Raw genomic sequence first — 55,609 nt, 5'->3', positions numbered from 1 at the left:
CGAAGAGCTGGCGGACGGCTTCGAGCGCCTCGATATCGTTCTCGAAGGCGGCATCGGCGACCGAGGATTTTTTCGTATGGGTGCCGGCGCCACCGAGTTCCTCGGCCGTGACGATCTCGTTCGTCACCGTCTTCACCACGTCGGGACCGGTGACGAACATGTAGGAACTGTCGCGCACCATGAAGATGAAATCGGTCATCGCCGGCGAATAGACCGCCCCGCCGGCGCAGGGCCCCATGATCACCGAGATCTGCGGCACGACGCCCGACGCCTCGGCATTGCGGCGGAAGACTTCCGCGTAACCGGCGAGCGAAGACACGCCTTCCTGGATGCGGGCGCCGCCGGAATCGTTCAGACCGATCACCGGAGCGCCGACCCGGACCGCCATGTCCATGATCTTGCAGATCTTCTGGGCATGGGTTTCCGACAGCGAGCCGCCGAGGACGGTGAAATCCTGCGAGAAGACATAGACCTGGCGGCCGTTGATCGTGCCCCAGCCGGTGACGACGCCGTCGCCGGCGACCTTCTGCTCCGCCATGCCGAAATCCACCGCCCGGTGGGTCACGTACATGTCGAACTCTTCGAACGAGCCTTCGTCGAGCAGAACCTCTATTCTCTCACGCGCCGTCAGCTTGCCCTTCGCATGCTGCGCATCGATACGCTTCCTGCCCCCGCCAAGTCGCGCCTCCGCACGGCGTTTTTCGACCTCACCCAGAACTGCTCGCATGTTTGCTCCCGGTATTCTCTTGGGCATTACTTAGCGTCTTGCGAACCTACGGGAAACCGTGGAACACGCATCTAGACGAATTGATAAGGGCGCGGACCGGAAAACGCAAAACGCCGGGAACATATGACCGGGGTCACAGCGTGGTTTCGCCCGAGTCCGCCTTGATGATGTTGATGAACGCCTCGGCCGTCCAGGACAACGGCGCGCCGGGCATGGAGATGATCCCGTATTCGGAGATCTTGTCGGGCAGGAAAGGCCGCATGGCGATCGCGTCGCTGCGGAAGAATTCGGCAATCAGCGAGGGCACGATGGCGATGCCGAGCCCTTGCGCGGCACAGGCGCAGGCGGTCTCGACCGAGTGAACTTCCAGGCTGCAGCGGTAGCTCGGCACCATGCGGCGCAGTTCGTGTTCGAGTTCGTTGCGGTTGACGCGCTGGCGGCCGAGCAGGATCAGGTCGTTGCGGGCGAGATCGTTGACATCGATGGCCTGCTTGGCGGCGAGCGGATGGCCGACCGGCATGACGCAGGTGGTGCCGCTGGTAAAAAGCGGGCGGGCGTCGAAGGAATGTTCCTCCGGCGGCAGGCGGACGAAACCGAGATCGGCGACGCGGCCGCGCACCATGCGTTCGATCGCATCATAGGGACCGCTGAGGATCTCCACCGTCACACGCGGATGATCGGCCTTGAAGCGGGCGAGGATCGGCGGCAGCATGGTGGTCGCCAGGCTGTGCGGGAAGGCGACGCGGATCAGCGCCTCGCCGAAGGCACCCGAACGGACATCGCCGACCTTGACGCGCAACCGGGCGACGCTCTGGGCGACGTCGTCCACCTCGTCGACCAGCAGATGCGCTTCCGGCCGCGGGATAAGGCGGCCCTTGTCGCGCAGGAAAAGCTCGCGGCCGATCTCCTCTTCCAGAGATGAGAGCTGGCGGCTGATCGCCGACTGCGACAGGCCGAGCTGGGCCGCCGCCGCTATGGTCGAGCCGGTATCCATGATCGTCTTGAAGATTTCGAGCTGCTTGAAATTCATGGCCCGATCCTACGGCAGGCGGCGGCGAACACAAGCAGAGACATCGAACAGGGTTGCCGCGCGCAAAACGCATAGGACCATGCATTCCACGCATAATATTGCGCATCCTCCCCGGCCCGCTATCGTCGGCCTCAACAACGAGAAAAAGGGAACGTCTTTCATGAGAATTCTCTGTCCCTGCGGGACGAAAGGTAAGCAGGAGAGCACGCCATGACGGTTTTCGTCATCCGTCGCTTCCTGCAGAGCATCGCAGTCCTGTGCGTCACCGCGGTGATCGTCTTCATCGGCATCTATGCGATCGGCGATCCTGCGGAAATGCTGATCTCGCCGGATGCGAGCCCGGCGGAACGCGCTCAGGTCGTCGCCTCGCTCGGGCTCGACAAGCCGCTCTGGGAACAGTTCTTCACCTTTGCCTGGAATGCGCTGCATGGGGATCTCGGCCGCTCCTTCGTCTTCAACCGCCCTTCCATCGCACTCATCTTCGAACGCCTGCCGGCGACGCTGGAGCTGACGCTGACCGGCCTCGTCTTCGCTATCCTGCTCGGCATCCCGCTCGGCCTTCTGTCCGGCCTGAAGCCGAACACCGCCACCGACGAAGTGATCATGACCGGCTCGATCTTCGGCTTCTCGCTGCCGAGCTTCTGGCAGGGCATGATGCTGATCATGATCTTCTCCGTCTGGCTCGGCTGGCTGCCGTCCACCGGGCGCGGCCAGATTGGCGAATTCCTCGGGCTCCGCTCGAGCCTCTTCACGCTCGACGGCCTCACCCACCTGATCCTGCCGGCGATCAACCTGTCGCTGTTCAAGCTTTCGCTGGTGATCCGCCTCACCCGCACCGGCGTGCGCGAGACGATGCCGCTCGATTTCGTGAAATTCGCCCGCGCCAAGGGCATTTCCGAACGCCGCATCGTTTTCGTGCATGTGTTCAAGAACATCCTGATCCCGCTGATCACCGTGATCGGCCTGGAACTCGGCAGCATGCTCGCCTTCGCTGTCGTGACCGAGACGATCTTCGCCTGGCCCGGCATCGGCAAGCTGTTGATCGACAGTATCATGCGGCTCGACCGGCCTGTCGTCGTCGCCTACCTGCTGGTCATCGTCAGCCTGTTCATCTTCATCAATTTCGTCGTCGACGTGCTCTATTCGCTGGTCGATCCCCGCGTCCGGCTCGGAGGCGCCCAATGACCGCACGCGCCCTTTTTGCCGAAGACATGCTGCTCGGCCGCCTGGTCACCGGTATCGGCCGCAGCCCCAAGGCGGTCGTTGCCGCCGTCGTCTGCATCGTCCTTTTGTTTGCCGCGGTGGTCGGACCCTACCTGACGCCGCAGAACCCGTTCGATCTGGCGGTGCTGGACATCCTCGATTCCAAGCTGCCGCCCGGCTCGCAGAGCATGGACGGCATGAACTACTGGCTCGGCACCGACGGCCAGGGCCGCGACATGTTTTCCGCGATGATCTACGGCCTGCGCACCAGCCTCGGCGTCGGCGTATTCTCCGGCATCGTCGCGCTTCTGGTCGGCACGGTGCTCGGCCTGATCGCCGCCTATTTCGGCGGGCGCATCGACACGCTGATCATGCGCGTCGTCGACCTGATGCTCGGCTTTCCGACCATTCTCGTGGCGCTCATGCTGCTGGCCCTTTTGGGCCAGGGGCTCTGGAAGGTGATCTTCGCGCTGATCCTGGTGCAATGGGCGACGTTTGCCCGTGCCGTCCGGAGTGCTGCCCTCGTCGAGAAGAACAAGGATTATGTCGAGGCGGCGGTGACGCTCGGCATCGGCACGCCGCGCATCCTGATCGGCCATATCCTGCCGAACTGCCTGCCGCCGCTGATCGTCATCGGCATGCTGCAGGTGGCGAACGCGATCTCGGCGGAGGCGACACTTTCCTTTCTCGGCATCGGCCTGCCGATCACCGAGCCGTCGCTTGGGCTTCTGATCGCCAACGGCTACCAGCTGCTGATGTCCGGCGAATACTGGATCAGCGTCTATCCGGGCGTGCTGCTGCTCGTGCTGGTGTTCTCGATCAACATCGTCGGCGACCGGCTGCGCGAAGTGCTCAACCCCAGACTCGGTGAAAGGTGAGAGCGCGATGACACCCGTCCTCGAAGTCAAAAACCTTTCCACCCATTTCATGACCCGCCGCGGGGTCTTGAAGGCCGTCGACGACGTGAGCTTCACGGTCGGTGAGCGCGAGATCGTCGGCCTGGTCGGCGAATCCGGCTCCGGCAAGTCGATCACCGGGTTTTCGATCCTCGGCCTCGTCGATCCGCCCGGCCGGGTGGTCAACGGCCAGATCCTGTTCAACGGCGACGACCTCCTGAAGATGTCGCCGAGCGCCATGCGGACGATCCGGGGCAAGCGCATCGCGATGATCTTCCAGGACCCGATGATGACGCTGAACCCGGTTCTGTCGGTCGCCACCCAGATGATCGAAACGGTGCAGGCGCATGACCGGGTTTCCCGCACTGAAGCCCGCGCCCGGGCTCGCGATGCGCTCGGCCTCGTCGGCATTCCCTCGCCGGAGGAGCGGCTGGATTCCTATCCGCACCAGTTTTCCGGCGGCATGCGCCAGCGCGTGGCGATCGCGATTGCGCTGCTGCACCGGCCCGACCTGATCATCGCCGACGAACCGACGACGGCGCTCGACGTGACGATCCAGTCGCAGATCCTGTTCGAGATCAAGCGGCTTGCCGGCGAGTTCGGCATGGCGCTGATCTGGATCAGCCACGATCTCGGCGTCGTCGCGGCGCTCGCGGACCGGATCATGGTCATGTATGCGGGCCGGATCGTCGAGGCGGGACAGGTCGACGGGGTGCTCACCGAACCGCGGCATCCCTATACGTCCGGCCTGCTCAGCGCCGTGCCCGCCGCGGTGCCGCGCGGCGAACCGCTGCGGCCGATCCCCGGTTTTGCGCCATCGCCGCTGTCGCGCCCTTCCGGCTGCGCCTTTCGCGACCGCTGCGCCCGCGCCACCGATATCTGCGCCACCGAACCGATGCTGGAAATCGCCGCCGGCCGCGAGTTCCGCTGTTTCCACCCCCATCTCTGGAGCGCCGCATGACGAACCCGCTCAAGGAACCGGTGCCGCTCGTGGAAGCCGTGGATGTCAGCCGGCGGTTTTCCCGCAAGCTCGACTATGCCGAAAAGATCGCCAATCTCTTCGGGGCGGGCCTCGAGGAAAAGACCGTGCATGCGGTCGACCAGGTCAATCTCGCGGTCTATCCGGGCGAGGTGGTCGGCCTCGTCGGAGAATCGGGCTGCGGAAAATCGACCCTCGGCCGGGTGATGGCAGGCATCATGCCCGCGAGCGGCGGCGAGGTGCGGTGGAAGGGTCAGCCTCTGACCTCACTGCAGGGTGACGACAAGCGCGCCATGCGGCTTTCCGCCCAGATGATCTTCCAGGACCCGATGTCGACGCTCAACCCGCGCAAGCGGGTTCTCGACCTGATCGGCGAGGCGCCGAAGGTGCACGGCATCGTCAAGGGCCGGGAGATGCGGGACTATGTGGCCGCGTTGGTCACGCGGGTCGGCCTCGATCCGTCCTATCTCGACCGCTACCCGCACCAGTTTTCCGGCGGGCAGCGGCAGCGTATCGGCATTGCCCGGGCGCTGGCGGTAAAACCGAAGCTGCTCGTCTGCGACGAATCGGTCGCCGCCCTCGACGTGTCGATCCAGGCGCAGATCCTCAACCTGTTCATGGACCTTAGACAAGAATTCGGGCTGACCTATCTGTTCATCAGCCACGACCTCGGCGTCGTGAAACACATCTGCGACCGGGTGGTGGTCATGTATCTCGGCCGCGTGGTGGAAAGCGCTGCGCCGGACGAGCTCTTCGACAATCCGAAACACCCCTATACCCAGGCGCTGATCCGCGAGCTGCCTTCGGTCACCGACCGCCGCCGGGTGTTCACGCCGATCAAGGGCGAGATCCCCTCACCGCTCCATCCGCCGGCGGGATGCCATTTCCATCCCCGCTGTCCCAAGGCCTTCGACCGTTGCCGCGTGGAACGGCCGGTCCTGAAGGAAAACGCGGCCAAGTTCGCTGGTCGCCATGTCAGCGCCTGCCACCTGAACGATCTTGCCGACCATCAGGCAACAAATGCCACGGCCGAACCGGCCATCTAAAAAGGAAGGGAACAGATATATGAAACCGATGAGATTTCTTCTGGCCGGCGTCGCGGCCTCGATCATCGCACTCGGCTCGGCCCAGGCGGCCGACCTGATACTCGGCAGCGCCACCGAGCCGTCGGCGATCGATCCGCAGTTTTCGCGCACCGGCAACAACCAGAACATCGCCATGCAGGTTTTCGACCGCCTGGTGCAGACCGACCCGGCGATCAATATCGAGCCGGCGCTTGCCGTCTCCTGGACCAATATCGATCCGCTGACCTGGCAGATCAAGCTGCGCGACGGCGTCAAGTTCCACGACGGCAACCCGCTGACGGCCGAGGACGTGATCTTCTCGCTCACCCGCGCCAAGGACATCCCGAACAGCCCGGCGCCTTTCTCCGGCAACGTCGCGGCGATCGACAGCATGAAGGCGATCGACAACCTGACGATCGAGTTCAAGACCAAGAAGCCGACGCCCGACTTCATCGAGCAGGTCGGTTTCGTCTACATCGTCGAGAAGAAGGTCGCGGAAGGCGCCTCGATCGAGGACTTCAACAGCGGCAAGGCGGCGATCGGCACCGGCGCCTACAAGTTCAAGTCATGGACGCCGGGCGACAACCTGCAGCTCACCCGCAACGATGCCTTCTGGGGCAAGAAGCAGGACTTCGACAACGTCACGATCAAGTTCATCTCCAACGACGCCTCGCGCGTCGCGGCCCTTCGCTCCGGCTCGGTAGACCTGATCGATGCCGTGCCGCCGGGTGACGTCAAGACAATCCAGGGCATTTCCGGCCTCAAGGTCTTCTCGATCGCATCCGCGCGCATGATCTACCTCGCGCTCGACAGCGTCCGCGACAAGTCGCCCTTCATCACCGACAAGGACGGCAAGCCGCTCGACAAGAACCCGTTGAAGGACGTCAAGGTTCGCCAGGCGCTGTCCGAGCTGGTCAACCGCCAGCTGATCATCGACCGTATTCTCGACGGTTCGGCGGAAGCCGCCGGCCAGCTGGTGCCGCAGGGCGTTGCCGGCAACGATCCGTCGATCGCGGCACCGGCCATGAACGCCGAGGGCGCCAAGAAGCTGCTTGCCGAAGCGGGCTACAAGGACGGTTTCGGCATCACCATCCACACCTCCAACGACCGTTTCCCGGGCGATGCGGAAGTGGCGCAGGCCCTCGGCCAGATGTTCGCGCGCGGCGGCCTGAAGGTGAACGGCGTCGTCGCCCAGCCCTATAACGTCTACACCAAGGGCGCCGGGGCCGGCGAGTTCTCCGCCTTCATCTTCTCGCTCGGCAACTCGACGCCCACCTCGGCCACGGGTCTCCGCAACCTGCTGATGACGGCCAACAAGGATGCGGGCACCGGCTCGTTCAACCGGACGAAATATTCGAACCCGGCCTTCGACGACGCTATGCGCGCAGCCACCGCGGAATTCGACGTCAAGAAGCGCGTGGAACTGCTGCAGAAGGCGACCAAGTTGGTCTTCGCCGACATACCGGTCATCCCGCTCTACTGGCAGAAGGTTCACTGGGCCGGCAAGGCGAACCTCTCCTATCTCGCCAACATGACGGAAGACACCAGCGCGACGCTCGCCGGCATCGCCAAGTAAGCTCTCTGCAAAGGAGAGGGCCGGACTGTCCGCAAGGGCCGAAACCCTCTCCGCCGTCATCCTCGGGCTTGCCGCGAGGATCTGCAAACGGTTGATTTTCTGACGTGATTAGGTCTTCGGGGCAGGCCCGAGGCTGACGTGGAGTACGGGGCGAAGGTTTGCCATCAAACCGGTTCCTCCCAATATTTTAAGGATATGGACATGGATACCCTGACGCCATCGCGCTTCGAGGTGATTGCCGACGACGTGGTCGTCGAACGGGATGTGATGGTGACGATGCGCGACGGCGTGAGGCTGGCGACCGACGTCTACCGGCCGGCCACGGACGGCAAGGCGATCGAGGGCCGGCTGCCGGCGATCATGGAGCGCACGCCCTACGGCAAGGCGGAGCGTTCGCGTTCCGAGATCGAAGTCGGCATGGCGGAGCCGATGAAGCGTCATGAAGTGGCGAGCTACTTCGTTCGGGCGGGATATGCCGTGATCTACCAGGATTGCCGCGGCCGCTACAATTCGGAAGGGCAGTTCAGCAAATACATCTCCGAAGCCGCGGACGGTTACGATACCGCCCGCTGGCTGGTGGAACAGCCCTGGTCGAACGGCCAGTTCGGCACGATGGGCCTTTCCTATGCGGCGCACACCCAGGCAGCGCTCGCCTGCCTCAACCCGCCGGGACTGGCCTGCATGGTGATGGACTCGGGCGGATTTTCGAACGCCTACCAATGCGGCATCCGCCAGGGCGGCGCATTCGAACTGAAGCAGGCGACCTGGGCCTACAACCAGGCGATCGGCGAGGGCAATGAACTCGCCCGTGCAGCGATCGAAGCGGAGGATCTCCACGCCTGGTTCAGCGTCATGCCCTGGAGCGAAGGCAATTCCCCCGTGCGCTGGATGCCGGAATACGAAAGCTACCTGCTCGACCAGTGGCGCAGCGGCACGTTCGACGAGAGCTGGCGCCGCGTCGGGCTTTACATGGAAGGTTTCTACGAGACTTTTCCGGAAGTGCCTGTGGTCCTGATGTCGAGCTGGTACGACGCCTATGTCAAATCGACACTCGACAACTATCGCGGCCTTTCCGGCAAGGACAGCCGGCCGCTGCAGCTGATCATGGGGCCCTGGCTGCACGGCAACCGCAATGCGACGCTCGCCGGCGACACCTCGTTCGGGCCGGCAGCGCCCCTCGGCGGCAATGTCATGGAAAGCTGGCTATCCTTCCGCCGCAACTGGTTCGATCACTGGCTGAAGGGCAAGGACAACGCGGTTCCGCGGGAACCGGCGGTGCGGGCCTTCGTGATGGGCGGCGGATCGGGCACGCGCAACGCGGACGGGCGGCTGGATCATGGCGGGCACTGGATAGAGGCGTCCGACTGGCCGCTGCCGGGAACGGAATTCCGCAACTATTACATCCATGAGGACGGGTCGCTTTCGACGGAAAAGCCCAAGGCCGATGCCTCCCCCTTCACCTACGACTTCGACCCCAAGGTCCCGGTGCCGACGATCGGCGGATCGCTGACCAGCGGCCAGCCGATCTTCGAAGGCGGCGGTTTCGACCAGCGCGAGGGCGACAAATTCTACGGCTCGAAACACCCGGGCCTGCCGCTTTCGGCGCGTGCCGACGTGCTTTCATTCGAGACCGCGCCGCTTGCCGAAGATGTCGCCGTCGTCGGTCCGATCACGGTCGAGCTCTATGTCTCGTCGGATGCGCCGGATACGGATTTCACCGCGAAACTCGTCGATGTCTATCCGCCGAGCAAGGACTATCCGACCGGCTACGCGCTCAACATCACCGACGGGATCATCCGCTGCCGTTATCGCAAGTCGTTCGAGAAACCGGAGCCGATCGTCAAGGGCGAGGTGTTCAAGGTGACGATCGAGCCGTTCGCGACCGCCAACCTGTTCGCCAAGGGCCATCGCATCCGGGTGGACATCTCCTCGTCCAATTTCCCGAAGTACGACATCAATCCAAATAGCTATGCGCCGGAGGGCCGGGGACGCACAAGCCAAGTGGCCCGCAACACGGTTTTCTGCGATGATATGCGGGCGTCCGCCATCCGCCTGCCGATCGTCGGCGACGCGGCGATGGTGGCGCCGAAGCCCATCGCGAAATGAACCAGGCATGCTGACCGTCGCCGTTACCGGCCAAATCCTGATCCATGGCCCCCTCGACCTCTGCGGCGAGGGACAGGCCGAAGTTCGGGATTTCCTCGAGGCGGACGTTGTCTTCGGCAACCTGGAGGCGACGGTGGAGACGGCCGGCGCATGGCCCACCAAGACGAAGACCCTGCATCTTGCTTCGCCGGATGCGCTGGTTTCCGTCCGGGAACTCGGCTTTCACGCGGTGACGCATGCCAATAACCACGCCTTCGACCTCGGCCCGCCGGGCATAACATCGACGCGCGCCGCGGCGGAGGCGGCAGGGCTGAAGCTTGCCGGGAGCGGGCTGGATATCGAGCAGGCTGGCGCGCCGGTCATCGTGCCGGGACCTGAGCAATCGCTCGCCATCTTCTCCGTCGATCTCGGGCCGCAGCCGGACATCAACTATGCCTCGACCGAGCGCGGCGGCATCGCCCCGTTGCGGATGAAACGGACGGTGAGCGTGCCGGCCGAAGAATTCGGGGTCCTCAGGAGGATCGTAACGACCCTTGGCGACGACAAGCGCGGGGCCGCGCGTGCGGCGGTCGGCTACGACGTCGGAGAACGCCCGGAACTCGACGTCTTCGGCACGCCGATCGTTGCCGGCGATGCGATCGGCGCGCGCTGGACGGCCGACGAGACGGACATGCAGCGGCTCACCGACGGTATCGATGCCGCAAAGGCGATAGGGGATCTGGTGGCGGTGGCGCTCCACGGCCATCACTGGGATTCGAACTGGAAAACGACGCCCGACTGGCTGCTCGATCTTTGTCGCGGCCTGATCGACAGCGGCGCGGACCTGGTGCTGGGTACCGGCGCGCCGGTCATGCAGCCGCTGGTCCTTTATCGCGGCCGGGTGATCATCGCCGGCCTCGGCAATTTCGTCTTCCACACCGGGCGGCCGGCAACCTATGACGAAAAACGTGTCGATGTGTGGCGCAGCGCCGCAATCCGGCTGACGCTTGCCGATGACGGTACGTGCAGGAGACTTGAATTGCTGCCAATTTCGGTCGGCAGGCCCGGGGACCACGACCTGCCTCTAGGGCCGGTTCCGCTGCAGGGCGTCGATGCAGACGATATCAGGGAAAGAGCGTTCGGCGGGCTTTCGGCGGCGGACAGGCAGATCGTTCTTTGATCAGCCGAGCTTGCCGGTGAAAATGTAACCGACGCCGCGAACGGCCTTGATCAGCTGCGGATGTTTGGCATCCGCCTCGACCTTGCGGCGCAGCCGGACGATCTGGGCGTCGATCGTGCGATCGAAGGCATCGAGCTGACGTCCCCTCGTCGCGTCCATCAGGAAATCGCGTGTCAGTACCCGACCCGCATGCTGCACGAAGGCCGCCAGCATCTCGAATTCGCCCGTCGTCAGTTCGACTTCACAATCTTCGGCGGACAGAAGCTGGCGCCTCGACAGATTGAGCGTCCATCCTTCGAAGCGGACGATCTTCTCCTCGTTTTCCTCCGGCTTCGGCTGAGCCGGCTGGCGCCGCCGCAGGATCGATTTCAGCCGCGCATGCACCTCGCGCAGGTGAAACGGTTTCGCGATATAGTCGTCCGCGCCGATCTCGATGCCGAGGATCCGGTCGACCACGTCGTCGCGGCCGGTCAGCATCATGATCGGAATGTCCGATTGCATCCGGATTTCCCGGGCGAGATCGAAGCCGTCCTGGCCGCCCGGAAGCGAAAGATCGAGAAGGATGATGTCGATCTCCTGTCGCTTCAGCTGAGCCCGCATTTCCTGCCCGTCGGACACGGCGCTGACGGCATATCCTTCGCCCTCGAAATACCGCGTCAGCATCTGGCGGATTCGGGGATCGTCGTCGACGACGAGGATGTTGGCGGGGCTGGCGGAGGATGACATCAACAGGGAACCGGCGTGTTACAGATTGTTACCAATTAGAACCGTCTTTCACCCGACTAGCATTCGCGCGTTACCGGGATTCGGTCAACTGCCTCAACCAAACGGATAGGGGCAGTTTCATGTTTGTCACGGATTATGCGAAGACCTTCAACGCGGCAGCAGCAAGACCGCTCGACGAACCGGATTGCCTGCATTCGCTGTTTGCAAAGCAGCCGGTCGAATATCTCGCGGCCGGACAGGCTCTGTTCTTCGAGGGCGACGAGGCCAAGCATATTTTCGAAGTCATGGAGGGGACGCTCCGCGTTTTCCGGATCATTTCGGACGGACGGCGGGTGATTACCGGGTTTCTGCACGCCGGCGACGTCATCGGGGTGTCGTTCCGGGACCACTATATCTACACCGCCGAGGCCATCACCACGGCGAAGGTCCGTCGGCTGGCACGCCGGCAATTCGAGGGGGCCGTCATCAATTCGGAAAGCCTGAGGCCAAAGGTCTTCGCCCGTGTCTGCGACGAAATGGCCGCAGCCCAGGACCAGATGGTGCTCCTGTCCAGCAAGAGCGCGGAAGAGCGGCTCTGCACCTTCCTTCTGAGGTACCTGAAACGCGCGATGGCCGAAGGCAAAGGGCAGCCGATCGTCGAGCTCTCGATGAGCCGACAGGACATGGCCGACTATCTCGGCCTGACGATCGAGACCGTTTCGCGTACTATCACCAGGCTTATCGGCAAGGGCGTGCTGAATGTTCTGGACCCGGCCGCCCGTCATTCCATAAGGATCGAACGGCCGGGGATGCTTGCGCAACTCGCCGGAGACGACGATGACTGTGGAGACATGCGGCGCGACCTGATCGCTCTCGGCGAGCGACGGCGCCATTAGACGGAATGGACATGATCGGCAAGACAGGACCCGAAGCCACGACGGAAAGCCAACTCGATGCCGTCACTCTTCTTCTCGATGACGCCAACCTCATCGTCCATGGCGTCGATGGCGTTATCAGCCGCTGGACGAGCGGCTGCGAGCAGCTTTACGGCTGGCGGCGCGAGGAGGCCCTCGGCAAGGTCGTCCACGATCTTCTGGCAACCCAGTTTCCCGAGCCGCTCGACGAGATTCGCCGCCATGTCCAGACCTATCACGCCTGGCAGGGCGAAGTCGTCCATCGGCACAGGCACGGACATCCGGTCTTCGTGGCATCCCGCTGGGTGGCCGTCAATCCGTCAAGCGACGGGCCTTCGATCATCATTCAAACCAACAACGATGTCACCGAGATGAAAAGGGTGCAGAACGATCTTGCCGAACGCGAAGCGCATCTGCGCTCCATTCTGGACACCGTGCCGGAATCGATGATCGTCATCGACGAGGTCGGCTGCATCACCTCCTTCAGCGCCGCAGCGGAGCAGCTTTTCGGCTACTCGTCGGACGAAGTCTGCGGGCGGAATGTGAAGATGCTGATGCCATCACCCGACCGCGACGCCCATGACGGATATATCTCGCGCTATCTCACGACGGGCGAACGCCGGATCATCGGCTACGGCCGCGTCGTGACCGGGCAGCGCAAGGACAAGAGCACATTTCCGATGGAGCTTTCGGTCGGCGAGGCCGTCACCAACGGAAAACGCATTTTTACCGGCTTTGTCCGCGACCTCACCAGCCGTCACAAGATCGAAGAAGAGCTGCGCCAGGCCCAGAAGATGGAAGCGATCGGCCAGCTGACCGGTGGACTGGCGCACGATTTCAACAATCTTCTCACCGTCATCAGCGGCAATCTCGAGATGATCGAGAACAAGCTCGCGGATGCGGGTCTGCTCGAGCTGCTGCATGAAGCGCAGGGCGCGGCGGAAGACGGCGCCAAACTGACGGGCCAGCTTCTCGCCTTCGGACGGCGCCAGCCACTCAACCCGAAGCTCGCCGATGTCGGCAATCTCGTATCCGGCTTCTCGGAACTCCTGCGCCGGACGCTCGGCGAGACGATCGAGCTCCGCACCACCGTCACCGGCGTCTCCAACGAGGCGCTGGTCGATGCGTCGCAGCTTCAGAACGCGCTCCTCAACCTGACGCTCAACGCCCGAGACGCGATGCCGCGCGGCGGCAAGCTGTCGATCGGGATTTCCCGCGTCCGGCTGGATGTCGACTATGCGCAGATGTATCCCGATGTCCGCACCGGTGATTTCGTGCTGATCTCCGTCACCGACACGGGTGTCGGCATGTCACCCGACGTCAAGGACAAGGCTTTCGAGCCCTTCTTCACCACCAAGGGCCTCGGCGCCGGAACGGGGCTCGGCCTCAGCATGGTCTACGGTTTCGCCAAGCAGTCCGGCGGGCATATCCAGCTCTATAGCGAGCCGGGACAGGGCACCAGCGTGCGGATTTTCCTGCCGGTGGCGCGCAAGACGGAGGCGACGGGTCCGCTTGCCGTCGATGCCGGCTCGAAACAGGCCTCTATTCCCGGCGGCACCGAAAAGATCCTCGTCGTCGAGGACGATCCGCGGGTCCGGCGCATCGCCGTGTCCCGGCTCACGCAGCTCGGTTACGGCGTCATCGAAGCCTCGAACGGCCAGGAAGCGCTGGACCAGCTCGGCCAGCACGACGGTATCCACCTGCTTTTCACCGATATCGTGATGCCGGGCGGAATGACGGGCGACGAACTGGCGGCCGAAGTGCGCGCCAGACGGCCCGGCATGAAGGTGCTGTTCACCTCCGGCTACGCCGAACCGGCCATCGCCGGACGGGAGCTCGCTCAATCCGGTAGCTGGCTAAAGAAGCCCTATACCGCCAGGGAGCTGGCGGTGCGGCTTCGCGAGCTGCTGGACTGAGTGAGCTTTATTAAAAGGGCTGTATCTGCAGCCAGCGCGTTAGATTCTGTCGCCAAGCCCAGGATTTCTATGAATTCCGTGGAGGTGTCAGGCTTTGGGGTTCACCGACCTCTATTGCGTGACCATCTGGATCATAAAAGCGGAACACTCGCTGTCGCCATGCTTGCTGCTCTATGGGATGGATCAATTCCACATGCGGCGCGATTTTTTCAAAAGCCACATCGACATCCTCGTGTTCGAAATATAGCAGCAAATTCCTTCGCCCATAGGGTTCCTCCCCAATGGAAGCTTGCCGCCAGATCGTTTGTTCAAGCGAACTTCCCTCGTGGATTGCAAAACCACTCTCGAAAAGGACGAAGTTTCCGAAATCCTCCCGTATTTTTAGACCAAGCCTATTTTGGTAAAACGCTTTCGAGTGATTTATGTCGCGGACGAAAGGAATGGGATTGATAAAACGCATCGAACTCCTTCCGTAAGGTTACGTTTGTTGCCGCACAAATGCTTATTCTGCGGCAGTTCAACGAATAGAATGCCGCACGACGATATTTTCGGCAAGGAATCGCTCGGGACGCCCATTCCTAAGATGCCTTGGCAGCGTAGGTGCGCAGACTAGCGCGCGCATCGGGCCGGCACATGTTCGAGATTAACCGCTCATTCCGGCGAGTCGTCCTGCAGGACGCGCCAGGAGGCGCCTTCGAGGTCGTCGTATTGGCCGCTCTTCAGCGACCAGAGAAAGGCGAAGAGGCCGAGGCCACCGAGGAAAAGCGCAATTGGAATGAGATAGATCAGCATGTTCATGCGACGCGGGCCTCATCGGCAGGAGTTTTTGCTTCACCGTGGCCCTCCGCCACCCCCGCCTCGACGGCGCTCCCCGATCCGCTGAGCCGGAGGGCATTGGCAACGACGATGATCGAGGACGTGGACATGGCGACGGCGGCAATCAGCGGCGTCGCATAACCGGCCAGCGCGATCGGCACGGCGATGATATTGTAACCTATGGCGAGCGCGAAATTTTCGCGGATCAACCGGCCCGCGCGCCGCGATATTTCGATCGCCAGCGGCACGGCTTCGAGGCTGTCGCGCATGAAGACGAAATCGGCAGCCTGGCGGCCGACATCCGCCGCCGTCGCAGGCGCGATCGAGACATGGGCGGCAGCGAGCGCCGGTGCGTCGTTGATGCCGTCGCCGACCATCAGCACCTTGCGGCCGCTCGCCGCCAGCGATGTGCAGAACTCCGCCTTCTGTTTCGGCGAAAGCTCGGCCTGCCAGTGTTCGAGGCCGAGGCGGATGGCGAGATCGGCAACCACCCGGCGACGGTCACCCGACAGGATGCCCGTCTCGAAACCACCGGCCGCAAGCGACGCCGTAGCGGCCAAGGCGCCGGGGCGGAGCGAATCGTCGAAGCGGAAGGTGGCGATCTCCTCCGCGTCGAGCGAGAGAACCGTTTCCGTCACGGTATTGCCCGGGCTTCCGTCGTCCGGCACAGTCAGGGCGAAACGCCGGTTGCCGAGACGATAGACGCCTGCCGGCGTTACCGCTTCGAGCCCCCGGCCCGGGATTTCAGTGACCGTTTCGAAGACCGCAACCGGGCCGGATACCGCCAGCGCGAGCGCCTGCGAGAGAGGGTGGCGCGAATGGACGGCAAACCCCGCGGCCAAGGCGAGCTGCCTCCTGTCGAACCGCTCCGCATCCAGCAGCCGGGGCCGCCCGAGGGTCAGCGTGCCGGTCTTGTCGAAAAGCACCGTGTCGATTTCGGCAAGCCGCTCCATGGCAGAGCCGTCCTTGACCATGATGCCGTTCCTGAACAGCCGGCCGGCCGCGACCACCTGCACAACGGGCACGGCCAGGCCGAGCGCGCAGGGGCAGGTGATGATCAGCACGGCAATGGCTACCAGCATCGCATGTTTCCAGTCGCCGCCGATGAAACCCCAGGAGAGGAAGGCGGCGAGCGCCAGGAAGTGGACGGCCGGAGAATAATATTGCGCCGCGCGATCGGCGATCCGGCGATACCGCGCCCGGCCGCCTTCTGCCGCTTCCATCAGCGAAATGACTTCGGACAGGAAGGAATCCTTGGCGGCAGCCGTCGCCTTCAGCACCAGCGAACCGGTGAGGCTGAGCGTGCCTGCCTGAATCATATCGCCGACACGGACCGGCCTCGGCGCGCTTTCGCCGTTGACGATCGACACGTCGATATCGCTTGCGCCGCTTTCCACGAAGCCATCCACTGGCACTCGCTCACCGGCGACGATCGCCACCCGGTCTCCGGGCCGGATTTCGTCCACCGGGCGGTATTCGCGCGAGCCGTCCGCGCCGATAACCGTGGCGCCGCGGGGCGACAGGCGCGCAAGACCGCTGATCGCGGCGCGCGCCCGGTCGCGCATGATGTGGTCCAGCGTGCGGCCGATCAGCAGGAAGAACAACAGCGAGACGGTCGCATCGAACCAGGCGTGTTCGCCGTGATGCATGGTTTCCCAGAGCGACACCGCGTAGGAAAGCGTAATCGCGAGCGCGATCGGCACGTCCATGTTGGTGCGACGGCGGCGCAGCGCATTCCAGGCCGACTGATAGAAGAAACGGCCGCCATAGATCAGCGCCGGCGCGGCGATCAGCGCCGATATCCAATGGAACATGTCACGCGTCGAGGCATCGGCGCCCGACCAGACCGAGACCGAGAGCAGCATGATGTTGGCTGCCGCAAAGCCGCAGAGGGCGACGGCGCGGATCAGGTCGCGCTGCAGCTTTTCGCCGACTTCCTCGGCATTCGAAAAAAGATGTGCGTCGTAACCGGTGGCATCGACGATCGCCCTGACCAGCTCGACCGGATCGGTGGCGTCGTCTCCGGTCTTTTCCCGCCAGACGATCGAAACGCGCTTGGTGGAGAGATTGACCCGCGCCCGCTCGACGGACGGTAGCGCGTTCAGCGCCTTTTCGATCGTCGCGATGCAGGTGCCGCAATGGACCTGCGGAACGCTGAGATCGGTCTGGCGCAGGCCGGGTGAAACCACCCGGCTCGACAGCGTCAATTCCTCCGACGACGGAAGCGGGCGATCCAGATAACCTTCCGTTCCGGGCGCGCAGCAGCTCATTCCGCCCTCCTCAGGACAGCGATCCGTTCGGCCTGATGCAGGATGCGCTTGCCGTTCCGGATGGCGCTCGCATCGACGATCCAGTGACCGGGCAGGATTTCGTGGGTGGCCGTGAAGACCCCCTTGCCGACGGGAACGAGGTCGAGTTCGAAATCCTGATGTTCGCCAACCGGCCGCTTGAACTTGAGCGTCAACGTATCGGCCGTCACCGGCCCCTCCTTGGGATGAAAGACCTCGTAGCGGACATCGGACCCGTTGACGGTAATGCGGCCGGTGACGCCCGTGGCGGTCAGGGTTCGCGCCTCGGCAGCCTTGCCGTTGAACTGCTGGCTGGCGACATAGGTGTTTTCCGCCACCAGTCCGCTCCAACTGGTGACCGCGTTGTAGGCCATGTAGAAATTGACCGAGATGATGGTGCCGAAAAAGAGCACCAGCACGCCGAGCATATGCCAGCCGGTGAAGACGAAGGATTTTGCTGGGATCGTATTCATTTTCGTCGTGCTCACTTTCTGGCTCCCGGCGTGTTGAAGACCGCTGAATAACTGTCCCTTTCATGGCTCGACCGGTCTTCGGCGATGAAATGGAAATCGACGGCCTCGGAGGAAACGGCATCCTTGGGCAGGGTCACGAAGACCTTCAGGGCGAGCGCCTTGTCAGGCTCCACCTGCACCGCGAAGAGACGGCCCGGAACATCCGTGACGCCGGAGATCTTCATCGTCGCTTCGGGCAGGCCTTCCATCGAGACCATGATCGTGCGTGGCTCCGGGATCATGTTGAGCAGCCGGATCGTGTAGCCGTTGCGGATGGAGCCGTCCGATTCCAACACGAATTGGGGGTTGCGATCATGGAGAACATTGACCTCCAGCCGATCGCGCGACAGGAGCGCGAGGACGAGGCCAAGGCCGACGGCCGACCAGACGCCGAAATAGATCAGCGTGCGGGGCCTGAAGATCACCCTCCAGTCGAAATGGCGGACCTTGTCGATGAAGGAACCGTCCGGATTGCGCACCCGCGCCGGTTCGACCGCCGTCATGCCGCCGCTGGTCGCGAGCGCCATGTTCGCCTCATATTCGTCGAGCGTCGCATAGGCAATCAGGCCGCGCGGCTTGCCGATCTTGTCCATCACGCCGTCACAGGCGTCGATGCAGAGCGCGCAGGTGATGCAGGCCAACTGCTGGCCTTCGCGGATGTCGATGCCCATCGGACAGACCGCCACGCAGGCATTGCAATCGACGCAATCGCCGACAGGCTGTCCGGCCACCGCCGCCTTCTTGGCATGGCGGCTGCGCGGTTCGCCGCGCCAGTCGTTATAGGTGACGACCAGCGAACTCTCGTCGAGCATGGCCGCCTGGATGCGCGGCCAGGGGCACATGTAGATGCAGACCTGTTCGCGCATGAGCCCGCCGAGCAGATAGGTCGTCGCCGTCAGGACGGCCACGGTCGAATAGGCGACCAGGGCCGCCTGGCCGGTGACGAAATCGAAGGCGAGCGAGGGCGCATCGGCAAAATAAAAGATCCAGGCGCCGCCCGTGGCGACCGCGATGGCCAGCCATGTGGCGTGTTTGGCGACCCGCTTCCAGAGCTTGTCGAAGCTCCAGTGCGCACCGTCTAGCTTGATGCGGGCGTTGCGGTCGCCCTCGAAGAAGCGTTCGACGACGAGGAAGAGATCGACCCAGACCGTCTGCGGACAGGCATAACCGCACCAGGCGCGACCGACCGCCGAGGTCACCAGGAAAAGGCCGAAACCGGCCATGACCAGAAGCCCGGCGACGTAGAAGAATTCCTGCGGCCAGATCTCAATGAAGAAGAAATAGAAACGGCGGCTTGCAAGATCGACGAGCACCGCCTGGTCGGGCGCGAAGGGACCGCGATCCCAACGGATCCACGGGGTCAGGTAATAGATGCCGAGGGTGATCAGCATCAACAGCCATTTGAAGCGCCGGAAACGCCCTTCGGCCCTTTTCGGAAAGATCTTCCTGCGCTTCTCGTAAAGCGGCTTTCCCGGCGAATGCACGGGCCGGACATCGATCCGTTCGACGGACGAACCGTTCTGTTCCAGATGCGGGGCGGTATAAAGATTCATGAGCCAATCCTTTGGCTCTTATTCTGGCATCGCACCGCGCGGCGCCCCTTGACCAAAGTCAACGGGTCGGAGCGGCAGGCTGCGACATTCTGGCGGGGACGTGCAAAATGCACTATTCTTCACCGCAACCGGGAGAAGACCATGGGCCTGCATAAGCTGGAAATCGAAGTAGATGATGAGATGCTGTCGCGGATTGATGCCGCCGCCGCTCGTATCAATCGTTCACGTTCGGAGGTCGTCGTCGATAAGTTGAAGGATCTTCCCCCAGCCGTCGTCGATGCACCGGATCGGGCGGAGATAGAGAGACGGCTAGCTTTCCTTCGTGAAATGTCTGCGCGGATCGATGCGTTGGGACGTCCTGGCCGATCCGCGGAAGAGATCGATCGCCAAATCCGCGAATTCCGCGAAGATCGTCAATATGACCGGTAAGGTCTATGTCGACAGCAATGTCCTAATCTACTACGTCGATGGCTCACCCGCGTTCAAATCCCTGGCTGAAGACGCCGTGATGGCCTTCATCGGAAGTGAATGGAGGTTATTTTCCAGCGAGATCACGTTTGGTGAATGCCTACGCGGGGTACCTCGCGATGCCCCGGATGTCTCGGCTGTTTTTGTCGCCATTTTGAGCAACGCCGACTTTATATCCCTCGAGCCCGTCAGCCTCGCTCTCATCAAACGTGCCGCCGTCCTCGGCTCCGAACTCAACATGAAGCTCATCGATGCCATCCACGTCGCGAGTGCCGAAGCTTTGCAATGCGAGGTCTTCCTGACCAACGACCGGGGCATTCGCGCCCCGGCCGGTATCGAACTGCGGTATCTTTCAGACGGGACGTGATTATTCCCCGCCGCCCAGCGAGTGAATGTAGACGGCGAGCTGCTTGACGGCTACGTCGCCGAGACGCCCCTGCCAGGCCGGCATGACACCGTGTTTCGGAGCCTGGATCTGCTTGACGATCTCCGCCTCGCCGCGAGCCTTCAGCCAGATCGCGTCGGCAAGGCTCGGCCCGCCAAGGTCGCGGTTGCCCTCGGCCTTCTCGCCATGACACGAGACGCAGTTGTCGGCGAAGAGCTGTTTTCCGGCTTCTATCATCGACGGGTCGCGCGGGGTTCCGGTGAGGCTCACCACATAGGCGGCAACCTGGCGCACCTCATCCGGCTTCAGCATATCGGTAAAGGCCGGCATTTCGGAGATGCGGGTCTCCCCGTCGGCGGGATCGCGGATGCCATGAGCGATCGTCTGGTAGAGGGCGTTGATATCGCCGCCCCAGAGCCAGTCGTCGTCGTTGAGGTTGGGATATCCCCGTCCGCCGGTCGCACCCGTGCCGTGGCACGGGGTGCAGTTGACACGGAAGGCCGCGGCGCCGCCCGCGGTTGCGAACTGGCTGAGCTGGGGGTCGGCGACGATCTCCTCCAGCGACGAACCGGAGATTTTCTCCAGGATGCCGCCTTGGACGACCCTGGCACCATCGAGATCTGCCGTAAGCTCGGCACGGCTCGAATATCCGAGCAGGCCTTTCGTCGCGTCGGTCAGCAGCGGGATGGACGGATAGGCGATCGCATAACCGATCGCCCACAGGATGCAGGCGTAGAACGTCCAGAGCCACCAGCGCGGCAAAGGATTGTTGAGTTCGCGGATGCCGTCCCACTCGTGGCCGGTGGTCTCAACGCCGCTCAGATCGTCGATGTGTTTTTCCGCCATGTGTTTTCCTGGCATGTTCAATCCTCCTTCAGAGGGATCCGGGCGGCCTCGTCTGCAGAGGCTTTCGCGCCGGGGCGCAAGGTGAAGACGAGAACGCCGAGGAAGAACAGGGTCATGGCGAGCAGACCCCAGCTATCGGCGAAATGGCGCATGGCCGTGTAGAATTCCATGGCTTTTCCTCCTCAGCGGTAACCGGCGGCATCGTCATAGGTCGAGAAATCGACCAGCGTGCCGAGCATCTGCAGATAGGCGACCAGCGCATCCATCTCCGTGAGGCTCTCGGCATTGCCGTCGAAATCGCCGACCTTGGCCTTGGGATACCTCGCCAGCAGGCCGGACGTGTCCGCGTTCGGATTGGCCTGGACTGAAAGATCCGCCTTGGCGCTCGCGATCATCTCGTCCGAATAGGGGACGCCGACGGCGCGGTTCGCCTTCAGCGTCATGGAAACGTCGGTGATCTTGAGCGGCGTCTCCTTGAGGAAGGCGTAGCTCGGCATCACCGATTCCGGCACGACGTCGCGCGGTTCGATCAGGTGCTGGACGTGCCATTCGTTGGAATAGCGGTCACCGACGCGGGCGAGATCCGGGCCTGTGCGCTTCGATCCCCACTGGAACGGATGGTCGTACATGGATTCGGCCGCCAGGCTGTAGTGACCGTAGCGTTCCACCTCGTCGCGGAAGGGGCGGATCATCTGGCTGTGGCAGACATAGCAGCCTTCGCGGATGTAGATTTCGCGCCCGGCAAGCTCGAGCGGCGAATAGGGCCGCATGCCTTCCACCTTCTCGATGGTGTTTTCGAGATAGAAGAGCGGTGCGATTTCCACGATTCCGCCGATCGAGACGACGAGCAGCGAGCCGACCAAGAGCAGGGTCGCGTTGCGTTCGATGTAGTGATGTTTGTCGAGAATGGACATGGACGTCCCTCCTTATTCAGCCGGCTGGAGAGCGGCGGGGGAAGAACCGCCCCGAACCCGCTCCTGCCGTTGGTAACCGAGGATGGTCATGGTGACGTTGAAGGCCATGATGAGCCCACCGGCGAGGTACATGACGCCGCCCACCGCACGCAGCAGGTAGTAGGGGAACATGGCCGCCACGGTTTCCGCGAAGGAATAGACCAGGAAACCCTGGTTATCGTATTCGCGCCACATCAGGCCCTGCTGGACGCCGGCGACCCACATCACGGCGGCGTAGACGACGATGCCGAGGGTGGCGAGCCAGAAGTGCCAGTTGACCAGGTCGAGACTGTAGAGGCGGTCGCGGTTCCAGAGCTTGGGCGTCATGTAGTAGACGGCACCGAAGCTGATCATGCCGACCCAGCCGAGCGCGCCGGAATGTACGTGGCCGATCGTCCAGTCCGTATAGTGGCTGAGCGAATTGACGGCCTTGATCGACATCATCGGGCCTTCGAAGGTCGACATGCCATAAAAGGCGATGGCGATGATCATCATCCGGACGATCGGATCGGTGCGGATCTTGTCCCAGGCGCCCGAGAGCGTCATCAGGCCGTTGATCATGCCGCCCCAGGAGGGCATCCACAGCATGATCGAGAAGACCATGCCGAGCGTCTGCGCCCAGTCGGGCAGCGCGGTATAGTGCAGGTGATGCGGGCCGGCCCAGATATAGAGGAAGATCAACGCCCAGAAGTGGATGATCGACAGCCGGTAGGAATAGACGGGGCGATTGACCTGCTTCGGCACGAAATAATACATCATCCCGAGGAAGCCCGCAGTCAGGAAGAAACCGACCGCGTTGTGCCCGTACCACCACTGGGTCAACGCATCCTGGACGCCCGAAAAGGCCGAATAGCTCTTCACGCCGAGGAAGGAGACCGGGACCGCCAGGTTGTTCACCACATGCAGCATGGCGATCGTCACGATGAAGGCGAGATAAAACCAGTTCGCGACGTAGATATGCGGTTCCTTGCGCATCAGGATCGTGCCGAGGAAGACGGCGAGATAGGCGACCCAGACGACCGTCAGGAAGAGGTCCACATACCATTCCGGCTCGGCATATTCTCGGCCCTGCGTGATGCCCAGCAGATAGCCGGTCGCCGCCATGACGATGAAGAGCTGGTAGCCCCAGAACACGTACCAGGCGAGGTTGCCGCCGAAAAGGCGCGCCCGACAGGTGCGCTGGACCACATAGAAGGACGTGGCAATCAGCGCATTGCCCCCGAAGGCGAAGACGACCCCGGAAGTGTGCAGCGGCCGCAGGCGGCCGAAATTGAACCAGGGTTCGATGTTCAGGTCCGGGAAGGCAAGCTGGAGCGCGATGACGACGCCGACCAGGAAACCGACGACGCCCCAGAAGACCGTGGCGATGGTGCCATATTTGACCACCTCGTCGAAATATTCGGATTTTGCCGGCGGGCGCACCGCGAACCTCTGCGGCGCGAAGGAAGCCTTGCGCAGCAAAACGACCGTGCTGAGCAACAGCACGAAGAACAGGACCCACATGTGGGCCGCAAACAGGCTATCGTGGGCATAGGCGGCTGCGAGCAACGCCAGGAAGGTGCCGATCGCCAGCCAAATTGTTTCTGAGACGTAATTCATGGTCTTTGGCCTCACAGCGCAAATACGCTGCCGGTTGAAGGATTGTGACCATGATGTGCTGACATACGCACCGCTTCGGGGGTTTGACCTGCGTCAACGCCCCCGTCCAAACGGCTCTTGCTGGTGCTATTCCCGGCTCAGTCTTCCGGATCGAGGATGCAGCACTGTTCCGGCAGCGGGGTAAGGACCGCCTGGGCGCCGGCATCCAACGGGTCGGAAAGCGGACCGTTGGCAGTGATTTCGCCCGCGGCCGTTTCGCATTTGTACTGATAGGCGCGGCCGAGATAGGTGCGCATCCCAAGCGTCGCCGGGATGCCCTCGCCGTCGCGGCGGACGGCAAGCCCGTCGGCGCGGCAGGCCAGAATGAAATCGTCCTTGATCGGGCCGAACAGGTCCTGGGAAAGATGAAGCCGCGTGCCACCGGCGGCTTCAGACGTGACGATTGCCGCCTGGCGTTCGACGACCTTCATGCGGATCAGGTTCTCGAAACCCACGAAGCGGGCGACGAAGGCGCTGGCCGGCTTCTGGTAGAGCACTTCCGGCGTATCGAGCTGCAGGATGCGGCCGGCATTCATGATCGCGACGCGGTCGGAGATCGAAAACGCCTCCTCCTGATCGTGGGTGACGTAGAGCGAGGTGGTGCCGTTGGCGCGCTGGAGCTGGCGGATCTCGACGCGCATGTCGATCCTGAGCTTTGCATCGAGATTGGAGAGCGGCTCGTCGAACATCAGGAGCGGCGGCTCGATGACGAGAGCCCGGGCGAGCGCGACGCGCTGCTTCTGGCCGCCGGAAAGTGCTGCCGGCAGGCGGTCGGCAAGCGGCGCAAGCCCGACGCGTTCCAGCATCGCCATTGCCCGTTTCGCCCGATCCGGCTTGGCAAGGCCACGCTGCTTGAGGCCGAAGGCCACGTTGTCCAGCACCGACAGATGCGGGAAGAGCGCATAGTTCTGGAAAACGAGGCCGATATCGCGGGCATGGGCGGGCAGCGTCGTCAGGTCGCGGTCGCCGAGCCGGATCCGGCCGCCGGTCGGCTGCAGGAAGCCTGCCACGAGGCGCAGCGTCGTCGTCTTGCCGCAGCCGCTGGAACCGAGCAGCGACACGAGTTCGCCGGCGGCGACGGAAATCGACAGGTCCTTGAGAACCTGGGTGGTCCCGTAATGGGCGGAGAGGTTTTCGATGGTGAGGGATACGGTCAAGGGAACCTACTTGGTCAAAAATGTAAGGCCGAGCGTCGCTTCGACGATCGCCATGACGCCGACGGTCACCAGCATCAGGAGCACGGAAACGGACGCGATCGTCGGGTCGAAAAACTGCTCCATATGCGCCAGAATCTGGATCGGCAGCGTCGAGATGCCGGGGCCGGTCAGGAAGACCGACACCGAAACGTCGTTGATGGAGGTGATGAAGGCCAGGATGAAGGCGGCGATGACGCCGGCGCGGATATTCGGCAGCACCACGGTCATGAAGGTTTTCAGCGGCGGGCAGCCGAGGCTCCGTGCCGCTTCCTCGATCGAGAAATCGAAGGAGGCAAGGCTGGCGCCGACGACGCGCACCGAATAGGGCAGGATCAAAAGCGCATGACCGACAACGAGGCTGATGAAGACCGGCAGGCCGAGGCCTATCGTAATCGACTTCAGGAGCGCGAAGCCGAAGACGATTTCCGGCACCAGGATCGGCAGCACGAACAACGTCGAGAGCCAGCGGGGCAGCTCGACACGGTAGCGGTTCAGCGCATAGGCAGCCGGAATGCCGATCAGCAGCGACAGACCGGTGCCGAGAAGCGCCACCTGCAGGCTGGTGATCGCGGTGCGACGGAAAGCTTCCATCTGGAAGATGTTGACGAACCAGCGCAGCGTCAGCCCCTGCGGCGGGAAGGTGAGGAATGTCGTGTCGCTGAGGGCCGCGCCGACGATGATCACCAGCGGCGCGAGCAGGAAGAAAAAGACGAGGATGGCGAAAGCGCCAAGCAGGGGGTGAATGCGCGTCGCCATCAGACCGCCATCGGGTTGAGACGGCGTGCCATGCGGCTCATGATGAGCACGACGCCGATGGTTATGACCACCATGATCGCGGCGATCGTCGAGGCTCCGACCCAATCGAAGGTCACCATGGCGCGCTGGTAGAGGAACGTGCCCATCATCATCTGCTTTTCGCCGCCGAGAAGCTGGGGCGTCGCGTAGGAGGTGAAGCTGCCGGTAAAGACCAGCACCGCGCCGACGATGAGGCCGGGGGCCGCGAGCGGCAGGATGACCTGAAGGAAGGTCGGGACCGGCCGGGCGCCGAGCGATGCGGCCGCCTCGATGAGGTCACGCGGGATTCCCTCCAGCACGCCGACCAGCGTCAGGATCATCAGCGGCACGAACAGATAGACCATCGCGACGATGACGGAGCCTTGCGTGTAAAGCATCGACAGGGGCTCGCCGATCAGGCCGGTCCACATCAGGAAACTGTTGATGATGCCATTCTTGCCGAGGATGATCAGCCAGGCGAAGGATCGGACGACGACGCCCGTCAGCAGCGGAAAGACCGCAGCGACGATCATGATGCTTTTCAGGCGTCCCGGCATCTGGGCGATGACGTAGGCCGTGATGAAGCCGACCACGAGGGCGATCGCCGTGGTGATCAGGGCGATCTGCAGGGTGCGGTAGAGAACCGCCATGCGGAAGCCGCTCCTGAAGAAAGCCGTATAGGTGGAAAACGGACCGCCCGCCTCGCCGAATGTGGTGGCGATCGTCAGCACGACGGGGATGACCAGAAGCAGGACAACGGCGATCGTCGCCGGCATCGTCAAACCCCATCTGGCAAGCTTGTTCATCGACAGTCTCTTTCAAAGGCAGGAGCGCCGCGTTGATAGCGGCGCTCCGTTCTCACTTCAACCATGTCGCCAACTGGCAACGCGCGGGATTACTTGCCGAAAACTTCGTTCCAGCGGTCGATCCAGTCGGTCTTGGCGGCGTTCATCTTGGCATAGTCGACACGGCTGAGGCTCGCAACCTGGTCGGCGCCGTAGGTCCAGATCTTCGCCTGGTCCGGGGTGAGCACGACCTTGGTGGAGATCGGCGCATCGACGCCCTGCTCGGCTTCCTTCTGCTGCACGTCCTTGGACAGGATGAAGTTGATGAACTGGTGGGCGAGTTCGACGTTTGTCGAACCCTTCGGAATGTTGACCGTGTTCAGCGTGGCGATATCGCCGTCCTTGAGCTTCGCCCAGGTCATCGTCTTCACCGCAGCCTGCATCGAGGCGAGCGTGAAGTCCTGGCCGATCGCGACGCGCACTTCGCCGGTCGAGATCAGGTTCACCAGTTCCGAACCGGTATTGTAGTTCTTCACGACGTTCGGCTTCAGGGCTTCGACGGCTTCGAAAGCCTTGGCGGTATTGGTATAGGGATCGACGCCGGCATGTTTGCCGGCCTGCACAACGACCATCGGGCCAGCCGTGGTGGTGATGCCCGGCAGCGAGACCGAGCTCTTCAGGTCCGGACGCCACAGGTCGTCCCAGGAAGTGACCGGAGGATTCACCTTGGCCGAGTCGTAAACGAGGCCAATGCGACCGATCGTGTAGGCCGGGCCGTATTTGCCCTGCGGCGCACGGCCGAGTTCGTAGATTTCGGAAAGGTTCGGGATCTTCGCCGGATCGACCGGCTGGAACAGGCCCTGCTCGATGCCGAGCTGCGAGAAGCTGTCGGTCAGGTAGATGACGTCGACGCCCTTGCCGTCGCGCAGCTTGAGCTTGTTGAGGCGGTCGGCATTGTTGCCTGTCTCGAAGACGATGTCGCAGCCGCAGATCTTCTTGAACGGGTCGATGATGTTGGCGGTCATCTTCTCGCCGTTATAGCCCCACCAGGAAATGGTGAGCGTCTTGGACTGGGCGCTTGCCGTCGCTGTGCCGCCGAGCGTCGCCAGGAGAGCAAGGGTTGCCAATTGGGTGAAACGAGTGGCCTTCATGAGGCGGGTCCTTTTGCGAAAGCGGCGTTGATGCTCCCCTGGGGCACCCCCGGGAATTAGGGGCGATACTATTTTTTGAACGGCCCGGCCGCAAGCCCAATTATTAGGCATAGACAGTCAAAGAGCCAGATTTCTTTAGGCTTGAAACATATCCTACTCCAGGTTGATTTCAGGTCCGGGCCCGCGTCGAATGCACGGTTTGCGACGGTTTACACGCCCGGGCATCGTCTTTAGGGTCCCGCGACCAGAACCCGACAGGCATTCTCCCGATGACGATTTTCCCCTCCCTCCTCGACGACCTGCTGATCAACGCGACGGACGAGGTCCGCATTCGCCAGGACCTGGTGCTGACGGCGCTCGGCAAGCGACCGGCCGATCGGCTGCTGAGGGTTGGCAGAATGCTCGACGTCCACAGCAGGACATGGCTCGAGGACCAGGAGATCGTCATCAAGGGCCGCCGTATCGCCTATGTCGGCCCGGCCGGCAGTTTTATGGGCGAGGTGGCGGAGCGTTGCCACGAGCCGGATCTCTTCGCCGTCCCCGGTTTCGGCGAGGCTCATAAACATATCGAAAGCTCGCACCTGACGCCGGAATGGGAAGCGGCGCTGGTCATGCCGCACGGGGTCACCTGGACCTGCGAGGCGAGCCACGAATTCTCGAACGTCAACGGCGCGCGCAACCTGGAATTCTGGCTGGAAGCGCGCCGCCGCGGTTCGCCAATGAAGATCTTTCCGCTGCCGGGTTCCGCCGTGCCGCCGACCGCCTATGAATGGGGCGGCGGCTATTTCGGTCACGATGAGCAGAAGCAGTTCATGGGCGAAAGCCTGATGGTCGCCGGTCTCGACGAGGTGATGGACTGGCCGTCGATCTCCGACCCGTCCAATCCCTCCTATGACCGGCTGTGGGGCATGATCGGCGCCACCTTCGAGAGCCGCGGCGTGGTCGAAGGACATGGCGCGGGCTTGCGCGACCTGGCCTCGATCAACGCCTTTGCCGCCGCCGGCCTTGCTTCCGATCACGAAGGCTGGTTCCTGGAGGAAATCTGGCAGAAGCTGCAGCACGGGTTGTTCATCGAGCTCAGGCCGCATTCGCTGCCGGAGGTCATCCAGGGGCTCATCGGGAAGAACCTTGCCGACTGGTCTCAGGTGGCCTTCGTCACCGACGACCGCAGCGCTTCCGACACGCTGAAAATGGGCGCGACCGATTACAACGTGCGCCTCGCGATCGAGAACGGGCTTGCGCCGGAAATCGCCATCCAGTGCGTGACGCTCAACCCCGCGCGCCATATGCGGCTGACGCCGTGGGTGGGTTCGATCGCACCGGGCCGGTTTGCGGATATCGTCCTGCTGGACGACGTCGAAAAGCTGTCGATCGCCAAGGTCTGGGCGGATGGCGCGTCTGTCGCGCAAGGCAAGACATTCACCGGCGCACTACCGAAAATCGACTGGCCGGAATGGGCGACGAAGACGGTAAAAATCGACCGGCAGGTGACCGCGGCCGATTTCCGAATCGAGGCTCCGGCGGATCGGGCCGCCGCGAATGCCGCGCTGCTGCGGCCCTTCCACTGGTCGGACGAATTCATCACCATGGAACTGCCGGTCGAGGACGGCGCAGTGCAGCGCGACCACGACCGCAACGTCACGAAATTCTCGATCGTCGATCGGTTCTCGGGCGAAGCCAAGGTCTCAAAAATGTTTTGGCTCGGCACCGGGCCGCGCACGCCGGACACCGCACTCGGCTCGACGCTCGGTCATGACAAGCACAATATCTGGGTGGTCGGCTCCTCGGACGAAGCGATGGCGATGGTCGCCAATGCGCTCGCCGAACAGCAGGGCGGCTGGGTTCTGGTGTCCGGCGGCAAGGTGATCGCCCGCGTCCATTACGAGGTCGGCGGGCTGATGACGGCGCGCTCGGCGGAAGAACTCGATGCGGAGATGCAAGCGCTCTACAAGGCCGGCGAAACCATCGACTGGATGTACGAGCCGACGTTTTCGCCGCGCTGGTGGCCGGGTTTCCCGGAACGGCTGTCGTTTGCGACGCTCACTTGCTCGCCCTGGCGCTGGGTGCTGGTGGCGCCGTCGGAGCGGGCGCCGGACGGGTTCGTCAACGTGCTGACCGGCGAGACGCATCCGGTCGTCTGGTAGGCCGCTCTCTTCAGCGTGACTTGAAGAGATCCGGTTGATTTGCCACAACGCCGGGATCGATTTCCGGCGCAAGTCCATCCTCCCACCTCGGCGCCGACGATCGCGCAAAGGAACCCGTCATGGCCCAGCCCGCTCTCTTCACTCCGCTCCGTGTCCGCAATCTGGATCTCTCCAACCGCATCGTCATCGCGCCCATGTGCCAATATTCGGCCGAGGACGGCTGCATGACCGACTGGCACCTCATTCATCTCGGCCAGCTCGCGCTTTCCGGCGCCGCACTTCTGACGATTGAGGCGACCGGGGTGACCCCGGAAGGCCGGATCACCTATGCGGATGTCGGGCTTTACGACGACGCGACCGAGAAGGCGATGGCCCGCACCATCGATAGCATCCGCAAGTGGTCGGACATGCCGATCTCGGTGCAGCTCGCCCATGCCGGCCGAAAGGCTTCGACCGACAAGCCCTGGTTCGGCGGCACCCAGATCGCCCCGGATCATCCGAACGGCTGGCAGACCGAGTCGGCCTCGACGATCCCGTTCAATCCGAAATACGTGGCCCCCGTCGCGCTCGACAGGCAAGGTCTGAAAAAGGTTCGTGACGCCTTTGCGGCATCCGCGGTGCGGGCAGCAAGGATCGGGCTCGATGCGATCCAGATCCATGCGGCGCACGGCTACCTGCTGCACCAGTTCATGTCGCCGCTCTCCAACCAGCGCACCGATGAATATGGCGGGTCGCTGGAAAACCGCATGCGCTTTCCGCTGGAAGTCTTCGACGCGGTACGCCAGGCCTTTCCGTCAGACAAGGCGGTTACGGTGCGCGTTTCGGCGACCGACTGGGTCGAGGGCGGTCTCGACATCGACCAGACCATCGCCTTTGCGCAGATGCTGGACGAAAAAGGCTGCGACGCCATCCACGTCTCGAGCGGCGGGCTGCATATCGAACAGAAGATTCCGCTCGGCCCGAACTATCAGGTGCCGCTGGCGCGCGCCGTCAAGGCTGCCGTGAAGATGCCGGTGGTGGCGGTCGGCCTGATCACCGAACCGACCCAGGCGGAGGCGATAGTCTCGACGGGCGACGCGGATATCGTGGCGATTGCCCGCGCGATACTCTACGACCCGCGCTGGCCCTGGCATGCGGCAGCGGAACTCGGCGCCCAGGTGAAGCCGGCACCGCAATATCTGCGCTGCCAGCCTTCGCAGTTCAGGAACCTGTTTACCTCCTGAGGCCTCAGGCCTCTTCGTAAACGGCCTCGGCCGGCGCCGCGAGCAGCCGGTCGGCCATTTCCTGCTTGAGCCAAACCAGGCGTTCTTCTTCGGCCGGCGTCCGGTCCGGCTTGCGGCTGACGATAATGAATTCTTCCCGCACGTGACCTTCCTTAAGCTGCAGCGTCACCGTCTTGCCGCGATAGCTGAGCTCGAAGACGTAGCGTTCGAGAATGTTGCCGCGCTCAGGCTTTTCGAGCCCGTGGTCTATCGTATAGCGGCCTTCCGTCAGGCCGCGCGTCACCATTTCGAAGGCGTCGCGGCCGCCCGGACCGCGGAACGCGGTGCGGATGACAATCTCCCGGCGCTCCGGCGGGCCGTCGGGGCTCAGAAGCGGCATGGCCCGCTGCATCACCTTGAAGGCGTGGGCGACACCGCCCGGAAAACCGAAGCCGTGGAAATGCATCATGTCCGCATAGGTGTAGGAGAGCGGCTTGCCGTCTTCGAGAACGTCGATTTTGTCTGTCATTTTGTCCTTGCTCCGTCCAGCTCTTGGCGCATCCAGGGCAGAAAACCATCCAGGAAACGCGTCGTCGCCGGCATGAAATGGGATCCGTGATGAAAACACGGATCGAGGCTGGTGATGATCATGCGGCCGGGCGTCGTCACCTCGTCCACATAGAGAATGGGTTTTCCCTCGCCGTTGACGGCCAGCACGTCAACACCATCGGGCGGATCGAACCAGCCGTGCAGGTGCCAGGTGAGGTCTTCCTGGCCAAGCCAATCGAAGAGCGAATGGCCGGGCGACGCGATGCGGACGCCGAGGTCGGCCCCGGGCGTCAGCCACCACCACCAGTTCGTCGGCTGCGGCATAAACGTGATGCTCGGCAGGAAGACGTCCCAGTTCGTCTCGCCGGTGGCGACGATCGTGCCGCCCTGGTCGAGATAGGCGCGAAGCTGCGCGGCATGCGGCGCGAGGCGATCGGCTGGCGTGCGGCAGGGAATGAAAACGACGGCGTGTTCGGCGAGATCCACCGACGGAAGGTCTTCCGGCCGCACGAGCGCATCGAAGTGATGGGCGTAGCGCGGCGCTTCGAGCGTTTCGATATGGTAATAGGCGCCGGGATGGATTGCGAGAATGCTCATCAGTTCAATTCCCCGGCGAGCCAGGCGACGGCGCGGCTGGCCAATTGCTTCTTGATGTCGGGATCGTCGCCGCAGCCCCAGAATTCGTTGCCGGCGTGGGAGAGGAATTCGCCACCCCGCGGCCTGATCCAGACCCAATCGACCGGGACTTTTGCCGGGCCGAGGGCGTTGATGACGACGGCGCCCGCCGGCGGCGGATTGTGGCCGCGGCCGTAAAAGCCGGCGACCCCCTGGTTCGTTTCCAGCATCTTCTGGTCGATGCCGGTGAAGATCGGATGTTCGCAGAGCCGGGTCTGCACGAAGTCCACCCGCTTCGGGTTCTCGATCGGCCGGTAGATGCCGAGTTCCGGCAGGATGGGACGCAGGATATGGCCGTGATAGATCCAGCGGCCGCCGTGATCGAGGAAAGCGGTGACATCGGCCGCGAAACGCTGGAAACCGACCTGATCGAGATGGGTGGTGGTGACCAGCCCCGTGGCCGCCGCGAAATCGTTGCCGGTCAGTTCCATCTCCCGCACGATTCTCATGAGACCGGAGGCGATGGCGTCGCCAAACAGCGGCGCGGTCATCGAGTAGGGCTCCTGGTAATGCGACTGGATCATCAGGATGGTCATGCGGCGCGAATTCCTGCAAAGGCGGGCAGAACCGCCCGATGGGTTCCGCCGGAGGGACCGGCGAGCTCGACGACGCGCATCGGCACGCCATAGAGGTTTTCCAGATGTTCCGGCGTGATCGTCTCGGCGACCGGACCGAACAGCGGCTGGCCATCCGGCATCATCAGCAGCGCATCGTCGGCGGACGAAAGCGCGTGGTTCGGATCGTGGGTGGTGAAGACGATTGCCTTGTCGCGCGGCTGGCGCAGCGTGTTGAGCAGCGTCAATAGCCGTTCCTGGTTGTGCAGGTCGAGCGCCGCAGCCGGTTCGTCGAGAACCAGCACTTCCGAGCCCGTGGCGATCGCGCGGGCGAGAAGCACCAACTGGCGCTCGCCGCCGGAGAGGCGATCGAAATAATGATCGGCGAAGCGGGCGGCGCCGGCCCGTTCCAGCGCCGAATGGGCTATCCTGAAATCCTCCGGCCCCGGCTGGCCGAAGATCCCGAGATGGGCGGCGCGGCCCATGACCGTGACGTCAAGCGCGCGGTAACGCTGGTTGCTGGTGCCGGTCTGCGGCACGTAGCCGACGATGCCGGGCGCGACCCTGCGGCCTGCGTCGAGTTGCTGGAAACCGAGCATGGCCTTCAGCGTCGTCGTCTTGCCGCGGCCGTTCGGGCCGAGGATGGCGAGCGTGCGGCCGACGGGAACCGAGAAGCTCAAGCTCTCGATGATGGTGCGTGACCCGAAGCGGACGGTGGCATTTTCGAGGCCGATCATGAGCCGTTCCTTTCGCGGTAGTGATTGCGCAGCAGCAGCGCGAAAATCGGCGCGCCGACCAGGGCGGTAATGACGCCGAGCGGGATTTCGGCGGCGGTCGCGGTGCGGGCGAGCGTATCGATGATCACCATGAAGCCGGCGCCGAGCACGACGGAGGCCGGCAGCAGCGCGCGGTGGTCGTGGCCGACCAGCAGGCGGGAAGCGTGCGGAATGACGATGCCGATCCAGCCGATAATGCCGGAAACGGCCACCTGGCTGCCGACGATGACGGCGATCAGTCCGAAGACCATCCAGCGTTCGCGGTTGGTCCTGGCGCCGAGGCTCCGGGCTTCGGCCTCATCCAGCGACAGGATGTTGAGGCGGAAGCGCAGCATCCAGAGGAGCACGCCGCCGATGATCAGGCCGGGCGCCGCGATCAGGGTGCGTTCCCAGGTCGCGGTCGCGAAGGAACCCATCAGCCAGTAGACGATGGCCGGAAGCGAGGTATTGGGGTCGGCGACGAATTGCAGCAGCGAGACGACCGCGGAGAACATCGAGCTGACCACGAGGCCGGACAGGATCACGGTGATCGTTTCGCTGCGGCCGTTGATGCGCGAGATCAGGCCGACGAGGATGACCGCCGCCATGCCGGAGATGAACACCATGGAGATCAAGGGGAAACCCCAGACGCCGAGCATGATGCCGAGCGCGCCGCCGAAGGCCGCTCCCTGCGAGATGCCGAGGATATCCGGCGAGACGAGCGGGTTGCGGAAGACGCCCTGCAGCGCCGCGCCTGACAGGGCGAGCCCGGCGCCGGCGAGCGCTGCCAGCACGACGCGCGGTGCCCGTACAAGCAGGACGATGCGTTCGTCGATCGTCGTCAGTTCGCGCCACGGATCGGTGACGCCGAGCCAGATCAGCTCGAGCGCCCGGGTGGCCGGTACGGAGAAGCGGCCGACGCAGAGGCTGACCACGAAGGCGACCGCGAGCAGCGCCAGCAGCCCGGCAAAAACCAGTGTCTGCCGTGCCAGGTGTGTCCGGCGGGGCATTGGCGCCGCGTCGTTTTCAGCCAATGCCGCCATGACCTACTTCGCCTTGAACTGGCTGTAGTTGGCCGAGCCGCCCTGTTCCTTCATCCACAGGATGCCGTCGATATCCGCATCGGTGATGTCGTAGTTGTAGAGCGTCTTGTAAGCCGCCTTCATTTCTGCGCGCAGATCGTATTTGAAGACGTCCGGCTGGGTGAGGTTGGCGGTCCACATCCAGGCGAGCGGCGACTCCTGGTTCGGCGGATCCCAGCGGTAACCACCGAGCGGCATCTTGTAGACCCGCTTGTTTTTGGCCGCCTTGGTCAGCGACAGGATCGGGTCGTTATAGACCCAGTTCACGTCGAGCTTGGCTTCGAAGGCGTTGAGGAAGATGACTTCCGGGTCCCACTGCGCGATCTGTTCCTTGTTGACCGACACCGTGCCGTTGAGTTCGGCCGAGGCGTTCCTGCCGCCGACGAGTTCCATATACCAGGCATTGTAGCTGCCCTTGGTTCCGGTGGTGGAGATGTCGGTCAGCGCGCGGGCAATATATAGCGTGCTCGGCTTTTTATTGTCCGGGATCGCCTTCGCCTTGGCTTCGATGTCCTTCTGAACCCGATCGCGCCACTCGACCAGTTCCTTGATGCGCTCCGGCTTGCCGATCGCCCTGGAGGTCATCGTCATGTAGTCGCGGGTCAGCTGCTCGGTGCCGTAAAGGATCAGCATGGCGTTGAGGCCGGCATTGGTGATCGGCGCGACGATATCGTTGCCGCGGCCACCCCACTGGATGACGAGATCGGGATTGGTGGCCGTCAGCGCCTCGATGTTCGGCACGAAATTCGGAGCGGTCACGTCGGACGGGATGTCCTTGGTTTCCGGAAAGATCTTGCTGAGGATGCCTTCGAGCACGGCGCTCTTGGCGGTCGGGTTCATGCCGACCAGCCTCTTGGTGCCGCCGTCCAGCGCGATCACCGTAGAGGCCATCGGGATGACGATCGAAACGATGCGTTCGGCGGCTTTCGCGAGTTTCACCTCGCGGTTTTCCTGATCCTTGAAGACAATTTCCTCTGCCGCGGCACCATGCGCCAGCAAGCCGGAAAGCGCGGCGGCCAGAAGGCCGCGCGAAGCGAAACGAGTGAGCGAAACCATGATCTATCCCCTGCCGGTAACGTCGTCGGGGAGCATTCCTAATGCGCGCGATTATTCCTGTCTACAAATCTCCACTTTTAAAATGCGATTCGCCAATTCTGATTGACGGTGATGAACTGAACGGCCTTCGGCGGCTCAAGTCGGTCGCCCGACGCATTCCTGCTCGCAATGGGCCGGACAGGACGCTATGGAACATCGGTCTGACCCATTCATCAAAGGATTTTCATGCCCACCATCTATCTCGCCGGCCCCGAAGTTTTTCTCCCGGACGCCCAGACCGTGATGGGCGAGAAACGGCGGCTCGCCCGCAGCTTCGGCTTCGAGCCGACCGGTCCCGGCAGCGACGAGAACCAGGCCCCTGTCGGGCGGCTGACGGCTGAGGCGATCTACCAGCGCAACGATGATGCGATGCGCCGCGCGGATGTCTGCCTCGCCAATATCACGCCGTTTCGCGGCATCAGCGCCGATCCCGGCACCGTCTACGAAATCGGCTTCATGATCGCGCTCGGCAAACGGGTCTGGGCCTATACCAACCATCCCGACGACTATGGCACGCGGGTGCGGTCGATCTGGTATGCCGGGCTCGACATCGATGAGAGCAGCGGCCGTCCTCGCGGCCCGGACGGCCTGTCGATCGAGAACCACGGCAAGTCCGACAACCTGATGATCGACCTCGGCATCGAGGAAGGTGGCGGCCGTGTCATTCGCGCCGCGGCACTGCCGGCCGATCCGGAACGGGACCTGGCCGCCTATACCGAGGCACTCCGGCATCTGCGGGGTTAAACCAGCGACAGCGCGTCCTTGAGACCCAGGCCCTGCTTCACCTGAAGATCGAGATCGGCTTCGATATGATCGATGTGGTGGATCATCAGTTTGGCGGCGCGCTCGCCGTCGCCATTTTCCAGGGCATCGAGAACCGCGGAATGCTCCGAATGCCCGCAGCTCGATACGCCGGAACGGCCATAGAGCGCGATCACCAGCGATGAACGCGCGACCAGTTCGTCCATGAAGCGCTGCAGGATGACATTGCCGGCGACCGAGGCCAGCATGAGGTGGAAATCACCGGACGCCTTGATCTCGGCTCGCCGCGCAGCCGGCCCACGCTCGTTCATGTAACGCTGCTCCTCGTCGAGCTGGCGGCGGAACTCCGCGATGTCCTCGGGCGTGATGCGCTCGACCGCTGACGCGATGATGCCGGGCTCGATCAGCCGGCGGGAAGCAAAAATCTGGCGCGCTTCTTCCGGCGACGGATTGGAGACGAAGGCCCCGCGGTTACGCTCGGTTTTCACCAGGCCTTCGAAGGCGAGCATCTGCAGTGCGGCGCGCGCGACCGTGCGGCTGACGTCGAAAAGGGAGCCGACTTCGCTTTCGGATAGCTTGGTGCCGGGCGCAAGACGCCGATCGATGATCGCATTGCGCAAGGATTCCCGGATCGCCATGGAACGATCCTCCGGGGAACGATCCTCGGGCGTGGTATCGGTAAGATTGATCTTTTCGCTGATATTCATTGCTATGGTCCGATGTCCGGCTTTTGTAACCCGAGTGGCCACAGGATGCCAAGCGACTTGTTTTTGATCCAATGGCAAGATTGCATACGATTTACCCAAAGGATCGAAAACGATCGCACGATTTTTACGCAGTGGCAAAACGTGCCCGTCAAGGCTTCGATATAAAGCCAAGTCTTTCTAAAGGCTTAATCGAGTTGGCATGGCTGATGCATGGCAATATCAGACGCAAGGGAGCGCCTGATGAGCAAAGCCGCCGAAATAGACATCGCTTCAGTCTCCAAAATCTACGGGACAACCACGGCCGTTCACGCGATCAGCCTGAAGATTCCAGCCGGCACTTATTGTTGCCTGCTCGGTCCGTCCGGCTGCGGAAAGACCTCGACGCTCAGGATGATCGCCGGGCACGAGAGCATTTCCTCGGGCGACGTCCGCCTCGGCAACACCGTCGTCACCGACCTGCCGCCGGCCAAGCGCGGCACGGCGATGATGTTCCAGTCCTACGCCCTCTTCCCGCATCTCGACCTCGTCGACAACGTCGCCTTCAGTCTCAAGATGAAGGGGGTCGACAAGGACGAGCGGCGTGCCAAGGCGATGGACATGCTGCGGCTGATGCAGCTCGAAGCCTATGCGACCCGCCGTCCGGCCCAGCTTTCCGGGGGCCAGCAGCAGCGCGTGGCGCTTGCCCGCGCGCTGATCACCGATCCGGAAGCGTTGCTTCTCGACGAACCGCTTTCGGCGCTCGACCCGTTCCTGAAGATCCGCATGCGCGCCGAACTCAAGAAGCTGCAGACGTCGCTCGGCATCACCTTCGTGCACGTGACGCACAGCCAGGAAGAGGCGATGGCGCTCGCCGATATCATCGTCATCATGAACGACGGCCGCATCGAGCAGGCCGCCCACCCTCGCGTGGTGTTCGAAAAACCGGCGACGGCCTTCGTCGCCAAGTTCATGGGCGACCACAACGTCATCTCCGGCCGGGTGATGCAGAGCTCCGGCGACAAGCTGATGTTGTCGGTGCCCGCAGGCGGAGATTTCCTTGCCACCGACGACGGCGCCGCCGGGCTGACCGACACGGCCGACATCGCCATCCGCACAGACCATGTGCGCATCGGCCAGCCTTCCGAAAAGGGCCTCGGCTTCACCGGCTCCGTCTCGAACGTGGAATATCGCGGCTCTTCGGTGAAGCTCTCGGTCAACGGCGCGGGCATCGAGGATTTCACCGCGATCCTGACCGACGCCGAATTTTTCGCCAATCCGGTCAAGGTCGGAGAAGCGATCCCCCTTTCCTGGGGCCGCGAGGACGCCATCGTCCTCGGCCGCCTCAAGAACTGATGCCACTAAAAAACTCAACCAGAGGAGAACAAGGCAATGACTGAGACCAAGAAGACACCTAAGGGAATTTCGCGCCGCACGCTTCTGAAGACGGCGTCCGCCGCAGCCGGTCTTGCTGCCGGTTCCGGCGCCATCACCGGCTTCCCGACCATCTGGGCCCAGAACCCGATCACGCTGCGCCAGTTCGGCACCGGTGTCTCGAACCTCAATGCGATCGCCGAGAAGTGCAAGGCCGACCTCGGCATCACGCTCGAAATGACCGCGACGGACTCGGACGCCGCCGCCCAGCGCGCCGTCACCCAGCCGAACTCCTACGACATCGCCGATATCGAATACTGGATCCTCAAGAAGGTCTATCCGGCCGGCGTCATCCAGCCGATGGATACCACCAAGCTGAAGTACTACGACAAGATCGTTCCGCTGTTCAAAAACGGCAAGCTGAAGCCCGACAGCGTGATCGCGCAGGGCACCGCGCCGCACACGGTCGGTTATGTCGCAAAGCCCGGCGACAAGACCTTCGCCAAGGAAGAAACCAAGTGGTTCACGATGGTTCCGACCATCTACAACGCCGACACGCTCGGCATCCGCCCGGACCTGGTCGGTCGCGAGATCTCGACCTGGGCCGACATCATGGACCCGAAGTTCAAGGGCAAGGCCTCGATCCTCAACATCCCGTCGATCGGCATCATGGATGCCGCGATGATCATGGAAGCCATGGGCAACATCAAGTATGCCGACAAGGGCAACATGACCAAGGCGGAAATCGACAAGACGATCGACTTCCTGATCAAGGCCAAGCAGGCCGGCCAGTTCCGCGCCTTCTGGAAGTCGTTCGACGAGAGCGTCAACCTGATGGCCTCGGGCGAAGTCGTCATCCAGTCGATGTGGTCGCCGGCCGTCGCGGCCGTCCGCTCCAAGGGCATCGCCTGCAAATACCAGCCGCTCAAGGAAGGTTACCGTTCTTGGGGCGGCGGTCTCGGCCTTGCCGCGCACCTCTCCGGCGCCAAGCTCGACGCTGCCTATGAATATATCAACTGGTACACGTCCGGCTGGGTCGGCGCCTATCTCAACCGCCAGGGCTACTATTCCGCCGCGATGGAAACCGCCAAGGCCCACATGTCCGCAGACGAATGGGGTTTCTGGATCGAAGGCAAGCCGGCCAAGGGCGATATCGTCGCTCCGGACGGCAAGATCATGGAAAAGGCCGGCGCCGTGCGCGACGGCGGCTCCTTCGAGGAACGCATGGGCCACGTCGCATGCTGGAATTCGGTGATGGACGAGGACCGCTACATGGTCCGCCGCTGGAACGAGTTCATCGCAGCGTAACAGCGCAAAGGCCCCTCATCCCCCTGCCGGGACCTTCTCCCCGCAAGCGAGGCGAAGGAGGATGGGGCGCCGACAGTGCCACAAGTCCCTTCTCCCCGTCCCGACGGGGAGAAGGTGCCCGGCAGGGCGGATGAGGGGCAAACCCAGGGAGACATCAAGACATGGCGACGATTGCATCATCAGAGTCGGAAACGGCCGAGAGCCAGAAGCGCAAGAGCTTCCGCCTGTCGCCAGCGCTGATCTCCTATCTCCAGGCGACGCCGCTGGCGCTGATCCTCGGGGCCTTCCTGCTCTTACCGATCCTGATGATATCGGTCGTCAGCTTCTGGGATTACGACTTCGCCCAGATGTATCCGGATTTCCTGTCGATGAACTATGCCGAGACGCTCGGTTCGTGGGTGACCTGGAAGACCTATCTGAACACCCTCAAATTCGCCTTCCTGGTCTGGGCGATCACGCTGTTCGTCGGGTTCTGGGTCGCCTATTTCCTCGCCTTCCACATCCGCACCACGGCCATGCAGATGGTGCTATTCCTCGTCTGCACCGTGCCGTTCCTGACATCGAACATCATCCGCATGATCTCGTGGATTCCGGTTCTCGGGCGCAACGGCCTCGTCAACACGACGCTGATCAATGCCGGCATCATCCCGGAGCCGATCGAGTGGCTGCTCTATTCGGATTTCGCGGTCGTGCTTGCCATGGTGCATCTCTATACGCTGTTCATGGTGACGCCGATCTTCAACACGCTGATGCGCATCGACAAATCGCTGGTCGAGGCCGCCCGCGACGCCGGTGCCACGAGCACACAGATCCTTACCAACGTCATCATTCCGCTGGCCAAGCCCGGCATGGCGATCGGCACCATCTTCGTCGTGACGCTTGTCATGGCGGATTTCTCCACCGTTCAGGTGATGTCCGGCGGCCAGAGCGCTTCCGTGGCTCTGATGATGAAGAACCAGATGTCGCTGTTGCAATATCCGGCAGCCGCGGCCAACGCAGTCGTTCTGCTCGTCCTCGTTCTCCTGATGGTCGCGGGCATTCTGCGCATCGTCGATATCCGCAAAGAACTTTAGGAAAAAGGGGAGCTATGAGATGCACAGCGACAAGCGCGGCCGCGAATTCTATCTTCTCGCCATCTTTTTCGTCGTCTTCGTGCTGTTCCTTTACGGCCCGCTTTCGGCGATCCTGATCCTCTCCTTCCAGGGGCCGAACGGCGGCCTCACCTTCCCGCTGAACGGCGTTTCGCTGCGCTGGTTCGCCAACCTGTTCGAGACCCAGGCGGTCGGCGATTTCGGCGGTTCGTTCCGGCGCTCCGCCATGCTCGGCATCATGGTGATGATCGTCACCGTCGTCGTATCGCTGCTGGCGGGCCTTGCCTTCCGCCGCCGCTTCATCGGCTCCACCGCGCTGTTCTATCTCGCCGTTGCCAGCCTCGTCGTGCCCTCGATCATCATCTCGCTCGGCATCGGCGTCGTATTCCAGCAGCTTGGGTTCCAGCCGTCCTGGTATACGTCCGCCTTCGGCGCGCACCTCACCTGGACGCTGCCCTTCGGCGTCCTGATCATGTTCGCCGTCTTCAACCGCTTTTCGCCGGCCTACGAGGAAGCCGCGCGCGATCTCGGCGCTTCGTCCTGGCAGACCTTCCGCCATGTCGTGCTGCCGATGATCGCGCCGAGCCTCATCGGCGTCGGCCTGTTCGGCTTTACGCTGTCCTATGACGAATTTGCCCGCACGTTGATGACATCAGGCACGTTCAACACGCTGCCGCTCGAAATCTATGGCATGACCACCAATGTCACGACGCCGGTGCTCTACGCGCTCGGCACGGTGACGACGGTGTTCTCCTTCCTCGTCATCGCCGGCACGCTTGGCCTGATCGTCCAGCTCAATCGCCGTCGCCTGCGGTCGTGAACAGAATGCGCATCCTTGTCGTAAACCCGAATACCACCGCCAGCATGACGGCAACGATCGCCGACTCCGCCATGCGCGTCGCCAATCCGAACACCGAGATCGTTGCGGTCACTTCCTCCATGGGGCCGGTCTCGATCGAGGGCTACTATGACGAGGCCTTCGCTGTGCCCGGCCTGCTGGTCGAGATCGCCAGAGGCGAGAAAACCGGCGCAGATGCGGCGATCATCGCCTGTTTCGACGATACGGGCCTCGACGCCGCGCGGGCACTGGCCAATATTCCCGTCGTCGGCATCTGCGAAGCGGCTCTGGCCACGACCGCCTTCATTGCCCAGCGCTTCACCATCGTCACCACCATGGAGCGCTCGCGCCTGCCGCTCGAACATCTCGTCCACCGCTACGGCATGGCCGGGCGATGCAAGGTGCGGGCCGCCGATATTCCGGTTCTGTCGCTGGAAGATCCGAACTCCAATGCCCGCGATCGGTTGCGTAACGAGATCGCCACGGCTTTGCGGGATGACAGGGCGGAGGCGATCGTGCTCGGCTGCGCAGGCATGGCTGACCTCACGGCGGAGCTACGCCGCGAATTCGGCGTGCCTGTGGTCGACGGCGTCGCGGCGGCGCTGAAACACGCCGAGGCGCTGGTGACATTGGGCTTGTCGACGGCCAAGCGCGGCGCCTATGCTTCGCCGGTCTCCAAGCCCTACAAGGGATTGCTGGAGGGTTTCGAACCGCGGAAGCTTGCCGCCTCATGACAGATCAATCGGTCATCCGCGTGCTCTCCGCATCCGAGGTCGAGCAACTCGTCAACTGGGCGCGGATCGAGGGCTGGAACCCGGGCCTGGCCGATGCACCGGCCCTTCATGCCGCCGACCCTCGGGGTTTCATCGGCTGTTTCGTGAATGGCGACATGGCGGCCGGCATATCCGCGGTTCGGTACGGTGCCGATTTCGGCTTTATCGGCCTCTACATCACCCATCCCGATTTTCGCGGCAAAGGTTTCGGCAGAAAGGTCTGGGAGGCCGGGATGGCGCATCTCGACGGCCGGACGATCGGCCTCGACGGCGTGCCCGAACAGCAGGCGAACTATCGCAGCATGGGGTTCGAAACGGCCTATGAGACGTTTCGCTGGAGCGGCAGTCTCGCCGGAAGCCGCGATGCCGATGTGGCCGCGATCACCGATGATCTCGTGCCCGCCATTCTCGGCTATGACCGTGCTTTCTTCCCTGGGGAGCGAAACGCTTTCCTGGCCGGCTGGCTGAAGCCGCCGCGCGCCGCCATGGTCATCGTCCGCGACGGCCATATCGGCGGCTATGCCGCCTGCCGCAAATGCCATGAAGGGTACAAGATCGGCCCGCTGTTTGCCCAAACCGCCGACGACGCCCGAAAACTGCTGAGCGCCTGTGCCGTGGAGACCGGCAACGAAACCATGCATATCGACGTGCCGGCCCTGCAGGCGGAATTTTCCGCCTATCTCGAGGCGCATCGTTTCGTGAAAGGCTTCACGACCGCGCGGATGTATCGCGGCCCGGCGCCGGCGATGCGGATGCCGGGCGTGTTCGGGATTACTACCCTCGAACTCGGGTGACAACGGCGTCCCGTTGCGAGGACGCCGCTCATGCTCGTCGGCAGCGACTACCACAGTTCGGTGTGGCGGTTGACATCCTTGTAGAGCAGGTAGCGGAAACGGCCGGGGCCGCCGGCATAACAGGCCTGCGGGCAAAAGGCGCGCAGCCACATGTAGTCGCCCGCTTCCACCTCGACCCAATCCTGATTGAGCCGATAGACCGCCTTGCCTTCGAGCACGTAGAGGCCGTGCTCCATCACATGTGTCTCCATGAAGGGGATGGTCGCGCCCGGTTCCAGGGTGACGATGTTGAGATGCATGTCGTAACGGACGTCGGAGGTATCGACGAAACGGGTCGTCCCCCAGCGGTCGCCGGTGTCCGGCATCCATGAAATCGGATGTTCGTCTTCATGGGTGAAGACCGCCGGCGGAGCTTCCAGCCCCTCGACCGCCTGGAAGGCCTTGCGAACCCAGTGGAACTTGACCGGCGCCGTGCCGCGATTGCGCAGCTTCCACGGCGATCCGGCCGGGATATAGGCAAAGGACCCTGCCCTCAGCGCATGATCGCTTCCGGCAAACTCGATCGACATCCCGCCTTCGACGACGAAGATCGCCGCCTCGGCACGCGCGTTGGGTTCGGGCCGGTCGCTTCCGCCGCCAGGCTGAACTTCCATGATGTATTGCGAGAACGTCTCCGAGAACCCCGTCATCGGGCGGGAGATGATCCATGCCCTCGTTCCCTCCCAATGGGGAAGCAGGCTGGCCACGATGTCCGACATGACGGTTCGAGGGATGACCGCATAGGATGTCGTGAAAACGGCCTTGCTGGAAAGAAGTTCGGTCTGCGGCGGCAAGCCACCGAGTTTCGAATAATAATCTCTGTTGGTCATGGGTCTAATTGCGGTCCAATTTCGCGGCGTCTGACACCCATATGCTTTAAGCGCCGCGCATTCCTGCGCAACCCATAAATTCGACACGGCAAGCCGTGGCTCCAAGATTTCCGTCAATTATCTCCCTACCCGACGATCTCGAAGCCACATCGCGAAGTGCGGCGAGACCGAACTGAACACCCGCCGGACGCGGGCGCGTTACGGGTTTCCGGCGCGGCATTTTTCGGCAGACGCCTCGCATTCCCGCCACAGAATTCGGCACCGGCCGTCCGTATCCCGAAATCGGGCTCATCTATCTGCGCTATTCCTCTGGAGATCGGCGTGAAATTCTAGTTTCACAGAAACTGGCATGAAATCTGCTTATCCTTTTTATGGCTGGGTAAAAAGTCCAGTGACTTCAATAAAAGAGGGAACAGCATGACCAAAACATCATCAAACAGCCGGCATGGCATCAGTATTTTCCGGAACCTGCGGATGACGACGGTATTTGGCGCGACAGCGGCAGCACTCCTTGCAGCCGCCGCGACCCCCGCACTGGCGGCTGGAACGCTGCGCATCGGCATGACCGCTTCCGATATCCCGCTTACCACCGGCCAGACCGACCAGGGCGGCGAAGGTCAGCGCTTCATGGGTTACACGGTCTACAATTCTCTGATCGAGTGGGATCTTTCGAAAGCTGACAAGCCCTCCGCGCTCATTCCGAGCCTTGCGACCTCCTGGCAGGTCGATTCGGCCGACAAGACCAAATGGACCTTCAAGCTCCGCGATGGCGTCAAATTCCATGACGGCAGCGCCTTCGATGCGGATGCGGTCGTCTGGAACCTCGACAAGCTGTTGAAGACTGACGCTCCGCAGTTCGACAAGCGCCAGGCGGCCCAGGGCAAGTCGCGCATTCCGGCGGTCGTTTCCTACAAGGTCGTCGATCCCCTGACGGTGGAAATCACCACCAACACGCCGGATGCGACGCTTCCCTACCAGCTGAGCTGGATCCTCATTTCCTCGCCGGCGAACTGGGAAAAGCAGGGCAAGAACTGGGATACGGTCGCCCAGAAGCCTTCCGGCACCGGTCCGTGGAAGATGGAGAGCGGCTTTACGCCGCGCGAGCGGGCCGAACTGACGCCCAACAAGGACTATTGGGACAAGGCGCGCGTTCCCAAGCTCGACAAGCTCGTCCTGATCCCGTTGCCGGAACCCAATACCCGTGTCGCAGCGCTCCGCTCCGGCCAGGTCGACTGGATCGAGGCGCCCGCCCCGGACTCGGTGAAATCGCTGAAGGAAGCCGGTCTCAAGATCATCACCAATTCCTACCCGCATAACTGGACCTGGCACCTGTCGCGCATCGAAGGTTCCCCGTGGAACGACATCCGCGTCCGCAAGGCTGCGAACCTTGCAGTTGACCGCGAGGGCCTCAACGAACTTCTCGGCGGTCTTTCCGTACCGGCGCAAGGCTACATGCCGCCCGGCCACCAGTGGTTCGGCAAGCCGACCTTCAAGGTGGAATACAATGTCGAGGAAGCCAAGAAGCTGATGAAGGAAGCGGGTTACGGCCCCGACAAGCCGCTGAAGACCAAGGTCATCATTTCCTCGTCCGGTTCGGGCCAGATGCTGCCGCTGCAGATGAACGAATATATCCAGCAGACGCTTGCCGAAGTCGGCATCAATGTCGAATACGAGGTCGCCGACTGGAACACCGTCATCAACATCTGGCGGGCGGGTGCCAAGGATCCGAGCGCCAAGGGCGCCACCGCGATCAACTACAGCTACTTCATCCAGGATCCCTTCACCGCCATGATCCGCCAGTCGCAGTGCAAGCTCGCCCCGCCGACCGGCACCAACTGGGGTTATTATTGCGACAAGGACATGGATGCGCTGTTCGACAAGGTGCGCAACACCTTCGATCCCATGGAGCAGGACAAGGTGATGCAGCAGGTGCACGAGAAATACGTGAACGATGCCCTGTTCCTGATGGTGACGCACGACGTCAACCCGCGCGCTATGACCGCCAAGGTCAAGGGCTTCGTTCAGGCCCAGAACTGGTTCCAGGATTTTTCGACGATTACCATGGAGTAATCCCGAGCAGGCGGCGCGCCGGGCGATCGGCGCGCCGCCTTTCATGATGCCCGATCAACCTCTCCCGGTGAGGACACCATGCTGCTCTACGCCCTGAAACGACTTCTGCACGTCATTCCCGTCGCGATCGGCGTGAGCATCGTATGCTTCATGCTGATCCATATCGCCCCGGGCGATCCGCTCGCCGCGATCCTGCCTTCGGACGCCTCCGCCGAATTGCAGACACAGATGCGCAGCTTCTACGGATTGGACCGACCGCTTCCCGTCCAATACGCCCTTTGGGCATGGCATGCGCTGCAGGGCGATCTCGGTACCTCGATCGCCAGCGGCCGGCCGGTGCTGAACGAGATCCTGGATGCATCCGTCAATTCCATCATCCTCGCGCTCGCTGCCGCCGTTATCGGTTTCCTGGCGGGTTCTACCCTCGGTTTCCTGGCCGGCGTCTTCCGCGGAAGCTGGGTCGATCGCCTGGCATCGGCGGTTTCGATGCTGGGCGTCAGCGTACCCCACTATTGGCTCGGCATGGTGTTGGTCATCGCCTTTTCCGTCACGCTCGGCTGGCTGCCCGCCATGGGCGGCGGACCAGAGGGATCGTCCGGCCGAAACTTCAGCTGGGCCTATCTGCAGTTCCTCATCCTGCCTGCCGTTACTATGTCGGTCATCCCGATGGGCATCATCGCCCGCACCATCCGCTCGCTGGTGGCCGACATCCTCTCCCAGGACTTCACCCAGGCACTCGCCGCCAAGGGTCTGATGACGCCGCAGATACTGCGCCACGTGGTGCGCAACGCCGCGCCGACCGCGCTCTCGGTCATGGGACTGCAGCTGGGGTACCTGCTTGGCGGCTCGATCCTGATCGAAACGGTCTTTTCCTGGCCGGGAACCGGCTTCCTGCTGAACGGCGCGATCTTCACCCGCGACCTGCCCATCCTGCAGGGTACGATCCTGGTACTCGCCATGTTCTTCGTTTTCCTCAACCTCGTGGTCGATGTGCTGCAGAGCGCGATCGATCCCCGCATCCAGAGGAGCTGACAGATGGCAGTCGTCACCGCAGACATCGCGGCCCCTTCCCCCGCCGCCATTGCCAAGTCCCCCGGCTTCTGGAGCGGCGTCCTGCGCCGCATCTGCCGCGATCCGGTCGCCATGACGGCCCTCGTGGTTCTCCTGATCCTGGTGCTGATCGCGATTCTTGCGCCCTATATCGCGCCCTACGATCCCTCCAAGGGCAGCGTCATTCGTCGCCTCAAGCCGATCGGCACACCCGGCTATATCCTCGGTACCGACGAACTCGGCCGCGACATGCTCTCCCGGCTGATCTATGGCGCGCGGCTTTCGCTCATCATGGGCGTCATTCCGGTGCCTATCGCCTTCATCATCGGCTCGACGATCGGTATCGTCGCCGGTTATGCGGGCGGCATCGTCAACACGCTGATCATGCGCACGATCGACGTGTTCTACGCCTTTCCGTCGGTCCTTCTGGCCGTGGCGCTGTCGGGCGCACTCGGATCGGGGCTCACCAATGCGCTCGTCTCGCTGACGGTCGTCTTCATACCGCAGATCGCCAGGGTCGCCGAAAGCGTCACCACCCAGGTCCGCAAGCTCGACTACGTGGACGCGGCGCGGGCTTCCGGCGCCCCGCCGATGACGATCATCCGCGTCCATATCCTCGGCAACGTGCTCGGCCCGATCTTCGTCTTTGCCACGAGCCTCATATCCGTCTCGATGATCCTCGCGTCAGGCCTCTCCTTCCTTGGCCTCGGCGTGCGGCCGCCGGATGCCGAATGGGGGCTGATGCTGAACACGCTTCGGACGGCGATCTACAACAACCCGCTCGTGGCGGCCCTGCCGGGCCTGATGATCTTCATCACATCGATTTGCTTCAACCTTTTCTCAGACGGGCTGCGCACAGCCATGGATGTGAAGTCATGATCAGCATCGTCGAGGAACCTGCCTACGATCTTCCCCTCGGAGAAAGGGGTGGGCCTGCCCAGCCGCTGATCTCCGCGCGTGGCCTCATCAAGCATTTCCCGGTCAAGGGTAGCGGTTTCATGAAGCCGAAGAAGGTCGTCCGCGCCGTCGATGGCGTCGATTTCGATATCTTCAAGGGCGAGACGCTGGGGGTCGTCGGAGAAAGCGGCTGCGGCAAGTCCACCACGGCGCGGCTGCTGATGCAGCTCATCTTGCCTGACCGGGGCGATATCCTGTTCGACGGTGAGACGGTCGGCGGCGCGCTGCCGCTTTCCGATTACCGCCGCCAGGTCCAGATGGTCTTTCAGGACAGCTACGCTTCGCTCAATCCCAGGCTGACGATTGAAGAATCCATCGCCTTTGCGCCACGCGTGCATGGCGTTCCCGCGAGCAAGGCGATCGCCAGGGCCCATGACCTGCTGCACCGCGTCGGGCTGGAACCCGTACGTTTCGCCGGCCGTTACCCGCACGAACTGTCAGGCGGCCAGCGGCAGCGCGTCAACATCGCCCGGGCGCTCGCTCTCGAACCGCGGCTCGTCATCCTCGACGAGGCTGTTTCGGCACTCGACAAATCGGTGGAGGCACAGGTCCTGAACCTGCTCCTCGACCTGAAGCGGGATTTCGGTCTGACTTACCTGTTCATCTCCCACGACCTTAACGTCGTGCGCTTCATGTGCGACCGGGTGATGGTCATGTATCTCGGCAAGGTGGCCGAGATCGGCAGCCGCGATGCGATCTTCGAGAACACCCGCCATCCCTATTCCGCTGCACTTCTCGCCTCGATGCCAAAGATGGACCCGTCCGAAAGAACCTCCGAGCCGCCGCTCTCGGGCGACCCGCCGAACCCGATCGATCCGCCGTCGGGCTGTCGGTTCCATACCCGCTGTTCGTTTGCCGAGAGCATCTGTGGCGACAAGCTGCCGCCGCTTGCCAGCGTATCCGAAAGCCAGTCCGCAGCCTGCCTGATGTCCGTACGGGGCTCAGGCCACAGCCGTGCACCTGCATTGATGGAGGCATGACCATGCAATCCCCCGCGATGATCGATATCCGCAATCTTTCCGTGACGTTCAACCGCGGCCGAAAGCCGGTCAAAGCAGTCAACGGCGTCAGCCTTTCGGTGCGGCCGGGCGAGGTTGTCGCACTGCTCGGCGAATCCGGGTCCGGCAAGAGCGTCACCATGCGCTCGCTGCTGCGCCTGCACCCGAAGGGCACGACGATCGAAGGCTCGATGACGGTTGCCGGCCGCGATGTGACGGGATTGAGCGGCAAGGATCTCGGCGCCTTTCGTGGTGCCGTCGCCTCGATGGTCTTCCAGGAGCCGCGGCTTGCACTCGACCCCGTCTACACGCTCGGCCGCCAGATAGAAGAAACCATCATGCGGCATGAGGGAGCCTCGCGCTCGCAAGCGGCGGCGCGCGCGCTTGCTCTCTTCCAGAAGGTCAAGATCCCATCCCCGGAGCGCCGGCTGCAAAACTATCCGCATGAAATGTCCGGCGGCATGCTGCAACGGTCGATGATCGCCATGGCGCTTGCCTGCAATCCGAAGGTCCTGCTCGCCGACGAACCGACCACGGCTCTCGATGCGACGGTACAGATCCAGATCCTCCTGCTGATCCGTGATCTGCAGAAGGAATACGGGCTCTCCGTTATCTTCGTCACACATGATATCGGCGTTGCGGCGGAAGTCGCGGACCGGATCGCGGTGATGTATGCCGGGCGGATCGTCGAGGAAGGCAGGGTCGCCGACATTATCCGCGAACCGAGACATCCATATACCAAGGGGTTGCTGGGCGCCCGCGTCGAACTGGCCCACGGTCGCGACCGGCTGATCACCATTCCCGGCGCGCCGCCTGACCTGGCCGCGATGCCGCCCGGTTGCGCCTTCGCGCCGCGCTGCGCCCAGGTCTCCGATCTCTGCCGCACGGATGTACCGTCCCTGATGCCGGTCGGCGGGGCCGGCAGCGTCGCTTGCGTGCAATATGCCTGAACAGGCCAAAGATGATGAGAGATGACAAGGCAGGGAGGCTATCCGTGCAATCGCGCACGGAACGAGACATGACGCGTATCACATTGATCAATCCGAATACGTCCCGGGCGACGACGGTTATGATGACCGAGATCGCCCGGAAATACCTGCCGGAAAGGTTCTCGGTGGAGGGTATCACCGCCACGAGGGGAGCAGCGATGATCCTGAATGGCGAGGAGCTTGCCGCCGCGGCCGGCGGCGTCGTCGAAATGGGGTTGGCCGCCGAGGGAACCAGCGACGGGCTGATCGTCAGCGCATTCGGCGATCCGGGACTGGAACGCCTGAAAGCCCTCTCCAGCCTGCCGACGGTCGGCATCTGCGAGGCGAGCATGTACGAAGCCTCCGCCGGAGGCCGGCGTTTCGGGATCGCGACCGTCACCCCCGACCTCGTGGCAAGCTTCGCCGCCAAGGCCGAAACGCTTGGCCTTGGCCACCTCTTCACCGGCACACGGCTGACCGGCGGCGATCCGCTGGTCCTTGCCTCCGATCCCGCGGGCTTGCTCGGGGCCCTCGAGATTGCGGTTCGCGAATGCCTCGAACGGGATGACGCGGAAGCGGTCATCATCGGTGGCGGCCCGCTGGGGCAGGCGGCGGAGGATCTTCAGCGGACCTTCTCGTCACCGGTGATCGCCCCTATCCGCTCGGCTGTCGAACTGCTGCTCTCCCGGATCGCCCATCCCCCGGAAGCCGGAGCGAGGACGAACTGATGGAAGCATCTCCCGGACAATGCCGGGGAGGGGTCGTTTTTTCTGTTGCAAGTCGCGCCGTCCCGCCGGAAAGTCCGCGCGCTGATGTCTTGGCGGAGCTTCCCGTGCCTAAGGATAAATCGTTCCTGTTTCGCGTAAGGCAGGCAATTCCCCAGTTGCATCCTGCCGAGAAACGCCTGGGGGAGTTCGTCTGCGACTTTCCCGGCGAGCTTGCCAGCTATTCGGCGCAGGAACTTGCCGCGCTTGCGCATGTCTCCAAGGCGACCGTGACGCGCTTCATCCAGCGCCTCGGCTATGAGAACTACGAAGAAGCCCGTCGCCATGCCCGGGCCGAAAAGCAGACCGGTTCCCGGTTCTTCCTGACGGCCGCCGCCGATGTGGCGGCCGCCCAGTCGATGCAGGCGCATGTCGCCCAGGCGATCGCCAATCTTGAAGCAACGTTCCTTTCCGTATCCGAGGGCCAGATCGAAGCCGTGACGGAAGCAATGATCGCCGCCCGGAAGGTCTGGGTGCTCGGCTTTCGGAGCAGCCATCCGTTTGCCTCCTACCTGCAATGGCAGTTGACCCAAGTGATCGAGGATATCGTCGCGATCCCGGGCGCCGGGCAGACGCTCGGAGAACACCTTGTCAGCCTGCGCGAAGACGACGTGGTCGTGTTCTTCGCCATGCGCCGGCGAATTGCCCAGGTGGATGCCATCCTCGCCCAGCTTCGGAAATCCAAAGCGAAACTCCTCTACATCACCGACGAGGGCGCCGCGTTCGAGACATCGGCAACGTGGCATTTCCAATGCCAGACCTTGGCGCCCGGTCCCCTCTTCAACCATACGGCGGTCATGGCCCTCTGCCATCTGCTGATCACCCGATGCCTGGAGAAGGCAGGTGTCGAGGGACGAAAGCGCCTGCGCAACATCGAGACGCTGAACGAAGGGCTCGACGAACTATGATGGGGTGAACGCCGAGTGCCTGAGTTGCGATCTCATCGGCAGTTCTGATGCATGCAGGGTCGCGACATGCCGCACAAGCCGGCCCGCTGCGACGATCAGAAACGGAGATCCCGGAATGTATCGGCTCAACGAGGCGGCGCTTGTCAGCCAGTAAATCAAAAGACATATCCCGAAGAAGGCCTGCTCCTGCTTTGGAGCGACAATCCGCCAGAACCCCATTGTGCAAAGCCTCTGTCCGGCTTTGGTTCCTTCTATCGCCGGTGAGGCTAAAACGACTTCGGCCTCCCGAAAGAGGCCCGAAGTTGTTGATAGTCTTGTAAAATTTGGTTGCGGAGGCTCGCAACCAACGATTCCTGCGATTGGCCGAGCGAGAAATCCCGAAGCTGGCTGCGGCCATCGATCGTCTTAAGTTCCGATCACGGATGAATAACTCGATGATCTGGAACGCAGTGTGCTGCATACCTTGAGAGGAAGCTTGTCTTACCCGGACAGGAAGACCGCGCTCGGGCCAGACACCGGGACGGACGGCTTGAAGCAGGTTGCCGTTGCGATCAGGTCTACATCGTTAATATTTTCATACACTCAATTGACAACCATCGGATGCAGTGCGATGACTTTCCCGTTGGTAAGGTTTGGGGCAAAATCATCTATGGACATTTCACAAGAATCGCTTTCGGCGAGCGCTTCTGCTCGCCCAGAAATCGAGGCTGACCGGAAATCTGTTCCTAGTCTGCTTGTTCGCCTTTTTGACGAGGGGGACATACCAGCAGTACGAGACATCATGATCCAGCATCATGCGACCACGGTGTTTCGCAACCAGGCTTTTTCTGACAGGAAGCTAAAAAGCACTTCCAGACGATCCTCTCTCGTCCGCCGCGTATGGTCGGTATTGGGGCGGAGTGCCGTCGGGTGTGGCGTGGCGACTGCGGATTCGTATATGCTTTCCGACGGCCCGCTGTCTGCCAACGTGCACGTGATCGCCGTAGACCTGACGCCAGGCCCGGTCCGGCGGGCGAAGGTCTTCCTGGCGCTCGTCGCCGCTGTCAGGCAATGGGCCGTCTCGCTCAATGCCAGCCACTCCTTCATCCACGTGACCACGGGGTCAAACATCAAGGCGACGGATCGCTTGATGAAGGCAGCGGGGGCGAGGTTCGTGGGTGGGGCTTATGCGGACAGCCATATCTATTAGAAAACCGAATTCACCTTGGGTTAATCAGACAATAGTGCCGATATTTTCCATGACCAAGTGGCCGAAGATATTTAAGGGTATCTCCATTTTATTTATAATTTTTATTATTTCTGGATGCAAACGGGCTGATGAGGCGCATTTAAATTTAATTATTCAAAATAATTTCCCAAATAAATACATAAATGAAATAGGATACGCTAAAAAAATACTAGGTCATTGTTCCTACGTGTCCGCGAGTTTATCTGGATCCGGCTCTTCACCGATCTCAGGGAAATCCACATTGGGTAAAGGTTATATATTGTTCTCCGGATCTCTTGAGGCATATTTATCAAATTTTAGAGGGAAAAATACTCAGGAACCCCTTGAGACCATCTACGCCGTGCTTATAAATGCAAAGCAGTGCGCTCCTAAAATGGACGCCATTCTAGATGTAGCGAAGCAAGAAAACTCATTTTTAATAATAAAAAATGACGGGACGGAATTATTTATATTTAATACTCCTGAACTTAATAATCTTATTTATATTCAAGGCGACATGTGATGACGATGATTTATGATCCCGTCAGCAAGAGTTGGAATATCTCGAATATTCTTGATGCGAATGCTGGTACTTTTAACAATCTCCTCGCATGGGGGCAGCCTTATAATCCCTGACCTGAGCCCCAACCTGCCTCCAGTTTTCGGAAGAGTCTGTTTTTTACTCTGGGACCAAACCTTGGACCGAACGACTTCGGCCTCCCGTGGGAGGCCGACAAGTCATTGGCATTCATGAAGTTTTTGGTTGCGGGGGCAGGATTTGAACCTGCGGCCTTCAGGTTATGAGCCTGACGAGCTACCGGGCTGCTCCACCCCGCGCCAAGCGCAAACCTCTTGGAGGTTTGTCGCGACTGCTTCACAGGGAAGCTGTGAAGCGTATTGCCGGAGCAAATAGCCGAAGGCGATTTGTCTCCTGTAAGGGGCGCACCGGAACAAGATCGGTGAGCCATCCTCTTATTTGGTGTTCAGCAAAGCAGAAAGGCCGCTTTGCGAGCGGCCCTTGGGATCGGCCAGGGGCCGTTAGTTTTCGAGTTGAGAAGATATGTTGCGTTTTGCAGACCTGGCAGCGACCTACTCTCCCGCGTCTTGAGACGGAGTACCATTGGCGCAGGGGCGTTTCACGGCCGTGTTCGGAATGGGAACGGGTGCGGCCGCCCCGCAATGACCACCAGGTCAGCGAAGCGCAACATTTGAGAAGCTGGTTGAGGCGAACCTCATTTTTAGTCTTTGAACACGTCTTTAAACCTTTTGAGACCTGAAGGATGCTTTTGGCACCCATACAGGCCAGCGGCCGTCGCCTTTCGGTTTTTGCCTTCAGGCAAAATACCGTTTGGCGGGCCGTCCGCAGCGCCTTCGGCGCGTCAGGACAAAGGTCTGATGCCATCAAGCTTTGCTTGATGAGCATGAACAATGAGAACGATCAAGCCAATCGGGCTATTAGTACCGGTAAGCTTCATGCATTGCTGCACGTCCACACCCGGCCTATCAACGTGGTCGTCTTCCACGGCCCTGATAGGGAACACTCGTTTTCAGGTTGGTTTCCCGCTTAGATGCCTTCAGCGGTTATCCATTCCATATATAGCTACCCTGCTATGCCCTTGGCAGGACAACAGGTCCACCAGAGATATGTCCATCCCGGTCCTCTCGTACTAGGGACAGATCCTGTCAATATTCCTACACCCACGGCAGATAGGGACCGAACTGTCTCACGACGTTCTGAACCCAGCTCACGTACCGCTTTAATTGGCGAACAGCCAAACCCTTGGGACCTGCTCCAGCCCCAGGATGCGATGAGCCGACATCGAGGTGCCAAACAACCCCGTCGATATGGACTCTTGGGGGTCATCAGCCTGTTATCCCCGGCGTACCTTTTATCCGTTGAGCGATGGCCCTTCCACGCGGGACCACCGGATCACTATGACCGACTTTCGTCTCTGCTCGACTTGTCAGTCTCGCAGTCAGGCGGGCTTATGCCATTGCACTCGACGACCGATTTCCGACCGGTCTGAGCCCACCATCGCGCGCCTCCGTTACTCTTTCGGAGGCGACCGCCCCAGTCAAACTACCCACCATACACTGTCCCGGATCCGGATGACGGACCGCGGTTAGACATCCATGACGATAAGGGTGGTATTTCAAGGATGGCTCCACGAAGACTGGCGTCCCCGCTTCAAAGCCTACCACCTATCCTACACATGCCGACACGAATGCCAGTGTAAAGCTATAGTAAAGGTGCACGGGGTCTTTCCGTCTAACCGCAGGAACCCCGCATCTTCACGGGGAATTCAATTTCACTGAGTCTATGTTGGAGACAGCGGGGAAGTCGTTACGCCATTCGTGCAGGTCGGAACTTACCCGACAAGGAATTTCGCTACCTTAGGACCGTTATAGTTACGGCCGCCGTTTACTGGGGCTTCGATTCAAAGCTTGCACCTCTCCTCTTAACCTTCCAGCACCGGGCAGGCGTCAGACCCTATACGT

General features: G+C 62.3%; 53 protein-coding genes, 1 tRNA gene and 2 rRNA genes (2 of these 56 running past the window's edge). 29 read left to right on the top strand and 27 right to left on the bottom strand.

From position 1 onward, the window contains the following. Together ACSQ8R_RS20180 and ACSQ8R_RS20175 are read right to left on the bottom strand one after the other, a co-directional pair. Positions 1-727, bottom strand: the 5' end (the start) of a protein-coding gene (locus ACSQ8R_RS20180; RefSeq protein WP_436255000.1) for an acyl-CoA carboxylase subunit beta. 806 nt of this gene lie to the left of the window's left edge; 727 of the gene's 1,533 nt are visible here — the first part of the coding sequence; its start codon is at positions 725-727; its stop codon lies beyond the left edge, outside the window. 133 nt (positions 728-860) lie between these two features. Continuing rightward, a complete protein-coding gene (locus tag ACSQ8R_RS20175; RefSeq protein WP_436254999.1) occupies positions 861-1,757 on the bottom strand; it encodes a LysR family transcriptional regulator in 897 nt (298 codons plus the stop codon). Between the two features lie 210 nt (positions 1,758-1,967). Between ACSQ8R_RS20175 and ACSQ8R_RS20170 the strand changes: the two genes are divergently transcribed. From ACSQ8R_RS20170 to ACSQ8R_RS20140, 7 genes are all read left to right on the top strand, one after another. Continuing rightward, positions 1,968-2,942 (top strand): ABC transporter permease, encoded by a 975-nt coding sequence (locus ACSQ8R_RS20170; protein WP_436254998.1) that lies wholly within the window; start codon positions 1,968-1,970, stop codon positions 2,940-2,942. After that, the gene (locus ACSQ8R_RS20165; protein ID WP_345930659.1) at positions 2,939-3,838 is read left to right on the top strand and encodes an ABC transporter permease; all 900 of its coding nucleotides are present in this window, start codon (positions 2,939-2,941) and stop codon (positions 3,836-3,838) included. The genes ACSQ8R_RS20170 and ACSQ8R_RS20165 overlap by 4 nt, the downstream gene beginning before the upstream one ends. Before the next feature lie 7 nt (positions 3,839-3,845). Next, positions 3,846-4,817 (top strand): ABC transporter ATP-binding protein, encoded by a 972-nt coding sequence (locus tag ACSQ8R_RS20160; RefSeq protein WP_436254997.1) that lies wholly within the window; start codon positions 3,846-3,848, stop codon positions 4,815-4,817. Beyond that, on the top strand, positions 4,814-5,881 hold the full coding sequence (locus ACSQ8R_RS20155) for an ABC transporter ATP-binding protein (RefSeq protein ID WP_436254996.1): 1,068 nt from the start codon (positions 4,814-4,816) through the stop codon (positions 5,879-5,881). Before ACSQ8R_RS20160 ends, ACSQ8R_RS20155 begins: the two co-directional genes overlap by 4 nt. Before the next feature lie 19 nt (positions 5,882-5,900). After that, a complete protein-coding gene (locus ACSQ8R_RS20150) occupies positions 5,901-7,475 on the top strand; it encodes an ABC transporter substrate-binding protein (protein ID WP_436254995.1) in 1,575 nt (524 codons plus the stop codon). A 201-nt stretch (positions 7,476-7,676) separates the two neighbouring features. Further along, positions 7,677-9,581: a CocE/NonD family hydrolase gene (locus ACSQ8R_RS20145; RefSeq protein ID WP_436254994.1), complete on the top strand. Its 1,905-nt coding sequence runs from the start codon at positions 7,677-7,679 to the stop codon at positions 9,579-9,581. Between the two features lie 7 nt (positions 9,582-9,588). Further along, positions 9,589-10,740, top strand: coding sequence for a CapA family protein (locus ACSQ8R_RS20140; RefSeq protein WP_436254993.1), 1,152 nt, complete (start codon positions 9,589-9,591; stop codon positions 10,738-10,740). Here ACSQ8R_RS20140 and ACSQ8R_RS20135 read toward each other — a convergent pair whose 3' ends face one another. Then, positions 10,741-11,466, bottom strand: coding sequence for a response regulator (locus ACSQ8R_RS20135; protein WP_436254992.1), 726 nt, complete (start codon positions 11,464-11,466; stop codon positions 10,741-10,743). A 119-nt stretch (positions 11,467-11,585) separates the two neighbouring features. Between ACSQ8R_RS20135 and ACSQ8R_RS20130 the strand changes: the two genes are divergently transcribed. Then, positions 11,586-12,341 (top strand): helix-turn-helix domain-containing protein, encoded by a 756-nt coding sequence (locus ACSQ8R_RS20130; protein ID WP_436254991.1) that lies wholly within the window; start codon positions 11,586-11,588, stop codon positions 12,339-12,341. Between the two features lie 11 nt (positions 12,342-12,352). Next, positions 12,353-14,275 carry a PAS domain S-box protein gene (locus ACSQ8R_RS20125; protein ID WP_436254990.1) on the top strand — a complete coding sequence of 641 codons (1,923 nt, stop codon included), beginning with the start codon at positions 12,353-12,355 and terminating at the stop codon, positions 14,273-14,275. A gap of 67 nt (positions 14,276-14,342) precedes the next feature. Here ACSQ8R_RS20125 and ACSQ8R_RS20120 read toward each other — a convergent pair whose 3' ends face one another. The 5 genes from ACSQ8R_RS20120 to ccoG form a co-directional block, all read right to left on the bottom strand. Further along, on the bottom strand, positions 14,343-14,735 hold the full coding sequence (locus ACSQ8R_RS20120) for a VOC family protein (RefSeq protein ID WP_436254989.1): 393 nt from the start codon (positions 14,733-14,735) through the stop codon (positions 14,343-14,345). 191 nt (positions 14,736-14,926) lie between these two features. Next, positions 14,927-15,073: a cbb3-type cytochrome oxidase assembly protein CcoS gene (ccoS, locus tag ACSQ8R_RS20115; RefSeq protein ID WP_436254988.1), complete on the bottom strand. Its 147-nt coding sequence runs from the start codon at positions 15,071-15,073 to the stop codon at positions 14,927-14,929. After that, positions 15,070-17,361, bottom strand: coding sequence for a cation-translocating P-type ATPase (locus ACSQ8R_RS20110; protein ID WP_436254987.1), 2,292 nt, complete (start codon positions 17,359-17,361; stop codon positions 15,070-15,072). The genes ccoS and ACSQ8R_RS20110 overlap by 4 nt, the downstream gene beginning before the upstream one ends. Continuing rightward, a complete protein-coding gene (locus ACSQ8R_RS20105; RefSeq protein WP_436255531.1) occupies positions 17,358-17,852 on the bottom strand; it encodes a FixH family protein in 495 nt (164 codons plus the stop codon). The genes ACSQ8R_RS20110 and ACSQ8R_RS20105 overlap by 4 nt, the downstream gene beginning before the upstream one ends. Before the next feature lie 11 nt (positions 17,853-17,863). Then, on the bottom strand, positions 17,864-19,444 hold the full coding sequence (gene ccoG, locus ACSQ8R_RS20100) for a cytochrome c oxidase accessory protein CcoG (RefSeq protein WP_436254986.1): 1,581 nt from the start codon (positions 19,442-19,444) through the stop codon (positions 17,864-17,866). 141 nt (positions 19,445-19,585) lie between these two features. Between ccoG and ACSQ8R_RS20095 the strand changes: the two genes are divergently transcribed. Both ACSQ8R_RS20095 and ACSQ8R_RS20090 read left to right on the top strand, forming a co-directional pair. Continuing rightward, entirely contained in the window at positions 19,586-19,873 is a 288-nt protein-coding gene (locus ACSQ8R_RS20095; RefSeq protein WP_436254985.1) for a hypothetical protein, read from the top strand. Further along, the gene (locus ACSQ8R_RS20090) at positions 19,863-20,279 is read left to right on the top strand and encodes a type II toxin-antitoxin system VapC family toxin (protein ID WP_436254984.1); all 417 of its coding nucleotides are present in this window, start codon (positions 19,863-19,865) and stop codon (positions 20,277-20,279) included. Before ACSQ8R_RS20095 ends, ACSQ8R_RS20090 begins: the two co-directional genes overlap by 11 nt. Here ACSQ8R_RS20090 and ccoP read toward each other — a convergent pair whose 3' ends face one another. The 8 genes from ccoP to ACSQ8R_RS20050 all read right to left on the bottom strand — a co-directional run bounded on the left by ccoP (position 20,280) and on the right by ACSQ8R_RS20050 (position 27,640). Then, complete coding sequence (ccoP, locus tag ACSQ8R_RS20085) at positions 20,280-21,143, bottom strand: cytochrome-c oxidase, cbb3-type subunit III (RefSeq protein WP_436254983.1); 864 nt, start codon at positions 21,141-21,143, stop codon at positions 20,280-20,282. A 17-nt stretch (positions 21,144-21,160) separates the two neighbouring features. Further along, positions 21,161-21,313, bottom strand: coding sequence for a CcoQ/FixQ family Cbb3-type cytochrome c oxidase assembly chaperone (locus ACSQ8R_RS20080; RefSeq protein WP_007762698.1), 153 nt, complete (start codon positions 21,311-21,313; stop codon positions 21,161-21,163). A gap of 12 nt (positions 21,314-21,325) precedes the next feature. Next, a complete protein-coding gene (ccoO, locus tag ACSQ8R_RS20075; RefSeq protein WP_436254982.1) occupies positions 21,326-22,057 on the bottom strand; it encodes a cytochrome-c oxidase, cbb3-type subunit II in 732 nt (243 codons plus the stop codon). Between the two features lie 12 nt (positions 22,058-22,069). Next, entirely contained in the window at positions 22,070-23,695 is a 1,626-nt protein-coding gene (gene ccoN, locus ACSQ8R_RS20070; RefSeq protein WP_436254981.1) for a cytochrome-c oxidase, cbb3-type subunit I, read from the bottom strand. Between the two features lie 137 nt (positions 23,696-23,832). Beyond that, a complete protein-coding gene (locus ACSQ8R_RS20065) occupies positions 23,833-24,891 on the bottom strand; it encodes an ABC transporter ATP-binding protein (protein ID WP_436254980.1) in 1,059 nt (352 codons plus the stop codon). A gap of 6 nt (positions 24,892-24,897) precedes the next feature. Continuing rightward, complete coding sequence (locus ACSQ8R_RS20060; RefSeq protein WP_436255530.1) at positions 24,898-25,689, bottom strand: ABC transporter permease; 792 nt, start codon at positions 25,687-25,689, stop codon at positions 24,898-24,900. Then, entirely contained in the window at positions 25,686-26,510 is an 825-nt protein-coding gene (locus ACSQ8R_RS20055; RefSeq protein ID WP_436254979.1) for an ABC transporter permease, read from the bottom strand. Before ACSQ8R_RS20055 ends, ACSQ8R_RS20060 begins: the two co-directional genes overlap by 4 nt. Positions 26,511-26,599: 89 nt before the next feature. Then, complete coding sequence (locus tag ACSQ8R_RS20050) at positions 26,600-27,640, bottom strand: ABC transporter substrate-binding protein (protein ID WP_436254978.1); 1,041 nt, start codon at positions 27,638-27,640, stop codon at positions 26,600-26,602. 269 nt (positions 27,641-27,909) lie between these two features. Between ACSQ8R_RS20050 and ACSQ8R_RS20045 the strand changes: the two genes are divergently transcribed. Together ACSQ8R_RS20045 and ACSQ8R_RS20040 are read left to right on the top strand one after the other, a co-directional pair. Then, on the top strand, positions 27,910-29,784 hold the full coding sequence (locus tag ACSQ8R_RS20045) for an adenine deaminase (protein WP_436254977.1): 1,875 nt from the start codon (positions 27,910-27,912) through the stop codon (positions 29,782-29,784). 119 nt (positions 29,785-29,903) lie between these two features. Continuing rightward, positions 29,904-31,007 carry an NADH:flavin oxidoreductase/NADH oxidase gene (locus ACSQ8R_RS20040; RefSeq protein WP_436254976.1) on the top strand — a complete coding sequence of 368 codons (1,104 nt, stop codon included), beginning with the start codon at positions 29,904-29,906 and terminating at the stop codon, positions 31,005-31,007. A gap of 4 nt (positions 31,008-31,011) precedes the next feature. On the opposite strand, the gene ACSQ8R_RS20035 is transcribed toward ACSQ8R_RS20040, so the two are convergent. From ACSQ8R_RS20035 to ACSQ8R_RS20010, 6 genes are read right to left on the bottom strand one after another with little or no spacing between them, the layout of a single operon-like run. Next, entirely contained in the window at positions 31,012-31,515 is a 504-nt protein-coding gene (locus ACSQ8R_RS20035) for a hypothetical protein (protein ID WP_436254975.1), read from the bottom strand. Continuing rightward, positions 31,512-32,132: a hypothetical protein gene (locus ACSQ8R_RS20030; RefSeq protein WP_436254974.1), complete on the bottom strand. Its 621-nt coding sequence runs from the start codon at positions 32,130-32,132 to the stop codon at positions 31,512-31,514. The genes ACSQ8R_RS20035 and ACSQ8R_RS20030 overlap by 4 nt, the downstream gene beginning before the upstream one ends. Beyond that, a complete protein-coding gene (locus ACSQ8R_RS20025) occupies positions 32,132-32,746 on the bottom strand; it encodes a hypothetical protein (protein WP_436254973.1) in 615 nt (204 codons plus the stop codon). The genes ACSQ8R_RS20030 and ACSQ8R_RS20025 overlap by 1 nt, the downstream gene beginning before the upstream one ends. After that, on the bottom strand, positions 32,743-33,501 hold the full coding sequence (locus tag ACSQ8R_RS20020; protein WP_436254972.1) for an ABC transporter ATP-binding protein: 759 nt from the start codon (positions 33,499-33,501) through the stop codon (positions 32,743-32,745). Before ACSQ8R_RS20020 ends, ACSQ8R_RS20025 begins: the two co-directional genes overlap by 4 nt. Further along, positions 33,498-34,562, bottom strand: a complete 1,065-nt coding sequence (locus tag ACSQ8R_RS20015; protein ID WP_436254971.1) for a FecCD family ABC transporter permease — start codon at positions 34,560-34,562, stop codon at positions 33,498-33,500. The genes ACSQ8R_RS20020 and ACSQ8R_RS20015 overlap by 4 nt, the downstream gene beginning before the upstream one ends. A 3-nt stretch (positions 34,563-34,565) precedes the next feature. Further along, positions 34,566-35,657 (bottom strand): ABC transporter substrate-binding protein, encoded by a 1,092-nt coding sequence (locus ACSQ8R_RS20010; protein WP_436254970.1) that lies wholly within the window; start codon positions 35,655-35,657, stop codon positions 34,566-34,568. Positions 35,658-35,882: 225 nt separating this feature from the next. Between ACSQ8R_RS20010 and ACSQ8R_RS20005 the strand changes: the two genes are divergently transcribed. Continuing rightward, on the top strand, positions 35,883-36,440 hold the full coding sequence (locus tag ACSQ8R_RS20005; protein WP_436254969.1) for a nucleoside 2-deoxyribosyltransferase: 558 nt from the start codon (positions 35,883-35,885) through the stop codon (positions 36,438-36,440). On the opposite strand, the gene ACSQ8R_RS20000 is transcribed toward ACSQ8R_RS20005, so the two are convergent. Continuing rightward, positions 36,437-37,165, bottom strand: coding sequence for a GntR family transcriptional regulator (locus ACSQ8R_RS20000; RefSeq protein WP_436254968.1), 729 nt, complete (start codon positions 37,163-37,165; stop codon positions 36,437-36,439). The two genes, ACSQ8R_RS20005 and ACSQ8R_RS20000, sit on opposite strands and share 4 nt — an antisense overlap. A gap of 240 nt (positions 37,166-37,405) precedes the next feature. On the opposite strand from ACSQ8R_RS20000, the gene ACSQ8R_RS19995 reads away from it, so the two are divergent. From ACSQ8R_RS19995 to ACSQ8R_RS19970, 6 genes are all read left to right on the top strand, one after another. Next, positions 37,406-38,497, top strand: coding sequence for an ABC transporter ATP-binding protein (locus ACSQ8R_RS19995; RefSeq protein ID WP_436254967.1), 1,092 nt, complete (start codon positions 37,406-37,408; stop codon positions 38,495-38,497). 36 nt (positions 38,498-38,533) lie between these two features. Next, positions 38,534-39,823 (top strand): ABC transporter substrate-binding protein, encoded by a 1,290-nt coding sequence (locus tag ACSQ8R_RS19990; protein ID WP_436254966.1) that lies wholly within the window; start codon positions 38,534-38,536, stop codon positions 39,821-39,823. 161 nt (positions 39,824-39,984) lie between these two features. Then, the gene (locus ACSQ8R_RS19985; protein WP_436254965.1) at positions 39,985-40,896 is read left to right on the top strand and encodes an ABC transporter permease; all 912 of its coding nucleotides are present in this window, start codon (positions 39,985-39,987) and stop codon (positions 40,894-40,896) included. A 19-nt stretch (positions 40,897-40,915) separates the two neighbouring features. Further along, entirely contained in the window at positions 40,916-41,734 is an 819-nt protein-coding gene (locus ACSQ8R_RS19980; RefSeq protein ID WP_436254964.1) for an ABC transporter permease, read from the top strand. Positions 41,735-41,739: 5 nt separating this feature from the next. Continuing rightward, a complete protein-coding gene (locus ACSQ8R_RS19975) occupies positions 41,740-42,486 on the top strand; it encodes an aspartate/glutamate racemase family protein (RefSeq protein WP_436254963.1) in 747 nt (248 codons plus the stop codon). After that, complete coding sequence (locus ACSQ8R_RS19970) at positions 42,483-43,319, top strand: GNAT family N-acetyltransferase (protein ID WP_436254962.1); 837 nt, start codon at positions 42,483-42,485, stop codon at positions 43,317-43,319. Before ACSQ8R_RS19975 ends, ACSQ8R_RS19970 begins: the two co-directional genes overlap by 4 nt. Before the next feature lie 47 nt (positions 43,320-43,366). On the opposite strand, the gene ACSQ8R_RS19965 is transcribed toward ACSQ8R_RS19970, so the two are convergent. Then, positions 43,367-44,188 carry a bifunctional allantoicase/(S)-ureidoglycine aminohydrolase gene (locus ACSQ8R_RS19965; protein WP_436254961.1) on the bottom strand — a complete coding sequence of 274 codons (822 nt, stop codon included), beginning with the start codon at positions 44,186-44,188 and terminating at the stop codon, positions 43,367-43,369. Positions 44,189-44,662: 474 nt separating this feature from the next. Between ACSQ8R_RS19965 and ACSQ8R_RS19960 the strand changes: the two genes are divergently transcribed. From ACSQ8R_RS19960 to ACSQ8R_RS19920, 9 genes are all read left to right on the top strand, one after another. Further along, the gene (locus ACSQ8R_RS19960; RefSeq protein ID WP_436254960.1) at positions 44,663-46,258 is read left to right on the top strand and encodes an ABC transporter substrate-binding protein; all 1,596 of its coding nucleotides are present in this window, start codon (positions 44,663-44,665) and stop codon (positions 46,256-46,258) included. A gap of 78 nt (positions 46,259-46,336) precedes the next feature. Further along, positions 46,337-47,290, top strand: coding sequence for an ABC transporter permease (locus ACSQ8R_RS19955; RefSeq protein WP_436254959.1), 954 nt, complete (start codon positions 46,337-46,339; stop codon positions 47,288-47,290). A gap of 3 nt (positions 47,291-47,293) precedes the next feature. After that, positions 47,294-48,187 (top strand): ABC transporter permease, encoded by an 894-nt coding sequence (locus ACSQ8R_RS19950; RefSeq protein WP_436254958.1) that lies wholly within the window; start codon positions 47,294-47,296, stop codon positions 48,185-48,187. Continuing rightward, complete coding sequence (locus ACSQ8R_RS19945) at positions 48,184-49,245, top strand: ABC transporter ATP-binding protein (protein WP_436254957.1); 1,062 nt, start codon at positions 48,184-48,186, stop codon at positions 49,243-49,245. Before ACSQ8R_RS19950 ends, ACSQ8R_RS19945 begins: the two co-directional genes overlap by 4 nt. After that, positions 49,242-50,213 carry an ABC transporter ATP-binding protein gene (locus ACSQ8R_RS19940; protein WP_436254956.1) on the top strand — a complete coding sequence of 324 codons (972 nt, stop codon included), beginning with the start codon at positions 49,242-49,244 and terminating at the stop codon, positions 50,211-50,213. The genes ACSQ8R_RS19945 and ACSQ8R_RS19940 overlap by 4 nt, the downstream gene beginning before the upstream one ends. 68 nt (positions 50,214-50,281) lie before the next feature. Then, a complete protein-coding gene (locus ACSQ8R_RS19935) occupies positions 50,282-50,959 on the top strand; it encodes an aspartate/glutamate racemase family protein (protein ID WP_436254955.1) in 678 nt (225 codons plus the stop codon). 104 nt (positions 50,960-51,063) lie between these two features. Next, on the top strand, positions 51,064-51,903 hold the full coding sequence (locus tag ACSQ8R_RS19930; RefSeq protein WP_436254954.1) for a MurR/RpiR family transcriptional regulator: 840 nt from the start codon (positions 51,064-51,066) through the stop codon (positions 51,901-51,903). A gap of 937 nt (positions 51,904-52,840) precedes the next feature. Further along, positions 52,841-53,092, top strand: a complete 252-nt coding sequence (locus ACSQ8R_RS19925; protein ID WP_436254953.1) for a hypothetical protein — start codon at positions 52,841-52,843, stop codon at positions 53,090-53,092. 49 nt (positions 53,093-53,141) lie between these two features. Next, the gene (locus ACSQ8R_RS19920) at positions 53,142-53,633 is read left to right on the top strand and encodes a hypothetical protein (protein ID WP_436254952.1); all 492 of its coding nucleotides are present in this window, start codon (positions 53,142-53,144) and stop codon (positions 53,631-53,633) included. A gap of 237 nt (positions 53,634-53,870) precedes the next feature. Here ACSQ8R_RS19920 and ACSQ8R_RS19915 read toward each other — a convergent pair. The 3 genes from ACSQ8R_RS19915 to ACSQ8R_RS19905 all read right to left on the bottom strand — a co-directional run. Next, a tRNA-Met gene (locus ACSQ8R_RS19915) sits at positions 53,871-53,947 on the bottom strand. Positions 53,948-54,186: 239 nt separating this feature from the next. Then, positions 54,187-54,301 (bottom strand): 5S ribosomal RNA (rrf, locus tag ACSQ8R_RS19910). Between the two features lie 243 nt (positions 54,302-54,544). After that, a 23S ribosomal RNA gene (locus ACSQ8R_RS19905) occupies positions 54,545-55,609 on the bottom strand (it continues 1,736 nt past the right edge of the window).

This window comes from Neorhizobium sp. LjRoot104, assembly GCF_964253725.1.
In the GTDB taxonomy this organism is placed as follows: Bacteria; Pseudomonadota; Alphaproteobacteria; order Rhizobiales; family Rhizobiaceae; genus Neorhizobium.
This window is presented reverse-complemented; position numbering and strand designations above follow the sequence as displayed.

Excerpts from the sequence above, each read along its gene's own strand:
- ACSQ8R_RS20035 (WP_436254975.1), bottom strand. The coding sequence starts at position 31,515 with ATGACAGACAAAATCGACGTTCTCGAAGACGGCAAGCCGCTCTCCTAC.
- ACSQ8R_RS20165 (WP_345930659.1), top strand. The coding sequence starts at position 2,939 with ATGACCGCACGCGCCCTTTTTGCCGAAGACATGCTGCTCGGCCGCCTG.
- ACSQ8R_RS20005 (WP_436254969.1), top strand. The coding sequence starts at position 35,883 with ATGCCCACCATCTATCTCGCCGGCCCCGAAGTTTTTCTCCCGGACGCC.
- ACSQ8R_RS19945 (WP_436254957.1), top strand. The coding sequence starts at position 48,184 with ATGATCAGCATCGTCGAGGAACCTGCCTACGATCTTCCCCTCGGAGAA.
- ACSQ8R_RS19975 (WP_436254963.1), top strand. The coding sequence starts at position 41,740 with ATGCGCATCCTTGTCGTAAACCCGAATACCACCGCCAGCATGACGGCA.
- ACSQ8R_RS20030 (WP_436254974.1), bottom strand. The coding sequence starts at position 32,132 with ATGAGCATTCTCGCAATCCATCCCGGCGCCTATTACCATATCGAAACG.
- ACSQ8R_RS20145 (WP_436254994.1), top strand. The coding sequence starts at position 7,677 with ATGGATACCCTGACGCCATCGCGCTTCGAGGTGATTGCCGACGACGTG.
- ACSQ8R_RS19980 (WP_436254964.1), top strand. The coding sequence starts at position 40,916 with ATGCACAGCGACAAGCGCGGCCGCGAATTCTATCTTCTCGCCATCTTT.
- ccoO (WP_436254982.1), bottom strand. The coding sequence starts at position 22,057 with ATGTCCATTCTCGACAAACATCACTACATCGAACGCAACGCGACCCTG.
- ACSQ8R_RS20170 (WP_436254998.1), top strand. The coding sequence starts at position 1,968 with ATGACGGTTTTCGTCATCCGTCGCTTCCTGCAGAGCATCGCAGTCCTG.
- ACSQ8R_RS20010 (WP_436254970.1), bottom strand. The coding sequence starts at position 35,657 with ATGGTTTCGCTCACTCGTTTCGCTTCGCGCGGCCTTCTGGCCGCCGCG.
- ACSQ8R_RS20160 (WP_436254997.1), top strand. The coding sequence starts at position 3,846 with ATGACACCCGTCCTCGAAGTCAAAAACCTTTCCACCCATTTCATGACC.
- ACSQ8R_RS20120 (WP_436254989.1), bottom strand. The coding sequence starts at position 14,735 with ATGCGTTTTATCAATCCCATTCCTTTCGTCCGCGACATAAATCACTCG.
- ACSQ8R_RS19940 (WP_436254956.1), top strand. The coding sequence starts at position 49,242 with ATGACCATGCAATCCCCCGCGATGATCGATATCCGCAATCTTTCCGTG.
- ACSQ8R_RS19935 (WP_436254955.1), top strand. The coding sequence starts at position 50,282 with ATGACGCGTATCACATTGATCAATCCGAATACGTCCCGGGCGACGACG.
- ACSQ8R_RS19920 (WP_436254952.1), top strand. The coding sequence starts at position 53,142 with ATGACCAAGTGGCCGAAGATATTTAAGGGTATCTCCATTTTATTTATA.
- ACSQ8R_RS20125 (WP_436254990.1), top strand. The coding sequence starts at position 12,353 with ATGATCGGCAAGACAGGACCCGAAGCCACGACGGAAAGCCAACTCGAT.
- ACSQ8R_RS20110 (WP_436254987.1), bottom strand. The coding sequence starts at position 17,361 with ATGAGCTGCTGCGCGCCCGGAACGGAAGGTTATCTGGATCGCCCGCTT.
- ACSQ8R_RS19985 (WP_436254965.1), top strand. The coding sequence starts at position 39,985 with ATGGCGACGATTGCATCATCAGAGTCGGAAACGGCCGAGAGCCAGAAG.
- ACSQ8R_RS20055 (WP_436254979.1), bottom strand. The coding sequence starts at position 26,510 with ATGAACAAGCTTGCCAGATGGGGTTTGACGATGCCGGCGACGATCGCC.
- ACSQ8R_RS20020 (WP_436254972.1), bottom strand. The coding sequence starts at position 33,501 with ATGATCGGCCTCGAAAATGCCACCGTCCGCTTCGGGTCACGCACCATC.
- ACSQ8R_RS20155 (WP_436254996.1), top strand. The coding sequence starts at position 4,814 with ATGACGAACCCGCTCAAGGAACCGGTGCCGCTCGTGGAAGCCGTGGAT.
- ccoG (WP_436254986.1), bottom strand. The coding sequence starts at position 19,444 with ATGAATCTTTATACCGCCCCGCATCTGGAACAGAACGGTTCGTCCGTC.
- ACSQ8R_RS19970 (WP_436254962.1), top strand. The coding sequence starts at position 42,483 with ATGACAGATCAATCGGTCATCCGCGTGCTCTCCGCATCCGAGGTCGAG.
- ccoP (WP_436254983.1), bottom strand. The coding sequence starts at position 21,143 with ATGGCGGAAAAACACATCGACGATCTGAGCGGCGTTGAGACCACCGGC.
- ACSQ8R_RS19960 (WP_436254960.1), top strand. The coding sequence starts at position 44,663 with ATGACGACGGTATTTGGCGCGACAGCGGCAGCACTCCTTGCAGCCGCC.
- ACSQ8R_RS20140 (WP_436254993.1), top strand. The coding sequence starts at position 9,589 with ATGCTGACCGTCGCCGTTACCGGCCAAATCCTGATCCATGGCCCCCTC.
- ACSQ8R_RS20135 (WP_436254992.1), bottom strand. The coding sequence starts at position 11,466 with ATGTCATCCTCCGCCAGCCCCGCCAACATCCTCGTCGTCGACGACGAT.
- ACSQ8R_RS19995 (WP_436254967.1), top strand. The coding sequence starts at position 37,406 with ATGAGCAAAGCCGCCGAAATAGACATCGCTTCAGTCTCCAAAATCTAC.
- ACSQ8R_RS20095 (WP_436254985.1), top strand. The coding sequence starts at position 19,586 with ATGGGCCTGCATAAGCTGGAAATCGAAGTAGATGATGAGATGCTGTCG.
- ACSQ8R_RS19965 (WP_436254961.1), bottom strand. The coding sequence starts at position 44,188 with ATGACCAACAGAGATTATTATTCGAAACTCGGTGGCTTGCCGCCGCAG.
- ACSQ8R_RS19990 (WP_436254966.1), top strand. The coding sequence starts at position 38,534 with ATGACTGAGACCAAGAAGACACCTAAGGGAATTTCGCGCCGCACGCTT.
- ACSQ8R_RS20015 (WP_436254971.1), bottom strand. The coding sequence starts at position 34,562 with ATGGCGGCATTGGCTGAAAACGACGCGGCGCCAATGCCCCGCCGGACA.
- ACSQ8R_RS20000 (WP_436254968.1), bottom strand. The coding sequence starts at position 37,165 with ATGAATATCAGCGAAAAGATCAATCTTACCGATACCACGCCCGAGGAT.
- ACSQ8R_RS19925 (WP_436254953.1), top strand. The coding sequence starts at position 52,841 with ATGCTTTCCGACGGCCCGCTGTCTGCCAACGTGCACGTGATCGCCGTA.
- ACSQ8R_RS20080 (WP_007762698.1), bottom strand. The coding sequence starts at position 21,313 with ATGGAATTCTACACGGCCATGCGCCATTTCGCCGATAGCTGGGGTCTG.
- ACSQ8R_RS19950 (WP_436254958.1), top strand. The coding sequence starts at position 47,294 with ATGGCAGTCGTCACCGCAGACATCGCGGCCCCTTCCCCCGCCGCCATT.
- ACSQ8R_RS20045 (WP_436254977.1), top strand. The coding sequence starts at position 27,910 with ATGACGATTTTCCCCTCCCTCCTCGACGACCTGCTGATCAACGCGACG.
- ACSQ8R_RS20050 (WP_436254978.1), bottom strand. The coding sequence starts at position 27,640 with ATGAAGGCCACTCGTTTCACCCAATTGGCAACCCTTGCTCTCCTGGCG.
- ACSQ8R_RS20090 (WP_436254984.1), top strand. The coding sequence starts at position 19,863 with ATGACCGGTAAGGTCTATGTCGACAGCAATGTCCTAATCTACTACGTC.
- ACSQ8R_RS20040 (WP_436254976.1), top strand. The coding sequence starts at position 29,904 with ATGGCCCAGCCCGCTCTCTTCACTCCGCTCCGTGTCCGCAATCTGGAT.
- ACSQ8R_RS20105 (WP_436255531.1), bottom strand. The coding sequence starts at position 17,852 with ATGAATACGATCCCAGCAAAATCCTTCGTCTTCACCGGCTGGCATATG.
- ACSQ8R_RS20175 (WP_436254999.1), bottom strand. The coding sequence starts at position 1,757 with ATGAATTTCAAGCAGCTCGAAATCTTCAAGACGATCATGGATACCGGC.
- ACSQ8R_RS20025 (WP_436254973.1), bottom strand. The coding sequence starts at position 32,746 with ATGACCATCCTGATGATCCAGTCGCATTACCAGGAGCCCTACTCGATG.
- ACSQ8R_RS20130 (WP_436254991.1), top strand. The coding sequence starts at position 11,586 with ATGTTTGTCACGGATTATGCGAAGACCTTCAACGCGGCAGCAGCAAGA.
- ACSQ8R_RS20150 (WP_436254995.1), top strand. The coding sequence starts at position 5,901 with ATGAAACCGATGAGATTTCTTCTGGCCGGCGTCGCGGCCTCGATCATC.
- ccoN (WP_436254981.1), bottom strand. The coding sequence starts at position 23,695 with ATGAATTACGTCTCAGAAACAATTTGGCTGGCGATCGGCACCTTCCTG.
- ccoS (WP_436254988.1), bottom strand. The coding sequence starts at position 15,073 with ATGAACATGCTGATCTATCTCATTCCAATTGCGCTTTTCCTCGGTGGC.
- ACSQ8R_RS19955 (WP_436254959.1), top strand. The coding sequence starts at position 46,337 with ATGCTGCTCTACGCCCTGAAACGACTTCTGCACGTCATTCCCGTCGCG.